The organism is Arhodomonas sp. AD133 (genome assembly GCF_051195215.1).
Taxonomy (GTDB): Bacteria; Pseudomonadota; Gammaproteobacteria; order Nitrococcales; family Nitrococcaceae; genus Arhodomonas.
The window spans coordinates 1-57,671 of the sequence record NZ_JBNAZM010000025.1; the positions used below are offsets into that span (position 1 = coordinate 1).

Annotated in this window: 43 protein-coding genes (1 of these 43 running past the window's edge); 17 read left to right on the plus strand and 26 right to left on the minus strand. The window is 67.5% G+C overall.

All coding sequences use genetic code 11. The annotated features are described in order from the left end of the window. Positions 1-297: 297 nt before the first annotated feature. The 8 genes from ACPEES_RS14090 to ACPEES_RS14125 form a co-directional block, all read right to left on the minus strand. Complete coding sequence (locus ACPEES_RS14090) at positions 298-1,089, minus strand: amino acid ABC transporter ATP-binding protein (RefSeq protein ID WP_435104152.1); 792 nt, start codon at positions 1,087-1,089, stop codon at positions 298-300. A gap of 10 nt (positions 1,090-1,099) precedes the next feature. Beyond that, entirely contained in the window at positions 1,100-2,203 is a 1,104-nt protein-coding gene (locus tag ACPEES_RS14095; protein WP_435104153.1) for an amino acid ABC transporter permease, read from the minus strand. Between the two features lies 1 nt (position 2,204). After that, positions 2,205-3,392 carry an amino acid ABC transporter permease gene (locus ACPEES_RS14100; protein WP_435104154.1) on the minus strand — a complete coding sequence of 396 codons (1,188 nt, stop codon included), beginning with the start codon at positions 3,390-3,392 and terminating at the stop codon, positions 2,205-2,207. A gap of 357 nt (positions 3,393-3,749) precedes the next feature. Then, positions 3,750-4,781 (minus strand): amino acid ABC transporter substrate-binding protein, encoded by a 1,032-nt coding sequence (locus ACPEES_RS14105; RefSeq protein WP_435104155.1) that lies wholly within the window; start codon positions 4,779-4,781, stop codon positions 3,750-3,752. 339 nt (positions 4,782-5,120) lie between these two features. Beyond that, positions 5,121-6,356 carry a threonine ammonia-lyase gene (locus ACPEES_RS14110; protein WP_435104156.1) on the minus strand — a complete coding sequence of 412 codons (1,236 nt, stop codon included), beginning with the start codon at positions 6,354-6,356 and terminating at the stop codon, positions 5,121-5,123. A gap of 78 nt (positions 6,357-6,434) precedes the next feature. Then, positions 6,435-9,512 carry an EAL domain-containing protein gene (locus ACPEES_RS14115; RefSeq protein WP_435104157.1) on the minus strand — a complete coding sequence of 1,026 codons (3,078 nt, stop codon included), beginning with the start codon at positions 9,510-9,512 and terminating at the stop codon, positions 6,435-6,437. Positions 9,513-9,695: 183 nt separating this feature from the next. Beyond that, a complete protein-coding gene (locus tag ACPEES_RS14120; RefSeq protein WP_435104158.1) occupies positions 9,696-10,676 on the minus strand; it encodes a porin in 981 nt (326 codons plus the stop codon). 212 nt (positions 10,677-10,888) lie between these two features. Next, positions 10,889-11,962: a Leu/Phe/Val dehydrogenase gene (locus tag ACPEES_RS14125; protein ID WP_435104160.1), complete on the minus strand. Its 1,074-nt coding sequence runs from the start codon at positions 11,960-11,962 to the stop codon at positions 10,889-10,891. A 228-nt stretch (positions 11,963-12,190) separates the two neighbouring features. Between ACPEES_RS14125 and ACPEES_RS14130 the strand changes: the two genes are divergently transcribed. The 6 genes from ACPEES_RS14130 (at position 12,191) to ACPEES_RS14155 (ending at position 19,448) form a co-directional block, all read left to right on the plus strand. Continuing rightward, complete coding sequence (locus ACPEES_RS14130) at positions 12,191-12,529, plus strand: hypothetical protein (RefSeq protein ID WP_435104161.1); 339 nt, start codon at positions 12,191-12,193, stop codon at positions 12,527-12,529. A gap of 139 nt (positions 12,530-12,668) precedes the next feature. Beyond that, positions 12,669-13,601 (plus strand): MurR/RpiR family transcriptional regulator, encoded by a 933-nt coding sequence (locus ACPEES_RS14135; RefSeq protein WP_435104162.1) that lies wholly within the window; start codon positions 12,669-12,671, stop codon positions 13,599-13,601. A gap of 338 nt (positions 13,602-13,939) precedes the next feature. Beyond that, entirely contained in the window at positions 13,940-14,920 is a 981-nt protein-coding gene (locus ACPEES_RS14140) for a TAXI family TRAP transporter solute-binding subunit (protein ID WP_435104163.1), read from the plus strand. Between the two features lie 187 nt (positions 14,921-15,107). Beyond that, a complete protein-coding gene (locus ACPEES_RS14145) occupies positions 15,108-17,726 on the plus strand; it encodes a TRAP transporter permease (protein ID WP_435104164.1) in 2,619 nt (872 codons plus the stop codon). Positions 17,727-17,874: 148 nt separating this feature from the next. After that, positions 17,875-18,186, plus strand: a complete 312-nt coding sequence (locus ACPEES_RS14150) for a DUF2288 domain-containing protein (protein WP_435104165.1) — start codon at positions 17,875-17,877, stop codon at positions 18,184-18,186. 80 nt (positions 18,187-18,266) lie between these two features. Next, complete coding sequence (locus tag ACPEES_RS14155) at positions 18,267-19,448, plus strand: MFS transporter (RefSeq protein ID WP_435104166.1); 1,182 nt, start codon at positions 18,267-18,269, stop codon at positions 19,446-19,448. A gap of 27 nt (positions 19,449-19,475) precedes the next feature. On the opposite strand, the gene msrA is transcribed toward ACPEES_RS14155, so the two are convergent. From msrA to ACPEES_RS14180, 5 genes are all read right to left on the minus strand, one after another. Next, positions 19,476-20,030, minus strand: coding sequence for a peptide-methionine (S)-S-oxide reductase MsrA (msrA, locus tag ACPEES_RS14160; RefSeq protein ID WP_435104167.1), 555 nt, complete (start codon positions 20,028-20,030; stop codon positions 19,476-19,478). Between the two features lie 50 nt (positions 20,031-20,080). Continuing rightward, positions 20,081-20,581 (minus strand): hypothetical protein, encoded by a 501-nt coding sequence (locus ACPEES_RS14165; protein WP_435104168.1) that lies wholly within the window; start codon positions 20,579-20,581, stop codon positions 20,081-20,083. Between the two features lie 112 nt (positions 20,582-20,693). Further along, entirely contained in the window at positions 20,694-21,242 is a 549-nt protein-coding gene (locus tag ACPEES_RS14170; RefSeq protein ID WP_435104170.1) for an NUDIX domain-containing protein, read from the minus strand. Between the two features lie 125 nt (positions 21,243-21,367). After that, positions 21,368-24,217, minus strand: coding sequence for an EAL domain-containing protein (locus ACPEES_RS14175; RefSeq protein ID WP_435104171.1), 2,850 nt, complete (start codon positions 24,215-24,217; stop codon positions 21,368-21,370). After that, positions 24,214-25,194 (minus strand): phosphate/phosphite/phosphonate ABC transporter substrate-binding protein, encoded by a 981-nt coding sequence (locus ACPEES_RS14180; RefSeq protein WP_435104172.1) that lies wholly within the window; start codon positions 25,192-25,194, stop codon positions 24,214-24,216. Before ACPEES_RS14180 ends, ACPEES_RS14175 begins: the two co-directional genes overlap by 4 nt. Positions 25,195-25,430: 236 nt before the next feature. On the opposite strand from ACPEES_RS14180, the gene ACPEES_RS14185 reads away from it, so the two are divergent. The 5 genes from ACPEES_RS14185 (at position 25,431) to ACPEES_RS14205 (ending at position 31,760) form a co-directional block, all read left to right on the plus strand. Further along, complete coding sequence (locus tag ACPEES_RS14185) at positions 25,431-26,954, plus strand: fumarate hydratase (RefSeq protein ID WP_435104173.1); 1,524 nt, start codon at positions 25,431-25,433, stop codon at positions 26,952-26,954. Positions 26,955-27,142: 188 nt separating this feature from the next. Then, positions 27,143-27,661 carry a molybdopterin-dependent oxidoreductase gene (locus tag ACPEES_RS14190; RefSeq protein ID WP_435104174.1) on the plus strand — a complete coding sequence of 173 codons (519 nt, stop codon included), beginning with the start codon at positions 27,143-27,145 and terminating at the stop codon, positions 27,659-27,661. Further along, on the plus strand, positions 27,658-28,587 hold the full coding sequence (locus tag ACPEES_RS14195; protein WP_435104175.1) for a diguanylate cyclase: 930 nt from the start codon (positions 27,658-27,660) through the stop codon (positions 28,585-28,587). The genes ACPEES_RS14190 and ACPEES_RS14195 overlap by 4 nt, the downstream gene beginning before the upstream one ends. Before the next feature lie 69 nt (positions 28,588-28,656). Next, the gene (locus ACPEES_RS14200; protein WP_435104176.1) at positions 28,657-29,307 is read left to right on the plus strand and encodes an ABC transporter ATP-binding protein; all 651 of its coding nucleotides are present in this window, start codon (positions 28,657-28,659) and stop codon (positions 29,305-29,307) included. Continuing rightward, positions 29,304-31,760: an FtsX-like permease family protein gene (locus ACPEES_RS14205; protein ID WP_435104177.1), complete on the plus strand. Its 2,457-nt coding sequence runs from the start codon at positions 29,304-29,306 to the stop codon at positions 31,758-31,760. The genes ACPEES_RS14200 and ACPEES_RS14205 overlap by 4 nt, the downstream gene beginning before the upstream one ends. Here ACPEES_RS14205 and ACPEES_RS14210 read toward each other — a convergent pair whose 3' ends face one another. From ACPEES_RS14210 to ACPEES_RS14225, 4 genes are all read right to left on the minus strand, one after another. Next, positions 31,761-32,105, minus strand: a complete 345-nt coding sequence (locus tag ACPEES_RS14210; protein WP_435104178.1) for a BON domain-containing protein — start codon at positions 32,103-32,105, stop codon at positions 31,761-31,763. Positions 32,106-32,228: 123 nt separating this feature from the next. Next, positions 32,229-32,885: an MlaC/ttg2D family ABC transporter substrate-binding protein gene (locus ACPEES_RS14215; RefSeq protein ID WP_435104179.1), complete on the minus strand. Its 657-nt coding sequence runs from the start codon at positions 32,883-32,885 to the stop codon at positions 32,229-32,231. 245 nt (positions 32,886-33,130) lie between these two features. Then, positions 33,131-34,798 (minus strand): DUF4382 domain-containing protein, encoded by a 1,668-nt coding sequence (locus ACPEES_RS14220; RefSeq protein WP_435104180.1) that lies wholly within the window; start codon positions 34,796-34,798, stop codon positions 33,131-33,133. 350 nt (positions 34,799-35,148) lie between these two features. Further along, the gene (locus ACPEES_RS14225; RefSeq protein ID WP_435104181.1) at positions 35,149-36,372 is read right to left on the minus strand and encodes a Bcr/CflA family multidrug efflux MFS transporter; all 1,224 of its coding nucleotides are present in this window, start codon (positions 36,370-36,372) and stop codon (positions 35,149-35,151) included. 505 nt (positions 36,373-36,877) lie between these two features. Here ACPEES_RS14225 and ACPEES_RS14230 point away from each other — a divergent pair. Then, on the plus strand, positions 36,878-37,774 hold the full coding sequence (locus ACPEES_RS14230) for an NAD-dependent protein deacetylase (RefSeq protein ID WP_435104182.1): 897 nt from the start codon (positions 36,878-36,880) through the stop codon (positions 37,772-37,774). 4 nt (positions 37,775-37,778) lie between these two features. Here the strand turns inward: ACPEES_RS14230 and ACPEES_RS14235 are convergent, their stop codons facing one another. Continuing rightward, positions 37,779-38,393, minus strand: coding sequence for a DUF924 family protein (locus tag ACPEES_RS14235; protein WP_435104183.1), 615 nt, complete (start codon positions 38,391-38,393; stop codon positions 37,779-37,781). A gap of 169 nt (positions 38,394-38,562) precedes the next feature. On the opposite strand from ACPEES_RS14235, the gene ACPEES_RS14240 reads away from it, so the two are divergent. After that, complete coding sequence (locus tag ACPEES_RS14240) at positions 38,563-38,979, plus strand: VanZ family protein (protein ID WP_435104184.1); 417 nt, start codon at positions 38,563-38,565, stop codon at positions 38,977-38,979. A gap of 193 nt (positions 38,980-39,172) precedes the next feature. Here ACPEES_RS14240 and ACPEES_RS14245 read toward each other — a convergent pair whose 3' ends face one another. The 4 genes from ACPEES_RS14245 to ACPEES_RS14260 form a co-directional block, all read right to left on the minus strand. Continuing rightward, on the minus strand, positions 39,173-42,790 hold the full coding sequence (locus ACPEES_RS14245; protein WP_435104185.1) for a hydantoinase B/oxoprolinase family protein: 3,618 nt from the start codon (positions 42,788-42,790) through the stop codon (positions 39,173-39,175). 386 nt (positions 42,791-43,176) lie between these two features. Further along, positions 43,177-44,478, minus strand: a complete 1,302-nt coding sequence (locus ACPEES_RS14250) for a TRAP transporter large permease (protein WP_435104186.1) — start codon at positions 44,476-44,478, stop codon at positions 43,177-43,179. Then, positions 44,475-44,978, minus strand: a complete 504-nt coding sequence (locus ACPEES_RS14255) for a TRAP transporter small permease (protein WP_435104187.1) — start codon at positions 44,976-44,978, stop codon at positions 44,475-44,477. Before ACPEES_RS14255 ends, ACPEES_RS14250 begins: the two co-directional genes overlap by 4 nt. Positions 44,979-45,033: 55 nt before the next feature. Then, positions 45,034-46,002 carry a TRAP transporter substrate-binding protein gene (locus ACPEES_RS14260; RefSeq protein WP_435104188.1) on the minus strand — a complete coding sequence of 323 codons (969 nt, stop codon included), beginning with the start codon at positions 46,000-46,002 and terminating at the stop codon, positions 45,034-45,036. Between the two features lie 237 nt (positions 46,003-46,239). Between ACPEES_RS14260 and ACPEES_RS14265 the strand changes: the two genes are divergently transcribed. Continuing rightward, positions 46,240-47,463 carry an ABC transporter substrate-binding protein gene (locus ACPEES_RS14265; protein ID WP_435104189.1) on the plus strand — a complete coding sequence of 408 codons (1,224 nt, stop codon included), beginning with the start codon at positions 46,240-46,242 and terminating at the stop codon, positions 47,461-47,463. Between the two features lie 262 nt (positions 47,464-47,725). Here the strand turns inward: ACPEES_RS14265 and ACPEES_RS14270 are convergent, their stop codons facing one another. After that, the gene (locus ACPEES_RS14270; protein WP_435104190.1) at positions 47,726-48,238 is read right to left on the minus strand and encodes a winged helix DNA-binding protein; all 513 of its coding nucleotides are present in this window, start codon (positions 48,236-48,238) and stop codon (positions 47,726-47,728) included. A gap of 274 nt (positions 48,239-48,512) precedes the next feature. On the opposite strand from ACPEES_RS14270, the gene ACPEES_RS14275 reads away from it, so the two are divergent. Further along, positions 48,513-49,730, plus strand: coding sequence for an ABC transporter substrate-binding protein (locus tag ACPEES_RS14275; RefSeq protein WP_435104191.1), 1,218 nt, complete (start codon positions 48,513-48,515; stop codon positions 49,728-49,730). Between the two features lie 412 nt (positions 49,731-50,142). Further along, on the plus strand, positions 50,143-51,342 hold the full coding sequence (locus ACPEES_RS14280) for an ABC transporter substrate-binding protein (RefSeq protein ID WP_435104192.1): 1,200 nt from the start codon (positions 50,143-50,145) through the stop codon (positions 51,340-51,342). Between the two features lie 156 nt (positions 51,343-51,498). On the opposite strand, the gene clpB is transcribed toward ACPEES_RS14280, so the two are convergent. After that, a complete protein-coding gene (gene clpB, locus ACPEES_RS14285; RefSeq protein WP_435104193.1) occupies positions 51,499-54,099 on the minus strand; it encodes an ATP-dependent chaperone ClpB in 2,601 nt (866 codons plus the stop codon). Between the two features lie 466 nt (positions 54,100-54,565). Beyond that, positions 54,566-55,507, minus strand: a complete 942-nt coding sequence (locus tag ACPEES_RS14290; protein ID WP_435104194.1) for a LysR family transcriptional regulator — start codon at positions 55,505-55,507, stop codon at positions 54,566-54,568. 127 nt (positions 55,508-55,634) lie between these two features. On the opposite strand from ACPEES_RS14290, the gene wrbA reads away from it, so the two are divergent. Further along, positions 55,635-56,237: an NAD(P)H:quinone oxidoreductase gene (gene wrbA / locus ACPEES_RS14295; protein WP_435104195.1), complete on the plus strand. Its 603-nt coding sequence runs from the start codon at positions 55,635-55,637 to the stop codon at positions 56,235-56,237. Between the two features lie 521 nt (positions 56,238-56,758). Here the strand turns inward: wrbA and ACPEES_RS14300 are convergent. Then, positions 56,759-57,671: the final stretch of a TonB-dependent siderophore receptor gene (locus ACPEES_RS14300; RefSeq protein ID WP_435104196.1), read on the minus strand. Its footprint extends 1,193 nt past the window's final position; the window shows 913 of its 2,106 coding nt (coding positions 1,194-2,106); the start codon falls outside the window, past its right edge; its stop codon occupies positions 56,759-56,761.

Below are 57,671 nucleotides of genomic sequence, written 5' to 3' on the forward strand. Positions count from 1 at the left end.
CGCCGGCGCGAACGCGTCTTGCCCCCGGGCCGCTGTGGTGCTCTGACGTATGACAATACTTCTGAGAAGATTAGTAATCGCTGACGCGCGACTTCGCCGCACGTGTGTTCATGCCGGCCACGAGGCGCTTCGCGCCCTGTCGCCGGCCTGTGAGTGCGACGCGTATTGAGTTTCGGGTCACGAGTTTAGCCTGTGATGCGCGGCCGAAAACGCAAGTACCGGCATGTTGTGTCTCGACTGGAAATGCCCCCTCCCGAAACTTTCAACTTGAAACTTGCTACTTGCAATTCACGTCTTTCAGTGCTCCAGGATCTGCTGCAGGAACCGCTGGGTTCGCGGTTCCTCGGGGGCGCTGAAGAATGTCGACGGCGGTGCCTGTTCGACGATCTCGCCACCGTCCATGAAGATCACCCGGTCGGCGACGGTCTTGGCGAAGCCCATCTCGTGGGTGACGCAGAGCATGGTCATCCCGGATTCGGCGAGTTCGATCATGACGTCGAGCACCTCCTTGATCATCTCCGGGTCCAGCGCGGAGGTGGGCTCGTCGAAGAGCATGATCTTCGGCTGCATGCACAGCGCCCGGGCGATGGCCACGCGCTGTTGCTGGCCGCCGGAGAGTTGCCCCGGATACTTCTGCGCCTGTTCCGGAATGCGCACCCGCTCCAGGTATTGCATGGCGGTGGCTTCGGCCTCCCGGCGTGGGGTCTTGCGCACCCACATGGGCGCGAGACAGCAGTTCTCCAGCACCGTGAGGTGCGGAAAGAGGTTGAAGTGCTGGAAGACCATGCCGACCTCGCGGCGCACGGTCTCGATGTGCTTGATGTCCTCGGTGAGCTCGATGCCGTCGACTTCGATGTGTCCGCGCTGGTGCTCCTCGAGGCGGTTGAGGCAGCGGATGAAGGTGGATTTGCCCGACCCGGACGGGCCGCAGATGACGATGCGCTCGCCGCGGCTGACGGTGAGGTCGATCTCCTTGAGGGCGTGAAAGGCGCCGAACCACTTGTGCATGCCTTCCACGCGGATGATCACGTCGCCGCTGGTGGCGGCGGAGGCCACGGGGCCCCGGTCGTTGGTGGCGGTGTCGTTCATCGTATGGTCCTCAGCGTTCGCGGTGGCCCGTGTCGAGCTTGCGTTCCAGGTTCTGGCTGTACCGTGACAGTCCGAAGCAAAAGACCCAGAACACGGCGGCGACGAAGACGTAGCCTTCGGTGGCCACGTCCTGCCAGGCGGGGTCGATGATCGTCGCCTGGACCGTGCCGAGCAGATCGAACAGCCCGATGATGAGCACCAGCGAGGTGTCCTTGAACAGCGCGATGAAGGTGTTGACGATGCCGGGGATCACCAGCTTGAGGGCCTGGGGCAGGATCACCAGCCCCATCTTCTTCCAGTAGCCGAGCCCCAACGCGTCTGCGGCCTCGTACTGGCCTTTGGGGATCGCCTGCAGCCCGCCGCGGACCACCTCCGCCATGTAGGCCGACTGGAACATTATGATCCCGATCAGCGCCCGTAGCAGCTTGTCGAAATTCACGCCCTCGGGCAGGAACAGCGGCAGCATCACCGAGGCCATGAACAGCACGGTAATCAATGGCACGGCGCGCCAGATCTCGATGAATACGACACAGAGCCCGCGGATCACGGGCATTGTCGAGCGTCGCCCGAGCGCGAGAATCGTGCCCACGGGCAGGGCGGCGAAGATGCCGCCGTAGGCGAGCACCAGGGTCAGCATCAGCCCGCCCCAGTCCGCGGTGGGCACGCTCTCCAGCCCGAGCACGCCGCCGTGGATGAGCACGAAGCCGATGACAGGAAACGCCGTCAGCCCGAAAATCCCGAGCCAGCGCCGGCCCGGGAAGCGCTCGATGAACTGCGGTGCGAAAGCGATGGCGAGCAGAGCGAAGACGATGTTCACCCGCCAGCGCATTGCCTCGGGGTAAAACCCGTAGACGAAGAAGGCGAGGCGCTCGCGCACGAACAGCCAGCAGGCACCGTCGGTATCGCAGGCGCTCGCGTCTGCGCCAACGAAGCGCGCGTCCACCAATGCCCAGTCGATGACCGGGATGGCGTAGCGGATCAGCAGATAGCCTGCCACGACGGTGAGCAGGCTGTTGTACCACGTGGAGAAGAGGTTTTGCCGCAACCAGCCGAGCACGCCGATCTGACGGCGCGGCGGTGGCAGGTCCGGATGGCGTTCCGAAGTGACTGACACGCTAGCGCTCCTTCAGGGCCACCGCCCGGTTGTAGAGGTTCATCAGCGCTGAGATGGAGAGGCTGATGACGAGGTAGACCGCCATGGTCATGGCGACGATCTCCACGGCCTGGCCGGTCTGGTTGAGCGTGGTGCCCATGAACACGGCGACCAGGTCCGGGTAGCCGATGGCGGTGGCCAGCGAGGAGTTTTTCGTCAGGTTGAGGTACTGGCTGGTCAGCGGCGGAATGATCACCCGCATCGCCTGGGGGATGACGACCAGACGTAGCGTAAGTCGCGGCCGCAGCCCCAGCGCGCTGGCGGCCTCGACCTGGCCGCGATCCACGGAGAGGATGCCCGAGCGCACGATCTCCGCGATGAAGGCGGCCGTGTACACCGCGAGCGCCGTGAGCAGCGCGGCGAGCTCGGGGAGCACCGTCATGCCGCCGCGGAAGTTGAAACCCTGCAAGGCCGGCAGCTGCCAGGTGATCGGGGTGCCGGCGAGCGCGTAGGCGAGTATCGGCAGGCCGATGATCAGCGCCAGCCCCGGCCAGAAGACCGGAAGACGCCTCCCGGTGCGGTCCTGGCGGCGCTTTGCGGCCCACGCCAATAACACGGTGGCGGCGATGCCGGCGAGCAGGGCGAGCGCTACCCAGCCGGCGCCGGACTGGAATATCGGTTCCGGGAGATACAGGCCGCGGTTGTTGAGAAACACTGCCTCGCCGACGGTGACGCTCTGGCGTGGCGAGGGAAGGTTCTGCAGCACCGCGAAGTACCAGAAGAAGATCTGCAGCAGCAACGGGATGTTGCGGAATACCTCGATATAGGCGAGGGCGAGCTTCGCGATCAGCCAGTTGGAGGACAGCCGCGCAATGCCGACGATGAAGCCGAGCAGCGTGGCGATGACGATGCCGAGCCCGGAGACGAGCAGCGTGTTGAGCAGGCCCACCCAGAAGGTGCGTCCGTAGCTCATGGTCTCGTTGTAGGGAATCAGCGAGAACAGGATGCCGAAGCCGGCCGGCTCGTCGAGGAAGCCGAAGCCGGTGGAGATGCCGCGCTCGGCCATGTTGGTGAGCGTGTTGTCGAGCAGTGTCCAGCCCAGCCAGCCGACGACGGCGAGCGCCAGGATCTGGAAGGCGATGGCGCGAACGCGCGGGTCGCGCCAGGGGCGTTTTGCTACCGGTGGCGTCGTTTCGGTGGTGGTGTTCATCGAGTCATGCCCGGGGCGTGGGCCCGTTGACTAATCCGATCACGGGTAATGCCAGGTGTCAGAGCGCTTGTGCGGTTCGGCTGCCAGGCGCGCGAGCGAAGGCGTGGCGAAGCTCACGTCGAATGAACGCCACGCCACGGCCGGACCGCGCGATCGCGCCCTTCGGGCGAGCCTGTCGGGCGGTCTCGCGGCGTGTTGCTCGTCGCTCATGTAGACCGTGCTACACCACGCGCCTCGCGCCGTGCGAGAGCGCCCGACAGGTTCGCTGAATCGTGGCATTACCCGTGATCGGATTAGTACCGGATTTACCCCGGGCGCGCGTCGGGCGCGCCCGGGGCGGCGTCGAACGGAACGCGATCAGCGGATCGGCGGGGCGTACATCAGGCCACCGTCGGTCCACAACGCGTTCATGCCGCGCTCGAGCCCCAGTGGGCTGTCCGCGCCCACGTTGCGGCGGTAGATTTCCCCGTAGTTGCCCATGTGCTCGATGATTCGAGTGCCGAAGTCCGCGGGCAGGCCGAGCTTCTCGCCCATGTCGCCGGACGAGCCGAGCATGCGCTGGATGGTGGGGTTGTCGGCATCCTGCATGTCCGCGACATTGTCGGAGTTGACCCCCAGTTCCTCGGCGTTGATCAGGGTGAACAACGTCCACTTGATGACGTCGTACCACTGGTCGTCGCCTTGGCGTACTGCCGGGCCCAGCGGCTCCTTGGAGATGACCTCGGGCAGCACCTTCGCCGCCGATGGGTCCGGCAGCTTGATGCGCAGGGCGTTGAGCTGCGACTGATCGGAGGTGAGCACGTCGCAGCGGCCCGCGTTGAACGCGCTGATGGTCTGGTCGGAGTTCTCCAGCACCAGCGGGTTGTACTCCATGTCGTTATTGCGGAAGTAGTCCGCCAGATTGAGCTCGGTGGTGGTGCCGGCGAGCACGCAGACCGTAGCCCCGCTCAGCTGCGTGGCGCTGTCGACGCCGAGCGCCTTGTTGATGAGGAAGCCCTGGCCGTCGTAGTAGGTCGTGCCGGCGAAATTCACGCCCAGCGAGGAATCGCGGGTGAGTGTCCAGGTGGTGTTGCGCGAGAGGACGTCGATCTCGCCGGACTGTAATGCGGTGAAGCGTTCCTTGGCGGTCAGCGGTATGAAGCGCACTTTCTCCGGGTCGTCGAAGATCGCGGCGGCGACGGCGCGGCAGAAGTCCACGTCCAGGCCTTGCCAGTTGCCGTCGGCGTCGGTCGCGGAGAATCCGGGCAGGCCGCTGTTCACGCCGCAGATGAGCTGGCCGCGGTCCTTGACCGTGGCAAGGGTGCCGTCGTCGGCGGCAGAAACCGTGGCGGATGCGGCGAGGGCGGCGACGGCGCCCAGGCTGGTCAGGGCGGACACAAGTCGTTTCATGGCGTTGGCTCTCCTCCTGTTGGGAACGTTACACCCGGTGCCATCCCGGTTTGGGGTGGTCTGGTGTACAGGCGGGCGGGAGGCAGCGCCATGGGCGCCGACGTGGCGTACGTTGTCCGGATCGCGGCGTTGTTCGCCATCTCTCCCCCCAGTGCGTACTTGTTGTTCTACCTGCGGGCATGGCCACGCGCGGGCTCATGCCGCAGAAATTATCGCCTGCAACGGTAGCATCGCTGCCGCGGGCACGCCACAGGGTGCCGCTTTCGCCGTGCCCTGGCTGCATGCTCCTTCGGACTTTCCACTCGTAACCCGGATGTCCACGCGTGCGGCGCGGCTTGCTCAGCCGCGCCGCTCGTGCGGGTGTGGTTCGCTGTCGGGGACGACGGGATCGTAGCCCTCGGCGCGCAGTGCTTCCAGGACTTCGGCGGTGTGCTCACTGCCGAGTGTCTCCAGCGTTGCCTCGACTTCCGTGGCCCGCAACGACAGATCGGTGAACGTGCGCTGGTGGGCGATCTGGATGACGTTGGCGCGATGCTCGGCGAGCAACCGCGTGAACTCGGCGAGGGAGCCGGGAACGTCGGCGATGCCGACGCGCACGCGCACGATGCGGCCGGAGCGCACCAGGCCGCGCTGGATCACCGAGGACAGCGGTAGCAGATCGATGTTGCCGCCGCTGAGAATCATGCCGACGCGCTTGCCGCGGAAGCGCTCCGGCTGGGCGAGGATGGCGGCGAGCCCTGCTGCGCCCGCACCCTCGGCGACAGTTTTTTCGATATCGAGCAGCATCAGCACGCCGCGCTCGATCTCCGCCTCGTCCACGAGCATGACCTCGTCCACCAGCTCGCGGATCAGCGGTAGCGTGAGCCCGCCCGGCTGCTTGACGGCGATACCCTCGGCGATGGTCGCCGGGCCGCAGGCGACTGGCTGACCGGCGAGGGTCTGCTGAACGGCCGCGAATCGCCGAGTCTGCACGCCCACGATCTCGATTGCCGGGTTAAGGGCATGGGCAGCGACGGCGTTGCCGGCGATGAGGCCGCCCCCGCCAATGGGCATCACCAGGGTGTCCAGGTCCGGGAAATCCTCGAGCATTTCCAGTGCGATGGTGCCCTGGCCGGCAATCACGTACTCGTCGTCATACGGGTGGACGAACACGTATCCATGCTGCTCGGCGAGGCGGTGAGCGAACTCGCCGGCCTCGGCGACGCCGTCGCCGACGAGCTGCACATCGGCGCCGAATGCGCGGGTGTTTCGCACCTTCACGTTCGGGGTGTGGCGTGGCATCACGATGGTGGCGTGTATGCCGAGGCGTTCGGCGTGATAGGCGATCGCCTGGGCGTGGTTGCCGGCGGACATGGCGATCACGCCGCGGCGGCGTTCTTCCGGCGTCAGTGCGAGCAGGCGGTTCAGGGCCCCGCGCTCCTTGAACGCGGCGGTGAACTGGTGGTTCTCGAATTTGATGAACAGCTCGCAGCCCGTGATGCGCGAGAGCGTGCGTGACAGCGAGCATGGCGTGCGGACGATGCTGCTGGCGATGTTTGCGGCCGCCGCGCGAACGTCATCGACCGATACCGTCATTGGTCTCCGAGCCTCCCCTGCGTGTCGTTATCGTATCCGCCATCCGCCGTTGGCTACGGCCTGGCCGACCGGGAAAGCCTAGCCCGGATGCGTACCGTCGTGCCAACAGTACTGCAGCGTATTGGTGGGAGGGAGTGCTTCTGCGGCGACGGGGCGGCTGAAGAGGAACCCCTGGCCGAAGCGGCAGCCGTGCCGGCGGAGAAAGCCAAGCTGGGCTTCGGTTTCGATGCCCTCGGCGACGATACGCAGGCCCAAGCCTTCGGCCATGGCCATGATCGCCCGCGCGATCGCGGCGCTGTCGGCGTCGTCGGGCAGATCCTGGGTGAACGACTTGTCGAGCTTGAGAATCGAGATCGGCAGACGCTTGAGATAGGCGAGCGAGGAGTAGCCGGTGCCGAAATCGTCCACGGCAATGTCCACGTCCATGGCCCGCAATGCTTCGAGTGCGTCCAGAACCCCACCGGGTGCCTGCATGAGCAGGCTCTCGGTGACCTCGACGATGAGATGGTGGGGCGCGATGCCGGCTTCGTCCGTCGCCGCGCGCAAATCGGCTACCAGGTCGCCCTGCTGCAGGTGGGCGGGCGAGACGTTCACGGCGATGCGTGGCGGGCGGTTGCCGGCGTCCAGCCAGGCACGCATTTGCCAGCAGGCGGTGCGGAAGACCCATCGGCTCACCGGCACGATGAGGCCCGAGTGCTCGGCGACGGGGATGAATTCACCCGGCGGGACGATCCGGCCGTCCTGGCGCCGCCAGCGCACCAGCGCCTCGTGGGCGACCGGGGTACCATCGGTGAGATCCATGACCGGCTGATACTCCAGGAACAGACGATCGGCATCGATCGCCGCGCGCAACGCACCGGCGGTGGCAATCCGGTGGTACGCCTGATCGGTGAGCTCCGGCTGGTACACCCGGGTGGTGTTGCGGCCTTCCGCCTTGGCGAGGTACATGGCCGCATCGGCGGCGCGAATCAGCGTCTCGGCGTCGTCGCCATGGTCCGGGGCCAGGGCGATGCCGATGCTGGCAGTAATGTAGATGGGTCGTCCGCCCGCCTCGAATGGCACATCCAGCGCATCGAGCAGGTCCGCGGCCACGGCGTGGGGGCGTTCGCACGCGCCGTTGTCGGCGAGCAGCAGCATGAACTCGTCGCCGCCGAGGCGGGCCAGAAGGTCATCCGGGCCGACCTGCGTCTCCAGCCGCCGGGCGACGACACCGAGCACTCGGTCGCCTTCGGTATGGCCCAGGCTGTCGTTGACGTCCTTGAACCCGTCCAGATCGATGAAAAGTACTGCCACTTTGGCGTTCGTGGCGGTCTTGTCGTCGAGCGCACGGGCCAGGCGCTCCCGTAGGGCGATGCGGTTCGGTAGCCCGGTCAGCGGGTCATGGTGGGCGAGATAGTGCAGCTCCGCCTGGCTTTCCCGGATCTCGGTAATGTCGCCGACCAGCGCGATGAAGCTGGCACTGGATACATGCGGCCTGCTCAGGCGCGAGAGGCTGAGCCAGGCGGGGAATTGGGTGCCATCGTGGCGCTGGCAGTCGATTTCCCCTTCCCAGCGACCATCGCGGGCAAGGGCGTCCGCAAGTCGTGCGATAACCGGTTGCGAGCCGCCGCAGAGCGTAGGCAGTAACGGCGCACCTTCGATACTCGTGGCCGCCTGGCCGGTCATGCGGCGGTAGGCGGGGTTGCTCTCCAGGATGGCGCCATCATCGTCGGCGACGAGAATACCTTCACCGGCGTTCTCCAGGACGGCGGCGGCCAGGCGCAGCCGTTGCTCGCCGTGAATGCGCTCGAGCTCGGAGGCGGCCCGTGCGGCGAAGATCTGCATCAACGAGCGCGCTTCGTCCGGGGCTTCGAGCGGGCGGTCGAAGACCGCGATCAGCAGGCCGGTGGCGCGGTCGGAGCTGTCACGCAGGCGAATGCCGACATAGGCCTCGGCGTCGAGATGGACGAGGTCCGTGTCCTCGGGAAATGCCTCGGTGACCTGCCGGGGAATGACGCAGAGGTCATGCCTGACGGTGTGTTCGCAGGGGGTGCCCGTCAGACGGTAGTCGCCGGTTTCCGGGCGCTCGTCGCGGGACCATCCGGTGATGACCGTTGCCGTGGTGCTGGCATCGCCGTTGGCCACTTCGGCGATATGCACCAGGGTCGCCCCGAGGGCCTCTCCAAGGCATTCGACGAGCATCTGGAAGAATGCGCGTCCCGTTCCCGTGGCAACGCCGGAGGCAATGGTGTGCAGGAGTTGCTTGTGGCGCTCGCGCTCGGCGTTCATCAACGCCTGTGTGGCCTGGTCCGCGAGCTCCCCGGCGAAGCGTATCTCGTCCGCGAGCCACTCACGGGACTGGCCCATGTGCTCCAGGCACAGGACGCCGTAAACGCGGCCGTGCAGGCGTACGGCGCTGTCGAGCATTGCGCCGACGCCCTCGGGGGCGAGATAGTCCTCGGTAAGCTCTCGTGTCCGGGGGTCGTTGACGGCATCGGCGGCGTCGATGGTGCGCCCGTTGCCGACGGCATCAAGGTAGGCAGGGCAACGCGTCCCGTCGATGTGGTGTCCGGCGGAGAAGCCCGCGGCGGTGTCGTAGAGGCATTCGCAGGTCAATCCTGGCGGTTGTTGGTGGAGGCGCCAGAAACCGGCCTTGTTCACCGACAGGGCGTCGGTAGCGGTACGGCAGATGCGCGCGAGTGCGTGCTCGATACGCTCGCCGCTGCCGAGTACCGGGTCCGTGGCCAGCTGGGCGAGGGCGCGTTCCTGGCGGCTGGTGCGTTGCAGACGGCGTTGCTCGCGCAGGATCGCCTCGCGGCGCGTGTCGACAGGTTGTACCAGCACCATGCGGTGCCAGCCCTCGTGGATCCATAGGTCGTTCGAGGTGATTTCGACCTCGAACGTACTGCCGTCGGCGCGTTGGTGGGTCCATGTGCCGGCGTAGTGAGGCCCGCCGTCACGGGATGGTATCGCCTGTCGCAGCGCGTTACGGAATTTCGGCGGGTGCAGTTGCTCGATGGTCAGCGCGCACAGTTCGGTGGCCGGATAGCCATAGATCGTCGCCGCCTCGCGGTTGGCAAAGCGTATCTTCAGATCGCTCGGGTCGTAGACCAGCATCGGATAAGGGCTGGCCTCGAACAGCTCCCGGTAACGCGTTTGCGTGCTGTCGTCGCTCACCCGCCTCGCCCCCTCTGCGGGTCGGTCCCTCCATGCGTTGCAAGCGTGGCACAGGGGGGGCGTTAGCGGCAACGCGACGGCTGCTCGCGTCGACACCGCACACATTCGGATGGCCCACAAACAAACGGGGCCAGCCCGAAGGCTGGCCCCGTTTAGGCCGTACAGGCGTTCCAAGCGTGATGCTTAGAAGCTGTAGACGGCACCCGTCGAGATGTAGTCGTCCGCGTCCTCGTTCTTGTCGAGCCAACCGCCCTCGACGTAGACGTAGAAATTGCTGGCGACGTTGTAGTTCGCGTTGATCAGGAACTCGGTGCGGCCGTCGCCCTCGTCCGGATCGATCTCCTGGACGGCGGCGGTAACCGCGCCCACGCCGTAGTCGTAGCTACCGGTCAGGGCGTAGAGCTGGGCCTCGCCGTTGCCGGCGCTGTCCTCGCCGACCTGCTCGAGCTTCGCGGCCAGGGTGACGGGCGCGAGGTTCACGACACCGGTGAGACCGATGTTGCCGTCCGCGTCTTCCTCGTAGCCACGGTCGTCGTAGCCGAGGTGCACGGCGAACATGTCGGTGGTGTACTTGGCCACGGCCTGGAAGGTGCTGTCGCCGTCGCCCAGCGAGTCATCACCGTAGGGCGAGGAGCCCGAGTCCGCGGCGTCGCCCTCGTAGGCCGCCTGCAGCTCGAAGGTGAAGCCGCCGAAGCTCGGGGAGAAGTAGGCGATCTGGTCGCCGACTTCGCTGTCGCCGTTCGCCTCGGTCATGCCGGTGGCCTCGAACGGGTTCAGCGGATCGGAGATGGAGTCCTGGAAGATGCCGTCCCAGGTACCGATCTGGACCGTACCGAAGTTGCCCTTGATGCCGGCGAACACCTCGTCCGTGCCGGAGATGCCCCCGTCGCCTTCCTTCTCGTCAGCGCGGTACTCCCACTCGGCGCGGAAGTAACCGGTGAGACCGTTGTCCCACTTGTGCTCGCCCTCGATGCCAAAGGTGGAGCCGTTGTCGGTGAGCTCGCTCTCGCTGTCACCAGCGGCGTTGTTCTGATCGATGTAGATGTACTGCAGGTTGCCGTACACCGAGAAGGTCGTGGCGTCGTTGACCTTGAAGTCCGCGGCGTGGGCGGAAGTGGCGCCCATCGCGGCGGCGATCGCCAGAGCAGTGACGGTCTTCTTCATTGTGGCGTCCCTCATCTCCGTTTGATGTTGGCTCTCGTCGCGCCCGCGGTGGGCGTCGCGAGAAAGCGGATGTCATCCTATCCATTGTTTTGCGGGAACGCAACAACCTTGTTGTGAATTTCACCTTACCGTCGCTGGATGTTGCTTTCGTGCAACTCGTCTCGTCAAAAAAAGCCCGGCCGAAGCCGGGCCTTTCAGCGATCGGGGGGCGCTCAGGCGGCGGCGCCGTGGGCGCTGCGGCGCAGGCGTTCCTCCGCGATGCGGTCGGCCACCTCGTTGGTGGGCAGGCCATCGCGGTGGGCCCGCGCGTAGATCTCGGTGAGGGTATCGGCGATGGCATCGATACGCGCGCGCACCCGCAAGGCGTCGTAGCCGTGATGCTCGTCGGCCACGTCGATCACGCCACCGGCGTTGATCACGTAGTCGGGGGCATAGAGAATGCCGCGCTGTCGCAAGCGCTCGCCGTCGGCGTCCGTGGCGAGCTGATTGTTGGCGGACCCGGCGACCACGCGCGCGTGCATCTCACCGATGGTCTCTCGCGAGAGTGCGGCACCGAGCGCGCAGGGGGCGAAGACGTCGACCTCGGCGGCATGTATGCGCTCGGGCTCGACCGCCGTGGCACCGAATTCCTCGACCGCGCGTGCCACCGACTGCTCGTTGATGTCGCTCACCCACAGTCGTGCGCCCGCCTCGTGGAGATGGCGCGCGAGATGGTAACCGACGTTGCCCACGCCCTGGATCGCCACGCGCAGGCCGTGGAGGTCGTCGCGCCCGAGCGCCTCGCGGACCGTCGCGTGCAGCCCGACGTACACCCCTCGCGCCGTCGCCGGCGAGGGGTCGCCGCTATGGATCTCGCCGTTCTCGTCGCGCTTCTCCGTGATCCCCACCACGTAGCGCGTGGTTTCGGCGAGGTGGCGCAGGTCGGCCACGCTGGTGCCGGAATCCTCGGCGGTGATGTAGCTGCCGTTCAGGCTCTCGACGAGCCGGCCCATGGCGCGCAGCAGCTCGGGGGTCTTGTCACGCTGCGGGTCGGCGATGACCACGGCCTTGCCGCCGCCGAGTGGCAGCCCCGCCATGGCGGATTTGTAGGTCATGCCCCGGGAAAGACGCAGCACGTCCGTGAGCGCCTCGTCGCCGTCGGCATAGTGCCAGATGCGGCAGCCGCCAAGGGCCGGGCCCAGGGTCGTGTCGTGGATGGCGACGATGGCGCGCAGACCCGAGTCCGGGTCGTGGCCGAAGACCACGCGTTCGTGGCCACGGAATTCGGGATGTTCGAATACGCTCATGGCGATCTCCTCTCCTCCGCCCCGAACCCGAGCGGTTGGCCCGGCAGTGGCGGCGATTGTCCAACGGCCCGTGGTGGCGCGTCACGCCGGCGGGCCGGGTTATCATCGGGCACCCCCTTTTGAGGGATGCCACTGAACAGTCTATCGTCGCTCGGCGGTTTGGCGAACCCTCGACGCCTCAGGCGTTGCCGAACTCGCCGCCGCACAAGGGGAAGGAGGTTCCGCGCGATGACTGCGATTCCCGGCCCGACCGCGGTGCTCCTCGCCGTGAGCCTGTGGGGGGCCTTGTTGCTCGCCCGCCACCTCACCGGTCGGCGCGTGCGTCCGTCGTGGGGGTGGTGCCATGGCGTGCTGGCGATTGCCGCGCTTGCCTGGGCGCTCGCCTCGATCTGGGGCGCGGGCGCGGTGCTGACGGCCAACGCCGGCTTGTTCTGTCTCGTCCTCGCCGCGATCGGTGGCGCTTTCGTGGCGCTATTCCGGTTGCAGGGTGAGCGGCCGCCGCTGTTCATGGTCTGGCTGCACGCGGTGGCCGCGGTGCTCGGGGTGGGCCTGCTGCTGACGGCGTGAGGCAATGCCGCCGTCTGGCCACCGGCCCGAGGCGCAGCGCGTGTACTGTTTGCGCACATGGTTGCCGGCCGCAAGTCTGGCTTGCATCCGGTCGGTTCGCTGTTATGCTCGCCGAAGCTAACGAGACAGCGGTGACGCGGTGGCTGAGCACAGTAACGGCGCGGACTCCCCGGTTACCGGGCAACGCCCCCCGGCCAGTCTGGAGGCCTTGCGCGAGGCGCTGGCGAACGTACGTGCGGGCAAGGGCGGACGGCGTCTCGGCCGGCGCGCCGTCGAGGTCTTCGATGGCATGGTGGCTGCGCCGCGACAGGCGGCAGTGTACAGCATCACCGAGCTGGGCGAGGCCTTCGGCGTTCATCCCTCGACGCTGACACGACTCGCCAAGGCCCTGGGTTACTCCGGATTCTCCGAGTTTCAGGCTGTCTTCCGGCGTCACGTCGCCCAGACCGGTCACTTCTACAGTGAGCAGGTTTCGCGGCTGCGGGACGTAAGCGGCCGTCAGCATCGGGCGCTGGACGTTTTCTCGCGAATCGCCCGAGACGAGCGCGGCAATATCCAGGGCATGCTCAACAATCTGGATGCCGGCGCGGTAGAGGCAGCGGTGCGCCAGCTCATCGTCGGCGAGCGCATACGCGTGCTGGGCATGCGTCAGTCCTACCCGCTGGCGAGCTACTTCTCTTACGGCCTGGGCATGCTGCGCAGCGATGTCGGCGTGCTCAATCCCGAGCACGGTCTCGCCCACGGGCTCGCGCAGACGGGGGACGGGGATCTGCTCGTGGTCATCGGCTTCGCCCCTTATACCAAGGCCACGGTGACCGCGGCCGAGGTGGCGCACGCCCGAGGCGTTCCGGTACTCGCCGTTACCGACAGCTACGCCTCGCCCCTGGCCGCTTACGCCGCTCATAGTTTCGTGGCGCCCGCCAGCGGCCATTTCTTCAGCAACAGCCTGGGGGCGGCGCTGGTGCTGATCGAGGCTTTGCTGGCGCTGGTCGCCCGCGAGCTCGGCGACGACGCCCTGGTGGCGTTACGCGAGCGTGAGCGCCTCATCAGCCGGATGGACGTGGAGCTGTAACCGGCGTGAGTTGGTGCAACGGCGCCGCCTCGTCGATGAACGGGCACCGGACTGGAGGGGGCTGGAGCTGGCAACCATACTCCAGGCTATGACTCGGGAGTCTGTCGAACGTAGTGGACTCGAGCGAGGCGGGTGGGCATCGAGGCGGTTCGGCCCGCTCATTCTCATTCGAGGCGCGTGGTGGGACTCGTGTGGCGGGAAGGAGTGGCCAAAGCGGCTGCTGTCCCGCGGCCGCAGCCAGCTCAGTCCGAATACGACCGACACCTGGACCGGGCATCGTGGCGGGCGGCGCGTGTGCGCCGGCCCGGCTTGTGCGAAGTGAAAGGAGGAAACGCAAGATGCTGCAAAAGAAGAACCTGATCGCGGGCGTGATCTCCGGGGCACTCGCTCTCGGCATGTCGGCGGGTGCGAGCGCTCAGGAGCAGACATTCGTCACCATCGGCACGGGGGGCGTCACCGGTGTGTATTACCCCACCGGTGGCGCCATCTGTCGCCTGGTGAACAAGGACCGTGACCGCCATGGGATTCGTTGCTCCGTGGAGAGCACCGGCGGCTCGGTGTACAACCTCAATGCCATTCGCGATGGCGAGCTCGATCTCGGTGTGGTTCAGTCCGACTGGCAGTTCCACGCCTACAATGGCAGCAGCCGCTTCGAGGAGGCGGGGGCGTTCGATGGCCTGCGTGCGGTTTTCTCCGTGCATCCGGAGCCGCTGACCGTGGTGGCCCGTGCCGACGCCAATGTCGAGGACTTCGCCGACCTCGAGGGCAAACGCGTCAATGTGGGCAACCCCGGCTCCGGTCAGCGCGCCACCATGGAGGTGCTGATGGACGCCGTGGGCTGGAGCATGGACGATTTCTCCCTCGCCTCCGAGCTCAAGGCCTCGGAGATGGCCTCGGCGCTGTGCGACAACAAGATCGACGCGTTCGTCTACGTCGTGGGCCATCCCTCCGGTGCCATCCAGGAGGCCACCACCGCCTGTGACGCCAACCTGGTGAACGTGGACAACGAGGACGTGCGCGCCCTGGTCGAGGAACAGCCCTACTACTCCATGGCCACCATTCCGGGTGGCATGTACCGCGGCAATCCGGACGACACCACGACCTTCGGCGTGCGTGCCACGTTCGTCTCGTCCACGGGCACCAGCGAGACCGTGGTCTACGAGCTGGTGAAGGCGGTGTTCGAGAACTTCGAGGACTTCAAGTCCCTGCATCCGGCGTTCGCCGTCCTCGAGAAGGAAGAGATGGTCGAGGCGTCGCTGAGCGCGCCGCTGCACGCTGGTGCCGAGAAGTACTACAAGGAGGCCGGCCTCATCGAGTGATCCACATCGGATAACGACACGGGAAAGCCGCCCCTGGCGCGAGCCGGGGCGGTGCTGTCCTGAGCGTGGCGTCGCGTCGCACTGACCCGGTCGCGCTCAGGGCGCGTCCCAGGGGGGCAAGGCGCCGGCGGACGCTTCGGGGATAGCGTTCGCCGGCGTTGTTCAATTCATCGACAGGGCGATGCGCATGAGCGCGAAGGACAACGAAACGCGGGCGGATGCCGCCAAGCTCGAAGAGATGCTCCAGGCCGAAGGTGGCGGTCGCGCGCCCCCGGGTGTGCCGGCGGCGATCCTGTTCGCCGTGCCTCTGGTCTGGTCACTGTTCCAGATCTGGTACGCCTCGCCGTGGCCGTTCGTCTTCGGCTTCGGCATTTTCAACAGCACCGAGGCGCGGGCCATCCACCTGGCTTTCGCCATGTTCCTGGCCTTTACGGGCTATCCGGCGCTCAAGCGCTCGCCGCGGCGCTATATCCCGATTCATGACTGGGTACTCGCGCTGCTCGGGGCGGCGAGCGCGGCATATCTGTACGTGTTCTACGACGCGTTGGCGCAACGCCCTGGCGATCCTACCACCTATGACCTATGGATCGCGGTGGTCGGCATGGTGCTGCTGCTGGAGGCTACGCGCCGCGCGCTCGGCCCGCCGCTGATGGTGGTGGCGCTGGTATTCCTCACCTACGCATTCGCCGGGCCATACATGCCCGACGTCATCTCCCACGGCGGCATCAGCCTGTCCAAGGCGGCGTCCCATTACTGGCTAGGCACCGAGGGCGTTTTCGGCGTCGCCTTGGGCGTGTCCACGGATTTCGTCTTCCTGTTCGTGCTCTTCGGTGCCATTCTCGAGCATGCCGGTGCCGGCAACTATTTCATCAAGGTCGCCTTCTCCATGCTCGGGCACTTGCGTGGCGGGCCGGCCAAGGCTGCCGTGGTGGCCTCGGGGCTGTCGGGCATCATTTCCGGCTCTTCCATCGCCAATGTCGTCACGACGGGGACCTTCACAATCCCGCTGATGAAGCGGGTCGGCTTCCCCGCCACCAAGGCGGGGGCGGTGGAGGTGGCCGCCTCCACCAACGGCCAGCTCACCCCACCCATCATGGGCGCGGCGGCATTCCTGATGGTCGAGTACGTCGGCATCTCCTATCTGGAGGTCATCAAGCATGCTCTGCTGCCGGCGCTCATCAGCTACATCGCGCTCATCTACATCGTCCACCTGGAAGCCACCAAGGCGGGCATGAAAGGGCTGCCCCGGCGGCACGTGCCCAGCTGGCTGATGCGCGTGACCGGCCTGGTGGGCAGTGTGCTCGGTATCATCGTGCTGAGCTTCGCGGTCTACTACGGCGTCGGCTGGACCAAGGACGTGTTCGGCCCGGCGGCGACGTGGATCGTGGGGATCGCGCTGGTGGCGGTCTATCTCGCTTTGCTGTGGGTGGCCTCGCGCCAGCCACGCCTGGACGAGGATACCGCCGAGGACGAGCTCGAAGAAGTGCCCGACGCCGGCCCCATTCTCCTTAGCGGGCTGTACTTCCTGCTGCCGGTGGCGGTGCTGATCTGGTGCCTGATGGTGGAGCGTTTCTCGCCGGGACTGTCGGCGTTCTGGGCGTTGATGTTCATGATCATCATCGCCGTGACACATCGGCCCATTCTCGCGGTGATGCGCCGAGATCGCGCGCTGGCGGCCGAAGCGCTCGCCGGCGGGCGGGACCTGCTCAACGGCATGGTCGGCGGCGCGCGCAACATGATCGGCATCGGTGTCGCCACGGCCGCGGCGGGTATCGTCGTGGGGACGGTGACGGTCACCGGTATCGGGCTGGTGATGACGGCATTCGTCGAGTTCATATCCGGCGGCAGCCTGATCCTCATGCTGCTGTTCACGGCGGTGATCAGCCTGCTGCTCGGCATGGGTCTGCCCACCACCGCGAACTACATCGTGGTCTCCACGCTGATGGCGCCGGTGATCGTCGAGCTCGGCGCGCAGCACGGGCTGATCGTGCCGTTGATCGCCGTGCATCTGTTCGTGTTCTATTTCGGCATTCTCGCCGACGACACGCCGCCGGTGGGCCTCGCTGCCTTCGCCGCTTCGGCCATTTCCGGCGCCGATCCCATACGTACAGGCGTGCAGGGGTTCACCTACGATATACGCACGGCGGTGCTGCCGTTCATGTTCATCTTCAACACCAAGCTGCTGCTGATCGGCCTCGCCGGGTGGTTCGATCTGGTGGTGGTGGTGGTGAGCGCTCTGGTGGCGATCCTGGTGTTCGCCGCTGCCACCCAGGGGTACTGGCTCACCCGGACGCGCTGGTACGAGACCGTGGGCCTGTTGCTGATCGCCTTCACCATGTTCCGGCCCGGATTCTGGTGGGACGAGCTTTACGCACCTTACGAGGACCGGTCGGCCACCGAGGTGTTCCAGGTGGCCGAGTCCCTGCCGTCGGGCAGTCGGCTCGCGCTTCACGTCGAGGGGCTGACGGTGGAAGGCGAGGAAATCAGCAAGGTGGTAGCGCTGCCCATCGAAGGGGAGGGCGACGGACGTCAGCGCTTGCAGAATGCCGGTGTCACCCTTTCCGCTCTCGGCGACCGGGTCACCGTGCAGAATGTCATGTACGGTTCCCCCGCCCAGAAGATGGGCCTCGATTTCGGCTTTCGGGTGACGTCGCTGCGGGTGCCCGCGGACCGGCCGCCGAAGGAGCTCATGTTCATACCGGCGCTCGCACTGCTCGCTCTGATCGGGTGGCTGCAGTATCGGCGGCGTGAGCGCAGGGGAATGGAAACGCCCGCCGTGAGTGCTGGGCAGGAACGGGCGCGGTGAGGGAGCGCCCCGGGCGGACAACCGCCCGGGGCGCTCAGTATCAAGTTCCAAGTTGAAAGTCTCCGCCCCGCGCGTGGCGGTCCCCGTGCCATTGCCGCTTGCAACTTGGGACTTTCAATTCGTCACTTCCAACTCGGACTTCCCGACAATGAGCGCAGACGAGGAAACGAAGGCACGGCTGAACGCCGAGACAGGCCGTATCCGCTGGTCGGAGCTCGAGCGCCACTTCGCCCGCGGGGCGACGGTGACGGTCTCGCCGCGACTCGATCTGGTGGAGGTGGCGGCGGCGTTCGTCGCCGACGACAGCGACCGTGTCGCCGCCTGGATGGAAGCGGGTGAGGTAGCCAGGACCGCGGACGACGACGCGCGCCGCTGGGCTGCCGATGACGCCGAGGTGTGGGCCGTGGTGGTGCCGCCCTGGGTGTTGGTGCAGGAGGGGCGGGAGGTCGGACCTGGGTAAGGCCCCCGGGCCCGTGCGGTGAGTCAGGGGGCGATGGCCTCTGATATCATTGCCCGGCTATCGGTTACCGAGAGGCTGCCGTGTCTGCCCGCGCACTGCTGACTGCCCTGTTCGCCTATTTTTCGCTGTACGCGCCGCAGCCGCTGCTGCCCCGGTTCGCCGAGTCGCTGGCGGTTACCGAATCCCAGATCGCGCTGCTGATGAGTGCGACGCTGCTGCCCCTGGGTGTGGCGCCGCTTGCTTACGGGGCGGTGCTCTCACGGGTGAGCAGCGCGCGTGTGCTTCAGTTCGGCACCGCCGGCCTCGGTATAGCGGCGCTGGTGTTCGCCGCTGTGCCGTCATTCCCGGTGATGCTCGGCGCGCGCCTCGTTCAGGGCCTGCTGTTGCCGGCCGTGATGACAGCGTTGATGACCGCTGTCGCCGGCGGCGTGTCGGCGGAGCGTCTGCAGCGGGTCATGTCCGCGTACGTGGCGGCGACCATCGTCGGCGGCTTCGGCGGTCGGCTTCTGGCCGGGGGGATCGCCACGTGGTGGGACTGGCGGGCGTTTTTCGTGGCCATGGGGCTCGCGCTCATCGCTACCGGGGTATGGTGGCGGCGAGCGCCCCGGGTGGCGCCCGCGCATCGGGCGTTGCCCACGATGCGCGCGGTGCGCGAGCTCTGGACCGAGGCGGGCAACGGCTACCTCTTCAGTGCGATCTTCTGCCTGTTCTTCGTGTTCGTCGGGCTGCTGAACTACCTGCCTTTCCGGGTGACCCAGCTTTCGCCACAGGCATCGGAGCTCGATATCAGCCTCCTCTATGCCGGCTACCTCATGGGGATCGTCTCGGCCCTGGCGGCTCATCGGGTGATCCGTGCGCTCGGGGGAAGGGCGCGTGCGGTGACGCTGGGCTATGCGGTCTACGTGCTCGCGCTCGCCGGCACGCTGGTGGCGAACCTGACCCTGCTGTTCGTGGTGATTTTCGTTTTCTGCGGCGGTATGTTCCTGGTGCACTCCATCGCCTCGGCGCAGGTCAACCGCAGCGAGAGCCCGCACCGGGGTCTGATCAACGGGCTGTACGTATCGGCGTACTATCTCGGTGGCGTGCTCGGCTCGTATGTGCCGGGGCTGATCTACGAGCGCTGGGGCTGGGGGCCGACGATCGCGGGGATCGGTGTCGTGGGCCTGCTCGGGCTCACGCTGGCGTGGCGCCACGGGCGCATCGCCCCGGGCGCCACCGATTCGGCCATGAGCGCCGCCCCGGCCCAGGGGCGTACGCGCTGATAGCGCCGATGGCGGATCTCGCCGGCGTCAGCCGCCGTTTCTCAGCCGCTCGCGAAAGCGCTGGCGGAACTTGCTCAGCTTGGGCGCGATAACGGCCTGGCAGTAGCCCTGCTCGGCGTTCTGGCGGTAGTAGTCGTGATGATACGCCTCGGCCGGATAGAACGCCGCGTAGGGCTCGACGCGGGTGACGATGGGCGCATCGAAGACCGCTTCGCGTTCGAGCTCGTCGATCAGCGCGGCCGCCGTCGCCCGCTGGGCGTCGTCGTGATAGAGGATGATGGAGCGGTACTGCGGCCCGACATCGTGCCCCTGGCGGTCCGGTGTGGTCGGATCGTGCGTGCTGAAGAACACCTCCAGAATGCCTCGGTAGTCGATCGCGTCGGGGTCGAAGCGGATCTGGACCACCTCGGCGTGCCCGGTGGTGCCGGTGCACACGTCACGGTACGTGGGCGCCTCGGTATGCCCGCCGGTGTATCCCGAGGTGACCGATACCACACCGGCGAGCTCCTGGTAGACCGCCTCCAGGCACCAGAAACAGCCGCCGCCCAAAGTGGCTGTCTGCAGTTGGTCATCGACCGCCATCGCACCCTCCCATGGCTCGAGTCTGAACCGGCATTCTCGCCTGTACGCCGTCAGACGTCGATACCGGTGCGGCGTTGAACGCCGGTGGGCCAGGGATGGACGAGATCGGTCACCCAGCAGCCGTTGCAGTCGGGCAGATACCGGCGTGAGAGCAGGAACAGGAACACCGTCGGCGCCTCGGCTTTGTTGCGGCGATCGAGACGGACACGAAACGCGGCCCGGCCGTCACGTTCGGCCCGCGCGACGATGCTTGCGCTGCGGTGCTGCAGAATCGCCCGGAAATAGGGCTGACGCAGGCGTGCCGCAAAGGTATCCGCGCCGAGGTGCTCCCGGGTCGACGGTGACGCGAAGCGCAGGGCGATGCGGATGCCCCGGTCATTGCGAAGCTCGCCGTTACGCCGCAGGGCCTCCAGCTGGAGGGTGACCACATCGTCGGCGGTCAGCCACGGACGCGGTCCGGTGGGGGCGTCCCAAGGGTCGCGGGGCCGATAGGCGGCGACCGCGAGGACCCCGGCCAGGACGAGCGCGGTGAGCAACAGCCGTCGTCCCATGGTTTCTCTCCCGCTTGACGCTGCCACCGGCACACCCCCGACCCCCTGAGCATAGCCGGGAATCGTCAATGGCTCCCGCAGGGGGCTTCATGGCAACGGGGGCGAGGAGTCGTCACTCACCGAGCGGGCGCGCGGGCTCCGGGTTGCCGGCCGCCGCCCAGACAGAGTGTTCGCGGGCCTGGCGGTCGTGCTCAAGGGCCCAGCGCACCGAGGGGAACGCCAGCGACTCCCAGGGGATGTCGTGCCAGTGGAACAGTGCCACGTCCTGGGATTCGGGGCCCGGGCTGATCGTCGGAACGCGCAGGCGGGCGCTGAAGACGATCTGCACCTGATTGATGTGGGCGAGGCTGTAGACCGCGAGCACGCCCGCGAGCTCGAGGTCCGCGTGGGCCTCCTCCATGGCCTCCCGGCAGGCGCCTTCCTCGGCGCTCTCGTGGAGCTCGAGAAAACCTGCCGGCAGGCACCAATAACCGATATGCGGCGGGATCGCGCGGCGGCACAGCAGCACGCGGTTGCCCTCGCGTGCCACGCTCGCGACGACGACGCGCGGGTTCTCGTAAGCGACGTAACCGCAGTCCGGACAGGTCAGCCGCGGCCGGTCATCGCCGTCCGGGGTGCGATAGTGGCGTGGGCCGCGGCGGGAATGCCGGGGATCGTTCATTGGCGCGTATCTGCCTCTCACCCTGTCCGCGAGGATACCAGCCGAAACGCGCATTTGCCCGACGCGAGCGGCACGTGAGGTGAACAGGGTGGAGAGGCGCGGCGAGCGTCTGTCGCGCGGGGCGATCAACGCTCGTGATCGCCCGCACTGGCCCGCTCCATGGGCCCGTTGCGGGGGCCGTAGCGGGCCAGGAACGTTTCGCCGGGCAGCGCCGGGGCGTAAAGAAAGCCCTGGGCATACTGGCAACCGTGGCTGCTAAGGTAGTCGGCCTGTTCGGCACGTTCGACGCCTTCGGCGACGACGGCCACGCCCAGTGCGTGCGCCATGCTCAGGATGGCGAGGACGATGGCGGCGTCGTCACTGTCTTCCTGGATGTCGCGAATGAATGTGCGGTCGATCTTGAGTGTGTGGATGGGGAAGCGCTTGAGGTAGGCAAGCGATGAGTAGCCGGTACCGAAATCGTCGACGCTCACGCGCACGCCGAGCTCCTTGAGCTTGAGCAGCAGTTGTACGGTGTGGTCGATGTCGTCCATGAGGAAGGTCTCGGTGATCTCCAGCTCCAGTCGGGGCCGGCTGGTGCCGCTCGCCGTCAGCGCCTGCTCGATCTGCTGGATGAGGTTGGGGTCGCGGAACTGTCGGGCCGAGAGATTGACTGCCAGGCGAAGCCCGGTCAGTCCGGCGCTCTCCCAGCGCTGCTGCTCGCGCACTGCTTCGGCGAGCGCCCACTCGCTGAGCTCCCCGATCAGTCCGCTGTCCTCGGCGATGGGGATGAACTTGCCCGGTGGGACCCAGCCACGCACCGGGTGGTGCCAGCGCATCAACGCCTCCGCGCCGACGATGTCACCGGTCACCAGCGATACCTGCGGCTGGTAATGGAGCTCGAGCGCGCCGGTGTGCAGGGCCTCGCGCAGCTCGTGCTCGAGCTCGCCGTACTCCCGCAGCCGTGCATTCAGCTCCTGGGTGAACAGAAAGTACGTGTTGCGGCCCTGTTCCTTGGCCCGGTACATGGCGGCGTCGGCGTTGCGAAGCAATGACTCCGCCTCGCGTCCGTCCCGCGGATAGACGCTGATGCCGATGCTGGTGCTGGTGAACAGCTCGCCGTCGCTGGTGTCGAACGGTTGAGCGAACGCATGGATCAGCCCGATCGCGACTTGCTGGGCTTCGTCTGCACTGGCAAGGGCGGGCAGCAGCACGGCGAACTCATCGCCGCCGAGTCGGGCGATGCAGTCCCCCGCCTCTAGCGCACTCTGGAGCCGGTGCGCCACGGCGGTGAGCAGCTCGTCCCCGCAGGCGTGCCCACGGGTGTCGTTGATAATCTTGAAACGGTCCAGGTCGAGAAAAAGCAGCGCCAGTGCGTGTTCGTCCCGCGCCGCCGTCGCCAGTGCCTCTTCGAGACGGTTGCGGAAGAGTGCGCGGTTCGGCAGCCCGGTCAGGGGGTCGTAGTAGGCGAGATGATGAATGGTGCGCTCGGCACGGCGTTGCTGGGAAAGGTCGGTGATTACCACCGCCACCTGCTCCAGGTCGCCGTCGCGGTCGCGAATGGCCGCTGCGGCCACCCGCGCGGGGTGCGGGCCGCCGTCGGTACCGAGGTAGTGCAGCTCGCCTTCCCAGCGGTCCCGGCGGCGAACCCTGTGTACCAGACGGGTTGCTGTACTGCGGTGGTCCCTGTCGACGAGCTCGGAGAAGCGGCGACCTTCGATCGCTGCGGCGTTCCTTCCGGTGAGCTCGCTGAACGCGGCGTTGACCTGTACGATCCGGCCGGTCTCGTCGAGCAGGGCGATGCCTTCGATGCTGTGCTCGAACAGACCGGCGGCAAGCTGCCGGCGGCGCCGGCCTTCGAGGCGTTCGGTGAGGTCCTGGAGCACGCAGACCCACTCTCCGAGTGGTTCGTCCAGCAGCGGCGCCAGCGACATACCAACGGCGACGACACTGCCGTCGAGTCTTCGCAGAACCGTTTCCTCGATCTGCACGGGGGGCCTGTCTGCGCCGCGGGTGGTCACGCGAGGGGGAAGGCTTTCGGTGAGGCAGGCGGCGATGGGCAGCCCCTGGAGGTCCTGCTCGCCGCCGTGCAGCAACGTTCGTGCCGGACGGTTGTGGCTGACCACGCGATAGTCGGCGTCCAGCACGAGCACGGCCTCGTGCATGCTGTCGAGGATGTGTGCCAGCTGCGCGCGGGAGACGGTGCGTTCGCGTAGATCCACCTGCATGCGCCGCAGGGCTTCGGCGAGGGCGCCCAGCTCGTCGTTGCGCACGACGGGTACGGGTACGTCGCCGGTGGCCGTGCCGATGTGCGACGCCGCCGTGGCCAGAGCGCGGATGGGACGACTCAGCTGCCTCGCCACCAGCAAGCCCATGGCTGCCGCCACCGCCATAATGCCGAGGGTGGCGTAGCCGATGCGGACGAGCTCCGAATGGCGGCCGGCGGCGGCCGCCTTGGCGAAGTCGGCCTGCATGGCGTTCAGGTTGCGGGTGAGTACCTCCCGCGAGAAACCGACGCGAACGCCTCCCAGGTATTGGGCGCCGGCGTGGATGGGCGTGACGGCTTCGATGATCTCGCCGTCTTCCTGTACGAGTGTTTCACGTGCCCGCACGGCCCGCTCCGCCATGGCGCCCCGCATTGGCTGGCCGAATCGCGGGATGGATTCATGCCCGTCGTGGAGGATGAGCTGCTGGTCGTCGAAGACCAGCACGTACTCGATACCCGCCTGTCGGCGTGCATCGCGCAGGATCTCGTAGACCCGCTCGACGTCGTATTCGTAGACGGGGGTGGTGAGCCCGTTGGCGAGCAGTCGGGCCACGGACGCGGCGTGCTCGCGCAGCGTGCGCTGCATTGCCTGCGCGAAGCGTGTCTGGCCGACGTCGGTGATCCGGTCGATGGTTCCGCGCTGTTGCCGGTCGTGGAGCGCGGAGAGTGCGATGGCCACCAGCAGCAGGAGCGCGCCAATCACCAGCGCGTAGCGTTGGTGGAGCTTCATCGGGCGAGCATTTCCCGGACCGAGGCAAGGCAGCGCCGCACCGTGGCGAGCTGAGCTTCGATCGTGGGGGTGATGGCATCGAAACGCGTCGTGCTCTGGTAGGCCTGCATCGCCCGCCGGCCCGCCGGTACGTTCTCGGCGTCGAGAAGTACGCGGCGCAGTGCCTCGCGCAGGCCGGGGCGAAGATCCCCGCGCACGATCTCGAAGGCCCGGGGAATCGGCTCGCCGTGGTGGAAGATGCGGAGGTTTTCGCGCATGGCGCGTGGCGTGTGGTCCGGGTCGGCCCAGTCAATGTTGCTGTACGCACCGGCATCGACGATACCGCGGGCCACCCACGCGGTGATGTTGATTTCCCCTCCGGCGAAAGTGTACCCGACCCTGCGATGGGGGACCGGCGCGTCCCGCCGCGGCAGCTCCTGCGGCGTTAGCCCGGTGTCGAGCAATGCCCCCACCGGCAGGAAAAAGGCCGTACTCGAGCCCGGATCCTCCAGCGCCAGGCGTCGCCCGGTGAGATCGGAGAGCGTGTGAATGTCGCTGTTGCGCCGGGTGATGAACACCGTGTGGTATTCCGGTACGCCTTTTTTCCACTTGCGTACCAGCACACGCGCACCGGCGTCGTCGACGTAGCGCAGTGCGGAGAACGCGGTCTCCGTGACCCAGTCCACCTGTCCGCTGCGCAAAAGCTCGATCATTTCCTCGTTGTCGCGGGCCATGACCACCTCGCCGGCGCGGATGCCCTGGTCGGCGAGGCGTTCGACGGCGTAGTCGAGCATGGGGCGCAGGCGCTTGTAGTGCTTGCGCGGCTTATCGCTGACCTTGCCGATGACCAGTGTCTGCCCCCGCGGCACTTCACGGCTCGCGGCGGCGCTCGTGACCGTGAGCATCAACGCGGCCGTCAGCGCGAGCAGGCGCATCGGCCACCGGATGGAGCTGGTGGTTGCCCGAGCGATGCGGGTGTTCTTGCATCGGTATGCCATGGGTGTCTTCATAATCGGCTTCGTCATGGCGCATGCTGCAGGTGCACACGCGGGTGGCTGCGCTGTGGTATAAAAGGCAACCACTCGCGGCCGTGCCGCCTACGTAACGTAACGGCATGGCGCCCGCGACCATTAGCGCGCCACGGCCACGTTCCGCCGAACGGCGCGCCAGAGAGAAGACGGCCCGCCAAGGCCGCAGATCAGTAACCCGCGATTGGCGCAGAGAGGGCGCATTCATGGCCACGACCACCATCCGCCAGGCAGATTTCATCCAGAGCGTCGCCGACGCCCTGCAGTACATCTCCTACTATCACCCGAAAGACTTCATCGACGCCGTCCATGAGGCCTACCAGCGCGAGGAGAATCCGGCGGCGCGGGATGCCATGGCGCAGATCCTGGTGAACTCGCGCATGTGTGCCCAGGGGCACCGGCCGATCTGCCAGGACACGGGCATCGTGACCGTTTTCCTCAAGATCGGCATGGACGTGCGCTGGGATGCGGAGATGGGGGTCGAGGAGATGGTCAACGAAGGCGTGCGCCGGGCCTACAACGATCCCGACAACAAGCTGCGCGCCTCGATCCTGCGCGATCCCGCGGGCAAGCGCGAGAACACGCGGGACAACACGCCCGCGGTGATTTACATGGACCTGGTGCCCGGGGATCGCGTGGAGGTGGAGCTCGCCGCGAAGGGCGGAGGCTCCGAGGCGAAATCCAAGTTCGCCATGCTCAATCCCTCGGACAGCATCGTCGACTGGGTGCTGGAGCAGGTGCCGAAGATGGGTGCCGGCTGGTGTCCGCCGGGCATTCTCGGCATCGGGATCGGCGGCACCGCCGACAAGGCCATGCGTCTGGCCAAGGAGGCGTGCATGGAGTCCATCGACATCCACGAGCTCAAGGCCAGGGGGGCGGAGAACACGGTCGAGGCGTTGCGCCTGGAGCTCTTCGAGAAGGTCAATCAGCTCGGCATCGGTGCCCAGGGGCTCGGCGGGCTGACCACCGTGCTGGACGTCAAGATCCGCGACCACCCCACCCACGCCGCGAACAAGCCGGTGGCGATCATTCCCAACTGCGCGGCCACCCGCCATGTGCATTTCGAGCTCGACGGTGACGGCCCGGCGGAGCTGCCGGTACCGGCGTTGGAGGACTGGCCGGAGGTGACCTGGGGTGCCGGTGGCGACGTCCGCCGGGTCAATCTCGACGAGATCACCGCCGAGGATGTGCGGCAGTGGCGTCCGGGCGAGACCCTGCTCGTCTCCGGAACCGTGCTCACCGGCCGTGACGCCGCCCACAAGCGCATTCAGGAGATGCTCGCCCGAGGCGAGGAGTTGCCCGTGGATTTCCGCGGCCGGTTCATCTACTACGTGGGCCCGGTGGACCCGGTGGGCAACGAAGTCGTGGGGCCGGCAGGGCCGACGACCTCCACGCGCATGGACAAGTTCACCGACATGATGCTGGCCGAGACCGGGCTGACGGGGATGATCGGCAAGGCCGAGCGCGGCCCCGAGGCGGTCGAGGCCATTCGACGCCACGCGGCGGTCTACCTGATCGCGGTCGGGGGGGCCGCCTATCTGGTGTCCAGGGCCATCCGCAAGGCACGAGTGGTGGCTTTCGAGGATCTGGGCATGGAGGCGATCCACGAGTTCGAGGTGGAGGACATGCCTGTGACGGTTGCGGTGAGCTCGGACGGGGAATCGGTACACCGCAGTGGGCCGCGCCAGTGGCAGGAACGTATCGGCAGGATCCCGGTGGCCGTCGAGTAGTACCGTAGCTACCCCATTTGGACTATCGTCCTGGTGTGGGTGCGAGTGGCCCGGTTACGCGTGGTATTGCCTGACGCGCGTAGCCCGGTCCTCGCAGTAACACCGCCGTTTCACAGGCGGTTGCAGTGACAGGGAAGGGGCACCGTGCGCGGCGGGCAATGCGAGGCCACCGTTGAGGGGGGGAACGCATGCGGGCGTGCGGCCGGCTCATCAATCGATTTGTGCTCGCGGCAGCGATGGCGGCAGCGGTGCCGGCGATTGCCGCCGAGCTCACCCGCAGCGACGCCGAGCCCACCACTGACACGACGCCGGTGCTCGAGCTGCGTCGGGGCGGCGAGATCCGCCACCTTTCGCGGGCGGATCTCGAAGGGGCCGGTCCGCTGTACGCGAGCGAGCTCGTCAGCCGGGAGGGCATGGCCGGGCGATTCACCGGCGTGCTCCTGGCGGACTTCGTCGAGGCGTTCGGGCTCGGCGGCGCGCGCCGGCTACGATTCATCGCCGCCGACGGGTACAGCATCTTCCTCACCCCCGAGGAGATCCGGGCCAAGAATTATCTGCTCGTCACCCGGTTTCAGGGCGAACCCATGGCTCTGGCGAACAAGGGGCCCGTGAGGCTCGTCGTGCCCGCTGATGAGCAGGCCGTGCTCGAGGGCACGAAGTCGGGGGCGGAGTGGATCTGGTCCATCGTCGAGTTGCACGCACGGTGAGAATTCGCGCGGGCTGGTTGTTGCTGGCGGGGTACGTCGCCATCGCCATGCCCGTCGTCGGTATCTGCGTGCTTTTCGTGGTCAACGCGCAGAAGCATCTCGGCGCCAACTACATCAGTTTCTCCACCGAGGTCGTGCGTGGGCAACAGGATGCCACCCGTCTGCGTTCCGCCGCGCAAGCGCTCATGCGCCATGGTGGCGAGGACAACGCGCGGGCGCTGCGTGAGGCGCTCACCGTCATAGAGACTCGCAAAACGACGGTTCTCCACGCCATGGAGCGCACGCCGTTCGCCGACATGGATCTCGATGACATTCACGCCGAATTCCGGCGCCTGCAGGCGGACCTCGCCCGGATTGCGACGCTGGGCCGCGGCGGTACGCTGCAACGATCCAGCGTACGCTCGGCGCTGCGGGCGCGCGTGTTCGCGGTGGAGGACGACGTGGCCTTCATTTACAGCGAGCTCCACAAACGCGTGGTGTCGGCTTCGGCGGCGCAGCAGCGTCTCATGGAGCGGCTCTCCTACGCCTTGCTGAGCCTGGTCGCGCTGGTGCTCGTGGGGCTGGGGGCGCTGCTGAAATCGTCGGTGCGCGCGAGCGACGCGGTCTCGCGGGTCGGCGGCGAGGAGTTCTGTATCCTGATGCCCAACACCCGGGTACGGGAGTCACTGGTTTTGTGTGCCCGCGTACGCGATGCCATTGTCGGCGAGCCGTGCCCCGTGGGGCCAGACGGGACGTTGCCCTGTACCGTGAGTATCGGCGTGGCCACGACGCAGGCGGGCGGGCGTGAGACGTTCGAGGCCCTCTACGCCCGCGCCGATGCCGCGTTGTATGCGGCCAAGCGCGGCGGACGCGACCGCATCGTCCACGAGCGTGACACGCCATCGGAGGCCGGCACTGCCGGAGAAGCGCGCCGCGCCCGCGAATGACCAACGGACCCTGGACAAGGACGAATGCCGCGTTGCCACGAGACAGAGCCCCTGGTCCGATTTGACGGATTGACCAAACACTACGGTGGTCCCGGGGGGCGAGCCGTACTCGAAGGGGCCGGCGGGCAGATCGCCACCGGCGAGTTCGTGGTGGTGGTCGGACGCAGCGGTTCCGGCAAGTCGACGCTGCTCAATCTCCTCGGCGGGCTCGACCGGCCGACCGCCGGCACGGTCCATTTCGCCGGCGAATCGCTCTTCGAGCTCCCCGATGCTGCCATGACCCGCTTGCGCCGCCGGCGCATGGGGGTGATTTTTCAGTCGTACAACCTCATCGACACGCTCACCGTCGCCGAGAATCTGCGCCTGCCGCTGGCCCTCAACGCGCTGCCGGAAGACGGGCTGGTCGGGCAGTGGCTCGCGCGGGTGGGGCTGAGCGACTACGAGGATGCCTGGCCGGACCGCCTCTCCGGCGGCGAGCAGCAGCGCGTGGCGGTGGCGCGGGCACTCATCCATGGCCCGGATCTCATCCTCGCGGACGAGCCCACGGGAAATCTGGACCTGGACAATGCCCGCGCGGTGGTCGAGCTGCTCGATGATTTGTGCCGCCGGTACGGGCGCACGCTGGTGATGGTCACCCATAGCCGCGAGGTCGCGGGGCGGGCGGATCGCCTGCTCACCATACGGGATGCCCGCCTCGCCACCCTGGAGACGGGCCCGTGAGGTGGTTGTTGCTCGCCGGCCGGCGGGCGCTCTATCGCGAACCCATGCAGTGGATGCTGGCGCTGGTGGGGATCGCCCTGGGCGTGGCCGTGGTGGTCGCCGTCGATATCGCCAACCGGGCGGCACAGTCTGCGCTGAACAATGCCGTCGAGCGTGTTGCCGGCGCCGCCACCCATCAGGTCGTGGCCGGCCCCGAGGGAGTTCCCGAGATATTCTACCGTCGCCTGCGCGTGGCGCTCGGCGTGGATCGTGCCCTGCCGGTGGTCAGTGGCGCGGTGACGGTACGCGGACGGCGTTTCCAGCTCCTCGGGGTGGATCCGTTCGCGGCGCAACCGTTCATGACGCCGCTGGCGACGGATACCGGTGTCGAGCTGTCCCTGCGGATGCTCACGCACAGTGAGACCGTGGCGGTAAGCCGCGAGACCGCACAGCGGCTCGGTGTCGGCACGGGGGAGGCGTTTGCGCTGGATGGTGGCGCCGGCTCGGCCCGTGTCCGCGTGGCTGCCGTGTTCACGGACCGGGGCGGTGCGTTCGCGGACGTCCTCGTTGCCGATATCGCCGTCGCTCAGGCGCTCCTCGGCCGGTTCGGGCGGCTCGACCGCATCGATCTGATTCTGGAGCCGTCGGCCGCCGCGAAGGTGCGTGCCGCGCTCCCGCCCGGGGTGGAGCTGCTTCCGGCGGGGCGACGCCGCGACGCGCTTGCGGCGATGACCGACGCGTTTCACGTCAACCTGCGCGCGCTCTCGTTGCTGGCGCTGGTGGTCGGGGTGTTCCTGGTGTTCAACACCATGAGCTTCCTGGTCGTACGTCGGCGCGGCATGCTGGCGAGCCTGCGGGCGCTGGGGGCGACCCGCGGGCAGATCGTGACCCAGGTGCTCGCCGATGCCGGAATGCTCGCCGTCGGTGGAACACTCGTGGGGCTTCCGGCCGGGATGGTCCTCGGGGCAGGGCTGACCGGTCTGGTGGCAGCGACGGTGGATCAGCTCTACCTCACGATTCCCGAGGTGCACACGTGGCAGCCGCTGGCGCTGGCGGTGGGTGGGGCATTGGGGCTCGCCGGGCCGCTCGTGGCGGCCGTGCCGTCGGCGCTGGAGGCTGCCGGCGTGGCCCCGCGCGCCGGCCTGCAACGCACGAGCCTCGAGCAGCGCGCGCTGCGCAGTGCCAGGCGCATGGCGTTTGCCGGCGGCGCCGCAGTCGTCGGCGGCACAGCGGCGGTGGCGGCCAGCGAAGGGCTGACGGCAGGGTTCGTGGGGTTGTTCGCCCTGATACTCGGGGCGGCGCTGCTCGCGCCACTGTGGGTACGCATGCTCGCACGCCTCGCCGCCGGTGGACGGCTCGGCTGGCGTCTCGCCGTGCGCGGCGCCGGCGCGTCGCTCAGCCGCACGGGCATCGCGGTGGCTGCCCTCGCCGTGGCGGTGGCGACGGTTATCGGTGTGGCCACGATGATCAGCAGCTTTCGCGGGAGCGTGGTGGCGTGGCTCGAAGCGAGTCTTCGCGCCGATTTCTACGTAAGCGCCGATGGTGCGCTGCCAGACGGCGCCGCTGCGACGGTGGCTGCGCTCCCGGGGGTGGACCATGTCACCCGCAGCCGCCATGTGCGCCTGCCTGTCGAGGACGGGTACCTGGATCTGCGGGCCGTCGCGCTTGCCGAGGAGGACCGCGCTGCCTACCCCATGGTCACCGGCGGTGATGGGGCATGGCGGGCATTCGCCAGCGCCCGGGCGGTGCTGGTCAGCGAGCCGTTCGCGGCACGGCGGGGGCTCGGCGTGGGCGAGCGTTTGTCGCTCACCACCCCCGAGGGGCCGGTGAACCTGCGCGTCGCGGGAATATACCGCGACTACGCCAATGTCCGCGGAACCGTGCTCATGCGCCTGGCCCTATACCGGCGTCTATGGCGTGACACCCGGCTGACCGGCCTGGGGGTTCACCTCGCCGAAGGTGCCGATGCGGCCACGCTGGCGCGCCGGATACAGGCCCACTGGCCCGCACGTGTCGGGGTCACCGACAATCGCACCGTGTTCCGCCGATCGCTCGCGGTGTTCGACCAGACATTCCGCATTACCGGTGTGCTGCGATTGCTGGCAGCGGTGGTGGCTTTCGTGGGCGTGCTGGGTGCCCTCATGGCGCTGCAGCTCGAACGCCGCCGGGAAATCGCGGTGCTGCGCGCCCTCGGGCTGACGCGTGCCGGTGTGGCCGTACAGGTCTTTGGCCAGAGCGGCTTTCTTGGCGCGGCGGCGGGGGTATGGGCGATGCCGCTGGGCATTGGCCTGGCATGGCTGCTCGTGACCGTAATCAACCGTCGGGCGTTCGGCTGGACGCTGGAATTCGCGCTGCAGCCCGCCGCACTGGCTCAAGGCGTGACGCTGGCCGTCTCCGCCGCGCTGCTCGCAGCGGCCTGGCCGGCATGGGCGCTCGCCCGCCGGGAACCGGCGGGCGGCCTCCAACGGGAATGATCACATACCGGTGCTGACGCCGCCACGGCCCTGTTGCGGGGCGTACAGGCGGTCGTGCACGCGCTCCACGCCCTCCAGCGCAGCGACGGCGCCGACGACACGGTCCTGCTCGGTGACGTCGAAGACCGTGCCGTGGAGCCAGATGTCGCCGTCGCGGGCGCTCACCCGGATACGGTTCATGGGTAGTGCCGGGAGCTCGTCCAGAGCGGTATGGACGCGCTGCTCCATTGCCTGATCCGTCAGGTAGTTGCCACCACCGCCACCGTTCATACCGTTGTTGGCACAGCCGGCCAGCAGGGCGGCAGCGGCAAGGGCTGCCAGGAACGGGAACAACCGAAGGGTCATATCGCACCTCCAAGGGTGGCGCTCATACCGGCCACCCTAAGGGAATCATAGGGGCGACAGTTCAGTTATCAAATTGTCCCATATTGGACTGTTTCGTCAGGATGGGTAGCGACAAGGTATGGATCATTCATTGCGGGCCGTGTGCCCGGCAGAGCGGCTGGCGTCGATGCGCTGCTCCAGGTAGGCGCTGACCCCGGACATACCCGAGGCATCGAAGCGTGGTCGCAGGCTCTCCCGGTAGGCGAGCAGCAGACTGACCCCGACGGCCCGAACGTCATAGACCTGCCAGCGATCGTCCAGGTGGTGGAGATAGAGATCCACGTTGATCGCCGGTCCGCCGTCGGGCTGGAGGGTGGCGCGGATGCTGGTGCGCCTGTGGTCGTCATCCAGGCGGCGATAGTCAATACGCCCGTTACGGGCGAATTCCGCGATTCGATCGACGTATTCGCTGATGCCTGCGGCGTAGCTGTGGATCAGGTAGTTCGTGAATGCCCGGGTGAACCGCCGGCGCTCGCTGTCTGTGCCATTGCGCCAATGGGCGCCTGCGACCAAGCGCCCCATGCGCCTGCTGTCGGTATGCGGCAGCAGGTACCGCTCGATCAGGCCGCGCGCGATGGCCGGATCCCGGCCTATCGCCTCGCGTTGGGCGGCGATCTCGGCGAGCCCTTCGCGCATGACATCGCGGACCATCGCCACCGGCGATTCCGTGGCCGTGGCGGTGCCCGCGATGGCGAGCAGTACGGCGAGTACGAGGGTACGGATTGGCGAGGGAAGCATCATGCCGGGATCATGCCACCGCTCGGTCCGGTGGGCCACCCGGCCGTTACGGATCGTCTCAGGGGGCGCGGCATGCGTCAGAGCACCAGAGCAGTTCGGCGCAAGGCGCGCTTGCACCGGCGTGGCCGCGTCGCTGCATGCGAGCACAACACCGCCACCGGGCCGCTCTGGCGCCTTCTTCGGGGCGATTTCCCGGGGGCGATCGGCAATCGCGACGCCGGTGTTACCGGCGTCGCGCGAACGGACGCTCAGCCCTCGCTGTCAGGCGGACCGGCGTCGTCCGGCGGACCGGCGCCATCGGGTCGCCCGCCGTCTTCCTCGTCATCGTCGGAGTCGTCGTCCGTGTCGTCCGAAGCGGCGTCGTCCTCTTCCTCGTCGATGACCTCATCGCCGCGGTCGAGTGCGATGGCAACGATTTTGTCCGCCTCGAAGTAGCTGGTGCCGGGCTCGCCGTGGACGATGAGGTGCACCCGTGTCATGTCGGCGAGTACGCCCAGGTCCCCGGAATCCACCAGGCCACGGCCGCTGACGACGAGCTTGCCATCGGTGGCGAGACGCACCGCCCGGGATTCGCCGTCCACTGAGAGCTGCAGCGTGTCGGCCGTGTCCACGGACACCAGCTCGCCCTTCACGGTCGTGGCGTCGTCGCCATTGTCGGTGGCGTCATCGTCATCGGTACCGTCGTCCGCATCGCCGTCGGCGTCATCGTCATCGCCGCGGACGATGACGAGGGTGGCACGCAGCGGGCTGGTGTCGACGATGCCTTTGACGGTCATGCCCTTACCAGCGGTGATGGCATCCCGATCCAGCACGTCGCCGTCTTCGTCCACGATGGGGGTTTCCGGGGCAAGCGTCACCGCACGGCCGTCGCCGCCGCCTTCCAGCGTGAAGTTGCCCTCGGCATCCACGCTTGCGGTCGCGACACCGCCGCGGGTACCAACCGTGGGCCGGGTTCCCAGCGTGATGCTCAGGGTATCGAGCTCGCGGCGTCCGTCTTCGGGGTCACGTTCGAGCAGCCCCATGGCCACCAGGCTGTCTCCCGCCACCAGCGTGGTCGCATCGATCGCGGCGCCGGTGGTGTCAAAGACGGTGGCCTCGTCGTCGAGCGCCACGCGTACGCACGCCGGGGCGGCTGCCTGGGCTGACGGGCAGACGAGCAGGTGCTCGTCGGTGACGCTGCGAAGCTCGCCGGTGATGCTCAGCAGTGGTGCGTCGTCTTCCTCGCTGTCCGGCGTCGAGGCATCGTCGCCGGGCTCGGTGGGAGACGTCGAGTCGTCCGTGTCAGCGTCGGAGTCGTCGCCCGCTTCGTCCTCTTCGAACGTCTCGACCATCACCACCGGGCGGAACAGGACGGTGTCCGCTCCTGCCTGAGTCACGAGCAGGGAGTTGGCCGCGTCCACGTCCAGCTCGAGGTAAAGGGTGCGATCGGCGGTGACCTGGAGGCCGTCCTCGGGAACGAGGTCGACTTTGCCGCTTGGCAGCTCCGCCCCGACCTGCGTCACGGGATCCGTGTCCGTGTCCACGAGCTCCACGCGGGAGGCGGCGAGCCGGACTTTCTCGTAGTCGGCGACGGGGACCTCCTCGGCGAGCGAGAACAGCTCCGTGTAGTCACGCAGCTGCAACAGGTCCACCGTGCGCTCGCCCTCGAACAGCGTCACCGGCTCGACATCGGTGGCGTCCTCGTCCGGCAGCAGCGTGATGCCCGTGACCGTGAGGTTGATCTGCTCATAGGTATCGGTGGGCGCGTCCGTCATGAGCACGGCCACGTTGCCCGTGGTGCTGGCCGTCTCGGTGGAGCCCCCGTCGGCGCTGTTATCGTTATCGTCGCTGCCACCGCCGCCTCCGCAGGCGGCCAGCGACAGCCCCAGGAGCGCAGCGAGGGCGGCGCGACCTGGCTGTGAGCTCGTGCGTGGCATGCGATCCTCCTCTCTATCGTCGTACCGCATGTCGGCCTACGTGCGGGAAATGTCCGTAGCACGCAGCAGACAAATGAACGATACATGCTAGGAGTGACGCGATCCGGGGCATAGTCCGCACGATCATGCTTCGCCGGCGTGCCGGAGGTCCGGGGCTCGGTGCATGTCGTTGCACGGCGACGGGCGCCGGTCGCTAATCTTCAATGGGGTATCGTGACGTGTCATAGCGCCACAGCGGCCGGCGCGGACGATACCTCTGACACCATCGGTATAGCGTTACCGGCGCGGGGCGGGGGCCGGTGGGGCAATGCGGCCACCGGCGGTAGCCGCTTCCCCGGGGGAACGATGGCTCAGGTCGAACGTACGCAGGCGGGCTCGGCGACCGTTTGCGCCTGCGGCAGATACCGGCTCGCGGTGAAGCTCACCGCCGCACAGCCGGACATGATCACGGCCATGTCCACCGCCGGCGAGATATTCACCACGCCTACTAGCGCGCCGGCGAGGGCGCCAATGCCGAACTGGAAGAAGCCGAACAGTGCGGAGGCGCCACCGGCGTTGTCGGGATAGCCGTCCAGGAGTCCGGTCACGGTGTTCGCGCCCACCAGGCCGACGTTGCCCACGGCGAAGAACAGCGGCACCGCCAGCCCGGCCAGTCCGCCGAATCCGGTGGTCGTGGTGACGGCGAGCACCAGGCTGCCGAGCAGCGTCACCGTTGCGCCGATGCGTAGCAGCCGGCGATAGCCGAAACGTTCCACGAGCTGTCCATTGACCACGTTGGCGGTAACGAGTCCCATGACATTGAGGGCGAAGTACCCGCCGAAGGCCTCGGGGCTGACGCCGTAGACCTGGATGTAGATGAACGAGCTGCTGCTCACGTAGGCGAAAAGGGCGCCGAAAGCCATGCCGCCGGCGGTCAGGAAGGCGAGCGCCTCGCGGTCGCGCAGCAAGGTTGCGTAGGCGGTGAAAAGCGGCCCCAGGCGTTGCCCGGAACGCCGCTGGGCGGGGTTGGTCTCCCCGAGTGCGAAGCCGACGACCGCCAGGCACAGCACGGAGAAGCCGGCGAGCGCGGCGAAGATCCCGCGCCAGCCCAGGGTCGCCACGATCTGACCGCCGAGCAGTGGCGCCACCAGCGGGGCGACGGCCATCACGAGAATGACGAACGAGAGCATGCGCGCCGCCCGGCTGCCGTGGTAGACGTCGCGGATGACCGCACGGGCGACGACCGGCCCCGCCGCCGCTCCCAGCCCCTGGAGGAAACGGCCGCCAAGCAGCACGGGCAATGTGGGCGCGATCACGCACATGATGCTGGAGACGAGGTAGAGGAGGATGCTCACCACCAGCACGGGCCGGCGGCCGTAGCGGTCGGAAAACGGTCCATAGACCAGTTGTCCGGCCGCCAGCCCGATGAAGAACAGGCTCAGGCTCTGTTGTGCCGCCGCGGAGGATACACCGAGCTCGTCGGCCATCGCCGGCAGGCCGGGGAGGTACAGATCAATGGACATGGGGCCGAAGGCGGTGAGCATGCCGAGTATGGCGATCAAGCCCGCGCCGCCGGCCAATCCGTTGCGCGTCATGGGCGGTTCCTCGATATGGGCTGTCGGCCGTGGCGGCGTGGTCGACACACGGCCGGATAGGCAACGATATTGGGATTGCGGACGGTGGCCGCAAGATGATTGTAGTATAAATTGTTAGCGATTGACCGCAAATCGCCGCACATCACAAGTCATTGTCCCCGGGGGCATACTAATCTTCTCAGAGGTATTGTCATGTGTCAGAGCGCCAGAGCGGTTCGGGGGCAAGGCGCGCTCGCGTCGGCGTGGCCGGGTCACGTCAAGCGAGCGCAACGCCGCCACCGGGCCGCTGTGGCGCTCCCTTCGGGCCGGACTGTGCGCCGATGGGGTCTGCGTTGCTCGCCGCTCATGTAGCCCGGCTACACCACGCGCCTCGCGCCTTGCCCCATCGGCGCACAGACCGGCTGACGCATGACAATACCTCTGAGAAGATTAGTTATGTGCTTTCGATGGGGCGGATTGGTATCGCCACGGTGATGGGTTTGCGGCAGGCGTGGGAGGGGATCGCATGGCGGATGCAGCGCAGGCCGTGGTGGGGCGCCCGACGCGCCCGGGGGAACTGCCACCGCTCGCCCGCGAGGGGACGGTCGCCGCGCTCGCGGCCCTGTTGGCCGGGCGGCGCACGCTGGTGCTCAGTGGCGCCGGGTGCAGCACGGATTCGGGCATTCCGGATTACCGGGACGCCGGCGGGCAGTGGAAACGCCGCCGGCCAATGCAGCTCCAGGAGTTCGTCTCCAGCGATCATGGCCGCCGGCGTTACTGGGCTCGGAGTCTGGTGGGGTGGCGGCGCGTGGCGGCAGCCCGACCCGGCAGAGCACACCGTGTCCTGGCGCACCTGGAAGCTGCCGGACTGCTCGGCGGCGTCGTGACGCAGAATGTCGACGGTCTGCATCAGCGTGCCGGCAGCGATGCGGTCATCGATCTTCACGGCCGCCTGGATGCCGTGGAGTGCCTGCACTGCCAGGCGGTCATCGACCGTGCGCGGTTTCAGCTCGCGCTGGAGGCGGCGAACCCGGGCTGGGCGGATCTCGTGGCGAGCGAGGCGCCCGACGGCGACGCCGACCTGGCCGGCGTCGACTACGCGCACTTCCAGGTGCCCGGTTGCGGGCGTTGCGGCGGTGTGCTCAAGCCGGCGGTCGTTTTTTTCGGGGAGTGCGTGCCACAGGCACGCGTGGCGGCGGTGACGCGTGCGCTGCACCGGGCCGATGTGCTCCTGGTTGTGGGGTCGTCGCTCATGGTCTGGTCCGGCTACCGGTTCGTACGCGCCGCCGTGGCGGCGGGAACGCCGGTGGTCTGCGTCGGTCTGGGGCGTACCCGCGGCGAGCGCGAGCTCGCTTTCCGCGTCACCGGCTCCTGTGGCGAGGTACTCGCGGAACTGGCGCAACGCCTGCAGGTGGCGCCTTGAATCCCTACGGGAACGACGAGCCCGGCGTCTCCAGGAAGGCGAGCTCCGCCGGCGTGGAATCGCGGCCGAGAATACGGTTGCGGTGCGGGAATCGATCGAAGCGCAGAATGATCTCGCGGTGCTGCTGCGCGGCATCCACCGACGGCTGGAACGCATCGCGCTCGCCGGGCTCGACGGCCTCGGCCAGCGCCTGGAATCGCTGCACCGCTTCGTCCTGCACCGGCAGGGCCTCGGTGTGCATCATGGGCATGTAGAAGAAAATGCGCTCCACCGGGCGCAGCTCCCGGTCCTGACCGCGGGTTTGCCCCTCGAGGCTGTGCGCGAGCGCCATGCGATCGTTGGCGTAGGCGTCCGGTGTGCCGCGGTAGATATTGCGCGAGAACTGATCCAGCAGGATGATCAGCGCCAGCCGGCCGCGCGGGGTCTCGCTCCAGCGCTCGAGCTCGCCGCGCGCGGCGCTGACGAGCAGCTGCCCGAAGCGTGCCTCGATATCGGCGTCCACGGTGTCATCCGCGCTGAACCACAGACGCTGACGTTCACGCGCGACGTCGCCGTCGCCCTGACTCGGCGCGTGCTCGCCGAACCAGTAGGTGAGGATATCCTCGCTCTTGTCGGCCATGCCGTCCCCCGGCTGCGTTTGACGATTCCGCATTGTGCTACGGCACAGGGGGTGGGACCAGTCCTGGTTTCGCCACTGAATCAACGCGGGCGTACAGTGCCGCCTCAGTGGGTGCCCGGATCGCCATGGCGCCCTGACACACGACAATGGCTGTGAGAGGTGATCGCGATTGAGCAACGACCTGAACGAGCGGTGGGGTCTGGCCTATCCGTGGCTATGGCGGGGCCTTGGTGCGCTGTGGCTCGCGATCGTGGTCTGGTTCTCGCTCACACCGTCACCGCCGTCGGTTCCCGGGATGCCGGGCTGGGACAAGGCGCGGCACTTTCTCGGTTACGCGTTTCTCGCCGGCTGGTTCGTGCAGGCGTGGCCGAGGCGGCATGCCTGGCTGGTGGCGGCGATGCTGGTGTTGGTGGGGCTGGGGCTGGAGGTCGTGCAGGGGCTCGGCGGCAACCGGATGTTCGAGTGGGCCGACAGCCTCGCCAACGCCCTGGGCGTGATCATCGGCGGAGCGATCTGCCGCACCCCGCTCGGGGGCGCGTTGTGGCAGATCGAAAGGCTTTGCCTGCCGGTGCGCAGCGGTCGCTGACCGCTCCGCGCAACCCGCGTGGGGGGACCGATCTCCTCGGAGGTATTGTGTCCGGCCTCAGGGGCCCGAGCGGTTCGGGGCAAGGCACGTTCGCGCCGGCGTGGCCGGGTCACGGCAAGCGAGGACGACGGCGCCACCGCGTCCGGCCGCGGTGGCGCCATGATGTCCCCGCCGACGACGGGGCTGGCAGTGGTCAGCCGCCGTAGCCGCCGCCGCCGGGAGTCTCCACGATGATCGCATCGCCGGCGTCGACGTCGGTGCGGTCGGTGCCGGCGAGAGGCTCCTCGCGGCCGTCGCTCCGCCGCACCCACTGGCGGCCCACTGCACCGTCGCCGCCGCCGGCGAGCCCCGGCGGGGCGATGCGGCGGGAGTTGGAGAGGATGGCCACGGTCATGGGCTCGCGGAAACGTATATGCCGGCGGGCACCATCGCCGCCGTGGTGGCGCCCGGCGCCGCCGGATCCGGTGCGGATGCCGAACGATTCCAGCAACACCGGAAAACGCCACTCCAGCACCTCCGGGTCCGTGAGGCGGCTGTTGGTCATGTGCGAGTGCACCGCGCTCGCCCCGTTGAAGTCGGCTCCGGCGCCGGTGCCCCCGCACAGGGTTTCGTAGTGCTGGTAGCGTTCGTTGCCGAAGGTCACGTTGTTCATCGTGCCCTGGGAGGCAGCCTGACGGCCGAGGGCGAGGTAGAGGGCGTTGGTGACCACCTGGCTCGTCTCCACGTTGCCGGCCACCACCGCCGCGGGATAGCGGGGGTTGAGCATGCAGCCCTCGGGCACCACGAGCTCCACGGGTACCATGCAGCCATCGTTGAGGGGGATCTCGTCGGCGACGAGCGTGCGCAGAACGTAGAGCACGGCCGCGCGGGTGACCGCCACCGGGGCATTGAAGTTGCTCGCCTGCTCGGCGCTGGTGCCGGTGAAGTCGATGCGCGCGCGCCGTTGCGCCCGGTCCACGGTAACCGCCACGCGGATCTCGGCGCCGCTGTCCATGGGCAGACTGTAGGCGCAGTCGTCGAGCACGTCGATCACCCGGCGGACCTGCTCCTCGGCGTTGTCCTGGACGTGGCGCATGTAGGCATGCACGACGTCGAGCCCGAACTGCGCGATCATGCCGCGCAGCTCGCGGGCGCCCTTCTCGTTGGCGGCGATCTGAGCACGCAGGTCGTTGAGGTTCTGCTCGATGTCGCGCACCGGGTAGTCGCCACCCGTGAAGAGCTCGCGCACGGCGTCTTCGCGGAAGGTGCCGGCCTCGACCAGGTGGAAGTTGTCGATGAGCACGCCTTCCTGCTCGATGCGCGTGCTGTCCGGGGGCATGGAGCCCGGGGTGATGCCGCCCACGTCGGCATGGTGGGCGCGGCTCGCGATATAGAAGAGCACGTGCTCGCCGGCGTTGTCGAAAACCGGGGTGATGACGGTGATGTCCGGCAGGTGGGTGCCGCCGTTGTAAGGGTCGTTGAGCATGAATACGTCGCCGGGGCGCATGCTGGCGTGCCGGCGTTCGACCACGGCGCGAACGCTTTCGCCCATGGACCCCAGGTGCACGGGCACGTGGGGCGCGTTGGCGACCAGGTTGGCGTCCGGATCGAAGACCGCGCAGGAGAAGTCCAGCCGCTCCTTGATGTTGGCGGAGTAGGCGGTCTTGCGCAGGGTCACGCCCATCTGCTCGGCGACGGACATGAACAGGTTGTTGAACACCTCCAGCATGACCGGGTCCACGTCCGTGCCCGCGGCCAGTCGTTGGGGGCGCGCTTCCACGCGTTGCATGACCAGGTGGTTGCGCGGGGTGAGCTCGGTGGCCCATCCCGGTTCGACCACGACGGTGGAGACCGGGTCGCGGATGATCGCCGGTCCCGAGAGTCGGTCACCCGGCTGGAGGTTGTCTCGATCGTAAACCGGTGTCTCCCGTGCTTCGCCGGCCATGTGGGCGGTCACCCGGGCGAGCTCGGCGGGCTCGCCCGCGGCGCGCGCCGGCAATGTCGGTTCATCGGCGAGGGCACCGCTGTCACCGGTGAGCTCCACTGTGGCGGCGCCGACCACCAGCCGCTTGTGAGGCATCACGAAGCCGAACTGCTGGCGGTGCTCGGCCTCGAAGGCGGCACGCGCCGTATCGGCGGCGTCGAAGTCCACTTCCAGTGCCGTGTCCGTGCCCTCGTACTTGAGGTGCAGCCGCCGGCGCACGTGCACCCGCTCGGGCGGACAACCCTGGGCGGACAGTTCGGCGCGGGCGTCGCTGGTGAGGTCGTCGAGGGTTTCGCCGAGCCGGGTGACGAGCGCGTCGTCCAGCGCTTCATCCACCGGGGTTTCGCGCATGGTGGAGAGCTCGGCGAGGCCCATGCCGTAGGCGGAGAGCACCCCCGCGTGGGGATGGATGAGTACCCGCTCCATGCCCAGGGCGTCGGCGACCAGACAGGCGTGCTGGCCGCCGGCGCCGCCGAAGCAGTTGAGCGTGTAGGCGGTCACGTCGTGTCCGCGCTGAACGGAGATCTCCTTGATGGCATTGGCCATGTTCTCCACGGCAATGCGCAGGAAGCCTTCGGCGACTTCCACGGGGCTGCGTTCGTCGCCGGTGGCCGCACGGATCTCGTCGGTCAGCGCCGTGAAACGCTCGCGCACCACCTCCGGGTCCAGCGGCTGGTCGGCGTCAGGGCCGAATACCCGCGGAAAGAACTCGGGCTGGAGCTTGCCGAGCATGACGTTGCAGTCGGTCACGGTGAGCGGGCCGCCGCGGCGGTAGCAGGCCGGGCCCGGGTTGGCGCCGGCGGAGTCGGGGCCGACGCGGTAGCGGCTGCCGTCGAAGTGGCAGATGGAGCCGCCGCCGGCGGCGACGGTGTGGATCTGCATCATGGGAACGCGCATGCGCACGCCGGCGATGACGGTCTCGAAGCTGCGCTCGAACTCGCCGGCATAGTGGGAGACGTCGGTGGACGTGCCGCCCATGTCGAAGCCGATCACGTGATCGAAGCCCGCCATCTCGGCGGTGCGTACGCAACCGACGATGCCGCCCGCCGGGCCGGAGAGGATGGCATCCTTGCCGGCGAAGAATCGGTGCTCGGTGAGCCCGCCGTCGGATTTCATGAACATCAGCCGGGTGTCGCCGAGCTCCCCGGCAACCTGGTCGGCGTAGCGTCGCAGGATCGGCGAGAGGTAGGCGTCCACCACGGTGGTGTCGCCACGGCCCACCAGGCGCATGAGCGGGCTCACCTCGTGGGAGGTGGAGACCTGGGTGAATCCGATCTCGCGGGCGATGGCGGCGAGGCGTGCCTCGTGGTCGGTGTAGCGGTAGCCGTGGACGAGACAGATGGCCACCGCGCGGATGCCATCGTCGTAGGCGGCTTGCAGGGCCTTCCGGGCGGCGGTCTCGTCCAGGGGCGTGAGCACCTTGCCGTCGGCGGCGAGGCGTTCGTCGATCTCGGCGACGCGCTCGTAGAGGACCTCGGGGAGGTCGATGCGCTGGGCGAAGATCTCCGGCCGGGACTGGTAGCCGATCCGCAGGGCGTCCCGGAAGCCGCGGGTGACGGCGAGCAGGGTGCGTTCGCCGTCACGCTCCAGCAGGGCGTTGGTGGCGACGGTGGTGCCCATTTTCACGTGCTCGAGCTGCTCGGCGGGTATGGGCGCGTCGCTCGCCAGCCCCAGCAGCTGGCGGATGCCTTGCAGGGCGGCGTCGCGGTAGCGTTCCGGGTTTTCGGACAGAACCTTGCAGGTGACGGTCTCGCCGTCCGGACGGCGGCCGATCACGTCGGTGAACGTGCCGCCGCGATCGATCCAGAATTGCCACTGGCCGTTGGTCTGGTGCGCTTGGTCATTCATGGCGTATTGCTCGGGTTGAATCTGCGCTTTGGACTCGTCCGCTTTTGAGGGGCAAGCGAGTCCGCGCCGTGGGTATATGCTTGTGGGCCGTGCTGGGAGGCGGTGAGGTGCGAGGGGCCGGGAGACGCTGTGAATACGTCCGTGTACGCTTGGATGCGGCCGTCCCTGGCCGCATACACTCCCGGCCCCTCGCACCTCACCGCCTCCGGCAGGCGCCTAACCGTTGTCCGCGGTGCCTGGGGCAAATTCGGCCATTCGTCGAGGCGCACGCAGTGCGACGCTGCGCCAGGCAAGCTGCGCGCCGAACGATCTTCTCAACGCTTCGTGGCCCTTCGCGGCCTTCATGTCCTCGTGGTTCATCTTCCCGGCCGTTGTCGTCACGTTCGTTACCGTCCCATCTGCTGAGGCAGCCAGGTGGCGAGTTCGGGGAAAACCGTGATGATCACCACCGCCAGGAGCAGCACCAGGAAGAACGGCAGTGAGGCCGCGGCGATGCGGAAGATGTTCTTGCCGGTCAGTCCTTGCAGGACGAAGAGGTTGAAGCCCACCGGTGGCGTGATCTGCGACATCTCCACCACGATCACCAGGAAGATGCCGAACCACAGCGGGTCGATGCCCGCCGCCTGGACCATGGGCAGGATCACCGACGTGGTGAGCACCACCACGGAGATGCCGTCCAGGAAGCAGCCGAGCACCACGAAGAACACCGTCAGCGCGGCGAGCAGGGCGGCCGGCGACAGGTTCATGGCGGCGATCCACGCGGCGAGCTCCCGGGGGATGCCGGTGTAGCCCATGGCCGTGGTGAGAAAGGCTGCGCCGGCGAGGATGAACACGATCATGCAGGCGGTGCGGGTGGCGCCCATGAGGCCGTCGCGGAAACTCTCCCAGGTGAGCCCGCCGGTGAGCCCGGAGAGGATCAGAGCCCCGGCAACCCCGATGGCCGCCGCTTCCGTGGGCGTTGCCACCCCTGCGTATATCGAGCCGATCACGCCGGCGATGAGCAGGATCACCGGGATGAGCCGTGCCGAGGCGCGCAGACGCTGCATGAACGGCATGGCGGGATCCGCGGGCGGGGTGTGGCGGGGGTTGAGCAGTGACCAGGCGGCGATGTAACCCATGAACATCAGCACCAGCAGCAGGCCGGGCAGGATGCCGGCGACGAACAGCCGCGCGATGGACAGCTCCGCGCTCACGCCGTAGACGATGAGAATGATCGACGGGGGGATGAGCAGGCCGAGGGTACCGGAGCCCGCCAGGGTGCCGATGATCATGCGCTCGTCGTAGCCGCGGCGGCGCAGCTCGGGTATGGACATCCGCCCCACGGTGGCGGCGGTCGCCGCCGACGAGCCGGATACGGCGGCGAACACGCCACAGCCGAGCACGTTGACGTGCAGCAACCGTCCCGGCAGGCGTCGCAACCATGGTGCGAGCCCGGCATACATGTCTTCGGACAGCCGCGAGCGAAACAGGATTTCGCCCATCCATACGAACAGTGGCAGCGGCGCCAGCGACCAGCTCGATACCGAGCCCCAGAGGCTGGTGCCCAGCGCGAGCCCGGTGGGTGCCGAGGAGAAGCCCCACATCGCCACCAGGGCGACGCCGAGAAGGCTGATCGCCACCCACACGCCACTCCCCAGGAGCGCGAAGAGGACGAGAACCAGCAACAATCCGACTTCCATGATCGTCATGGGCGGTCACCCCCCTCGGCGTAGTGGGGCGGCCGTCCGCGGAGCAGGCAGATCAGGTTGTCGGCGAGGCATACCGTGAACACCACCAGCCCCAGGGCGATGCCCGCCTGGGGGATCCACAACGGCACGGCGACGAGGCCCGGCGAGACATCGCCGTACCGCAGCGAGCCGCGTACGAGGTCGATGGTCCACCACGCCGCATAGGCGCTAAGCGCCATGCTCACCACCAGGCACACCAGGTCCAGGGCGCGATGGAGGCGCCGGGGGACGTGGTCGATGAGCACGCGCACGCGGATGTGCCCGCCGTGGTTGAAGGTATAGGCCAGTGCCAGGAAGGCCGAGGCGGCTACGCAGAAGCCGGCGAGCTCGTTGGCCGACGGGACCACCACGCCGAGCAGCCGGCCGCCGGTCTGGGCGAGCACGAGCACGGCGATGGCCGCGAGGCACACGGCGCCGGCTACACCGCTCGCCAGGTAGAGGGTGTCGAGGAAGCGTCGCATGGCGTCTCCTTGGGAGCGCCGGCGGGCGGCGAGGCGCGCCCGCCGGCGTGCAGGGTCACTGGCGGTAGGCCTCGATGATGGCCTCGCCGTCGGCGCCGGTATCGTCGAGCCATTCGTCGGTCATGGTCGTGCCGACTTCGCGCAGGCCGTCCATGAGTGCCTCGGAGGGCTCGAGCACCTGCATGCCGTTTTCCTCGAGAATCGCCTTCTTGGCCTCGGCTTCCTCGCGGCTCATGCGCCAGCCGCGTTCCTCGGCGGTGGCGGCGGCATCGAGCAGCGCCTGCTGCGTGGTGTCGTCCAGGGCGTCGAACGCGCGCTGGCTGACGATCACCATGTTCTTGGGCACCCACGCCTGGATGTCGTAGAAGCGGTCAACGAAGTCCCAGGCCTTGGAGTTGGCCCCGGTGGAGGGTGATGTGATCATCGCCTCGACGATGCCGGTGGAGAACGCCTGCGGAATCTCGGGCACTTCCACCTGGGTCGGCACCATGCCGGCGAGCTCGGCGAGCCGCGAGGTGGTCGCGTTATACGCGCGGAACTTGAGCCCTTTCAGGTCGCCGACATCGGTGACCTCCTCGGACGTGTAAAGCCCCTGCGCCGGCCACGGTACCGCGTAGAGCAGCTTGATGCCGTCCTCGGCGAGGCGTGAGGCGATCGCCTCGCGCGAGGCCTGCCACAGCGCCCGGGCGTCGTCGTAGCCGGTGGCGAGGAAGGGGATGGAATCCACGGCGAAGACCGGGTCCTCGTTGCCGAGCAGGGAGATGAATACCTCGCCCGCCTGAACCTGGCCGGTACGCACTGCGCGCTTGATCTGGGGGTGCTTTACCAGCGAGCCAGCGGGATGGACCGTGATCTCGAGCCCGCCGTCGGTGGCCTCGGCGACGTCCTCGCTGAACTGCTGGATGTTCTGGGTATGGAAGGTGGCATCGGGATAGGGCGTGGCCATGTTCCAGGTGGCAGCGCCGGCGATGCCGGTGACCAGCGCCAGCGCGGCACCGGTGAGCTGGATGACTGAGCGTTTCATGGGTCTCCTCCCCGTGTGCTGTTGTCGTGGCTCAGGTGGTAGTCTGCTCAACAAATACAAAATGTCAACGAATCGTCGATAAAATACATTAAATCATTACCCGTAAAGTTTTTCGTGTCGCATCCCACGAAAGTATAGACACCGACTGTCGCCACTGGACTGTGTACATAGACTCGTGTAAGTGTTTCTCCCTCTTAACTTAAATGGATACAAGAAACACAAAGGGGGGACGGCACAATGGGCGGCCGTTTGTTGCGTTGTTGTGTGCTCATGCTGGCGCTGGCTACCAGTGCAACCGCGGGGGCCGTCTCGGATGGCGTGGTGCGCGTGCTGGTGCTTACGGACCTCAAAGGTGCGTTTTCGGATGTGGTCGGCCAGGGCACCGTTGTGGCCTCGGAACTGGCTGTCGAGGATGTGGGGGAGACGGTCGCCGGTGCGCCGGTGGAGCTCGTGGTGCGCGACTCCGGTGCCGATCCGGAGCAGGCCCTCGCCGCATTCGAGGCCGTGCACGAGAGCACGCCGGTGGATCTGGTCACCGGCCACATGACCGTGCAGGTGGGTCGTCATATCCAGCCGTATGCCGAGAGCGAGGGGGTCGCCATCATCCATACGGGGACCTCGAGCGACAGCCTTACCAATGAGGCCTGCTCGCCGGTGGGCATGCACTGGATTTTCGACATGCATGCCGTTGGCGAAGGCATCGGCTCGATGGTGCGCGGTGGCGCCGATCGCTGGTTCTTCCTGGTCGCCGACTATGTCTACGGCCAGCAGCTGCGTGATCGCGCCGCCGAGGATGTGCTCGCTGCCGGCGGCTCCATCGCCGGCGAGCGCATGGTGGCGTACCCCGTCACCGATCTCATGGAGCCCTTCGCCGATGCGTTCGCGACCAACCCGGACGCCGTGGCGCTTGCGGTGGGCACGGAGGATATCGAGAACGCGATTCGCGCGAGCTATGAGCCGCGTTCGCTGGCCGGGGATGCACGCGGGGATGTGCGGCTGGTGGTCATGGAGCTCTACATCGCCAACCTGCGCCGCCTCGGCCCCTACGTGACCCAGGGGCTGGAGTTCGTCACCAGCTTCTACTGGAATCGCAACGAGGCCACGCGCGCCTGGTCGGAGCGCTTCCGCCGCCTGCAGGGTGCGGTTCCGACCTCGCTGCAGGCAGCCACCTACTCCGCCGTGCGCCACTATCTGGAGGCGGTGGCGGCCGTCGGCGACGACGACACGGCGACTGTACTCGAGGCGATGCGCGAGCGGCCCGTGGATGACGGCGTGTTCGCCACCGACGGCTACGTCCGTGCTGACGGGCAGATGATCCACGACCTCTACCAGGTCACGGTCAAGCCGCCGACGGAGATCACCCGAGCCGCCGATTACCTGCGCATTCAACGAACGCTGCCCGGCGACGAGGTTTTCCTGCCTTTGTCAGAGAGTCGGTGCGAGAGGGTCGCCGGGTACTAATCCGATCACAGGTCATGCCACCTGTCAGCGGCCTGTCGGGTGGCCCGGCTGCCGTTGTTGCGCGCACTCGACGTGAGCCTCACCACGCCTTCGCTCGCGCGCCTTGCCCCCGAACCGCTCTGGCGCTCTGACGCATGACAATACCTCTGAGACGACTAGTAGTAACTATTCGCCGCCTTTGACCTGCCCGTGGGCCCCGCATGGTGGCCCACGGGCAGGTCATACCGTCACGCTCGCTGGTGGGCGTCTGCGTGGACCACGGTCATAGCGACGTGGCCGAGCGTGCGGCCTGGTCGTAGAGTCCGGAAAGCGCGCGCAGCTGCGTGGCGATGCGCTGCAGATCCTCGCTGCGGGCGCCGCCGAGGGCCTCCAGCGCTTCCACCAGGCAGGTTTCGCGGATGGCGCCGTAGCGCTCGCACACCTGCCGGCCCGCCTCGGTAATGGAGTACGCTGCCTCCTTGCCGCGCCGGCCGCCTTCCACCAGCTCCAGGCGCCGCAGCTTCTTCAGCGCGTAGTTCACCAGGTGCGTGTCCTCGATGTTGAGCAGCAGGCAGATGCCGGCGAGCGTCTTTTCGCGCCCGCGGTGGTTGACGTGATGCAGCACCAGGACGTCCAGCGGTGACAGATCCGGCACGCCGGCGGCGGCGGCGCAGTGCACCATCCAGCGCTGGAAAGCGTGACTGGCGATGATCAGTGCGTACTCGAACTGGCTGAGTTCCCCGCCCCGCTCGGACATGAGATGGGCCGAGGAGACGATGGGTTCACGGCTGGGCATGATCGAAGTACTCCATGACCGGTGATCGGGTGTTCCGTCCGGTTCTCGAATGGTTGCAGCGGTGCACGATGGCGGCCGTGCGTTCCCTACAGGATACGGCTATGGCGAGCAGTGACCAACGCCGGTGCCGGTGGGGGCCGGCGGTGGTCCGGCCGTGGCCGTGCGGGGGGGAGAGCCGTGTCCGGGTCGCTCTGGCTGAACGGCTGATGCTTGTGTATAACGTGCGCCCCTAACGAACAACAACCGTAACCGTGAATCGAGAGGGGGCGACTGGATGGCAATCAAGGGCGTGTTCGCCGGCGTGGCGCTGGCAACCGCGGGGCTGGTCAACGCCGGCGGGGCAGTGGCAGCCGTCTCCGACGGCGTCGTGCGCGTGCTCATCATCAGCGACATGAGCGGTGCCTATTCCGACAGCGGCGGGCAGGGCTCGGTCACCGCCGCGGAGATGGCCGCGACGGCTCTCGGTGGCGAGGTCGCCGGCAGCCCCGTGGAAGTGATCACCGCGGACTCGAAGCTCGACCCGGAACATGCCCGCCGGACACTCAAGCGTATTCATGCCGATACCCCGGTGGATCTGGTCACCGGCCACCTGGCTTCGTCGGTGGGCCTGAAGCTGCAGGCATTCGCCGAGGAGCACGATATTGCCATCGTGCACAGCGGGCCATCCAGCACGGCATTCACCAATGAGTCGTGTTCCCCGGTGGCAGTGCAGTGGGGATTCGATACCAACGCCACCGCGACCGCGACGGTGCGTGCCTCCATGCAGGAAGGCGCTCGGCGGTGGTATTTCCTCACCGCCGACGTCCCATTCGGGCATGATCTACAGGCGTCCGCCGCGGCGACGGTCGAGGACATGGGAGGCACCGTGGTGGGGCAAACACTGTTGCAGCAGCCCGTCGCCGACGCGCTCCCGGCGCTCGGGGCGGCGCTGGAGGCGGAGCCGGAGGTCATCGGCCTCGCCATGGGCGGCAGCGATCTGCACACGGCAATCCGCGGCGCCTACGAGGCGGGCGTGCAGCAGGCCGGCGTGACGCCGGTGGCGCTGGAGTTCTACATCAACGATATCCGCCGCCTGGGCCTATACGTCACCGCCGGGCTGCGTTATGCGACCAGCTTCTACTGGGATCGCAACGAGGCCACCCGGACGTGGTCGCAGCACTTTCAACGACTCCAGGGGGCAATGCCCACAATGCCACAGGCCGGCGTGTATTCCGCCACGCGACACTATCTGGAAACCGTGGACGCCATTGGCGAGGACAGCGCCGCAACGGTGGTCCCGGCCATGGGCGAGCGCCCGGTGGACGACGGGGTTTTCGCCAACGATGCGCATATCCGCGAAGACGGACGGATGGTGCACGACATGATGCTCGTGGAGGTCAAGAGCGCCCTCGACAGTCGTGGCGCCTGGAATTACCTCGACGTGCTGACCACCATCCCCGGCGAGCAGGCGTTCCGGCCGATGACCGAGGGCCGTTGTCCCGGCGTTCACTGAGTGGTGTCGCCACTGCCGTTGCCATGGCCGGCCCGGGCGCGGTCGCCACAGCGCCCGAGGGGCTCCGGCGCGTGGCAATACCCGCGCTCGGGTTACTAATCTTCTCAGAGGTATTGTCATGCGTCAGCCGGACTGTGCGCCGATGGGGCAAGGCGCGAGGCGCGCGGTGTAGCCGGGCTACATGAGCGGCGAGCAACGCAGACCCCATCGGCGCACAGTCCGGCCCGAAGGCAGCGCCACAGCGGCCCGGTGGCGGCGTTGCGCTCGCTTGACGTGACCCGGCCACGCCGGCGCGAGCGCGCCTTGCCCCCGAACCGCTCTGGCGCTCTGACACATGACAATACCTCTGAGAAGATTAGTAATATTGTCATCGGTCGCACAACAACCATAACGACCTGCACAAGGAGGGGCCATGGACGTGAACAGGCTTCGCGCACTGGCTGCGGGCATCTGCCTGCTATTGCCGCTGTCCGCAACGGGCACTGTATCCGACGACGTCGTGCGTGTCGGTGTCATTACCGATCTCCACGGGATCTACTCGGACTGGGGCGGACCGGGCATCGTCACCGCCGCAGAGATGGCCGTCGAGGATGTCGGTGGCGCGGTTGGCGGCAATCCCGTAGAGATCGTCGTGCGTGACGACGATCTGGACCCGGAACGGGCCGTTGCCGCAGCAGAGAAACTGCACCGGGACGAACCCCTGGACATGATCATCGGCCCGGTGGGCTCGGAGGTGGCGATCGCGCTGCAACAGTGGGCAGCGGAACGGGATATCGTCACGCTCACCAGCGGGGCGGCGTCCACCGCGCTCACCGGCGACGCCTGTACACGGACCGGCATCCACTGGAGTTACGACACGCGCGCACTCGCGGCGGGCAATATTGCGCCGCGCGTTACGGCCGGTGCCGACCGCTGGTATTTCGTTACCGCCGACAATGCCTTTGGCCACATCCTCGAGCGGCAGGTCTCCGCGGCGGTGGAGCACCACGGTGGTGAGGTGCTGGGGAACGTGCTCGCTCCCCACGAGAGTCGCAACTTCGCCCCCGAGATTCAGGAAGCGATGGCCTCCGGAGCCAACGTGGTGGCGTTCGCCAATGCGGGCGAGGATGCCCAGCGCGCGATCCGGCAGGCCTATGAGCTGGGCATGGCGCAGAACGGCCAGCAGATGGTGGGGCTGCTGTTGTTCCTCACGGATATTCGCAGTCTCGGCATCTATCTCACCGAGGGGTTGCGATTCACCACCGCCTTCTACTGGAACCGCAACGCGGCGAGCCGCGAGTGGTCGCGGCGCTTTTTCGACCGCACCGGCACCATGCCCACCATGGCGCAGGCGGGGACGTACTCGGCGGTTCGCCATTATCTGGATGCGGTGGCGGCGCTGGCTGACGATGCGGGCACCGCCGTGGTCGAGCGCATGAAGGCGACGCCGGTGAACGACTTTTTCGCCCGCGATGGCCACATTCGCGCCGACGGCCGCATGGTGCACGATATGTACCGGGTGGAGGTGAAGGCCCCGGACGAGGCCGAAGGCGCCTGGGACTACCTGCGCGTGGTGCGCACGATTCCGGGGGAAGAAGCTTTCGGGGCGCCCGGCAGCGGATGTGCTGAATAGGCCAGAGGCGTGCCTACCGCCGCGGCGCTTGCCGGTGCAGGGGGAGTCCCTGCCAGCCGCTCCGAGATGGTTGCGCCGTGGTAGCGCTGCCGCCGCAAATCCGCCGGTGTCCCACGGGCACCGCCCGCATCGGGCGGTGCCCGTGGGCCCGGTTGCTCAGGCCGTGGCGGCTTCCTCCTGCGGTGCCTTGCTGAAGGTGAGCTCGTCGCCGGAGACGTCCACGCGAATCAGATCGCCGGGTTCGTAGGTGCCGCTCAGGATGGCCTGGGCCAGCGGGTTCTCCACACGCTGCTGGATGATCCGCTTCAGCGGTCGGGCACCGTAGACCGGGTCGAAGCCCGCTTCGCCGAGCTTGTCCAGCGCGGCGTCGGAGAGCACGAGCGCCAGATCCCGCTCCTTGAGCCGCTGATTCAGATAGGCGGTCTGGATCTCGGTGATGTGGCGGATGTGCTCTCGGCCGAGGCCATGGAAGACCACCACGTCGTCGATGCGGTTGACGAACTCCGGGCGGAAGTGGTGCGTGACCTCATCCATGACCGCATTCTTCATCTCCTCGTAGCTGGAGCCCGCCTTCTCCTGGATGAGGTGCGAGCCCAGGTTCGAGGTCATCACGATCACGGTGTTGCGGAAGTCCACCGTGCGCCCGTGGCTGTCGGTGAGACGGCCGTCATCGAGCACCTGCAGCAGGATGTTGAACACGTCCGGATGCGCCTTCTCCACCTCGTCGAGCAGGATCACGGAGTAGGGTTTGCGGCGCACGTGCTCGGTGAGATAGCCGCCTTCTTCGTAGCCCACGTACCCCGGCGGTGCGCCCACCAGGCGGGCGACGGCATGGCGCTCCATGAACTCGGACATGTCGATGCGGATCATCGCCTCCTCGGTATCGAAGAGGAACGCCGCGAGCGCCTTGCACAGTTCCGTCTTGCCCACGCCCGTCGGGCCGAGGAAGAGGAACGAGCCGTTGGGGCGGTTGGGGTCGGAGAGGCCCGCGCGGGCACGGCGGATGGCGTTGGAGACCGCGCTGACCGCGGCATCCTGGCCGATGACCCGGCTGCGCAGGGCTTCTTCCATACGCAGGAGCTTGTCCTTCTCGCCCTCGAGCATCTTGGAGACCGGGATGCCGGTCCATTTCGAGACCACCTCGGCGATCTCCTCGTCGGTGACCTCCGTGCGCAGCAGCCGCATCTCCTGCATCTCGGCCTGGGACGCCATATCGAGCTGGCGCTCCAGCTCGGGGATGCGCCCGTACTGGAGCTCGGACATGCGTCCGAGGTCGCCGGCCCGGCGAGCGGTATCGAGCTCCTGACGGGCCTGCTCCAGGGCTTCCTTGATGCTCTGCGTCCCCTCGACCGCCGCCTTCTCGCTGTTCCAGACCTCCTCGAGCTCGCCGTAGCGCTGCTCGACCTCGGCGAGCTCCTCGTCGAGGGTCGCCAGGCGTTTCTTCGAGGCCTCGTCGGATTCCTTGGTGAGCGCCTCGCGTTCGATCTTCAGCTGGATGCGGCGGCGGTCGAGGCGGTCCATTTCCTCGGGCTTGGAGTCGATCTCGATGCGGATGCGGCTCGCCGCCTCGTCGATGAGGTCGATGGCCTTGTCCGGCAGGTGCCGGTCGGTGATGTAACGGTGCGAGAGCGTGGCCGCGGCGACGATCGCCGGGTCGGTGATCTCCACGCCGTGATGCACCTCGTAGCGTTCCTTCAAGCCGCGCAGAATGGCGACGGTGTCCTCGACGCTCGGTTCGTCCACCAGCACCTTCTGGAAGCGCCGCTCCAGCGCGGCGTCCTTCTCGATGTTCTGCCGGTACTCGTCCAGCGTGGTGGCACCGATGCAGTGCAGCTCACCCCGGGCCAGGGCCGGTTTCAGCATGTTGCCCGCATCCATGGAGCCCTCGGCCTTGCCGGCCCCGACGATGGTGTGAATCTCGTCGATGAACAGGATGATGCGGCCTTCCTGCTTGGCGAGATCCTTGAGCACGGCCTTCAGCCGCTCCTCGAACTCGCCGCGGTACTTCGCGCCGGCCACCAGCGCGCCCATGTCGAGCGACAGCAGGCGGCGGTCCTTGAGCGCGTCGGGCACCTCGCCATTGACGATGCGCTGGGCGAGACCCTCGACGATGGCGGTTTTGCCGACGCCGGGCTCGCCGATGAGCACCGGGTTGTTCTTGGTGCGGCGCTGGAGCACCTGCACCGTGCGCCGGATCTCGTCGTCGCGGCCGACGACCGGGTCCACCTTGCCCTGCTCGGCGCGCTCGGTGAGATCGATGGTGTATTTGTCCAGTGCCTGGCGCTGGTCCTCGGCGTTGGGGTCAGAGACGTTCTCGCCCCCGCGTACCTCCTCGATGGCGCGTTCCAGCGCCGCCTTGTCGGCGCCGGCGCGCTTGAGAATGGTTGCCGCTCTCGCCTTGTCGTCGCTGGCCAGTGCCAGCACGAACAACTCGCTGGAGACGTACTGGTCCTTGCGCTTCTGGGCGAGCTTGTCGGTGACGTTGAGCAGACGCCCCAGATCGTTGGCGATCTGCACGTCGCCGGCGGCGCCTTCCACTTGCGCGATGTGATCGAGGGCTTCGCCGAGCTGTGAGCGCAGGTAGTTGACGTTCACCCCCGCGTGCTGCAGGAGCTGACGTACGCCACCGCCTTCCTGGTCGAGCATGGCCACCAGCAGGTGCTCGGGCTCGATGAACTGGTGGTCGCGCCCCACCGCCAGTGACTGCGCCTCGGCCAGCGCGGCCTGGAATTTCGTCGTGAGCTTGTCCATTCGCATGAGCGGTAGACCTCGTCGGAAAAGTCGAATGCGTATCTGGGGGTGAAGATGGGGGATTGGGGCGGGGATTCCAACTCGCGCGAGTGAGTTGCAAGTTCCGAGTAGCAAGTTCAAAGGGGGAGGGTCGTGCCGTACGCCCCACGGCTCGCATGGATACATGGTGCCTGCGGCATCGAACTTTCCTCTTGAGACTCTTATCTAACATCCCTTACTAGCCGGGACCGAGCCATCGTGACGCAACCGCACGGTCTGACGTATGGCCCTCGGCCGTGATGGATCATGCCGGCCGCGGCGCACTTCGCATCGACCGCCCGCTGCGGTTGGCGAGCGCGCCAGTAGTTGACCTACATCGCGCCTGGAATGTCGGCCAGCGCTTCGCGCTCGCCAACCTACGACGATGCTGCCTCGTTAGCGACGCGACATCGCGCCGCCGGACGGCGGGGCGGAGGCTTTCAACTTTGAACTTTCACCTTGATTCTCGCGACTCGCGCGTGAGTCGCGTCCACGCCCACGGCGGCGCGCCGTCGCCGAAGCGCTCGAGCAGAAAGTCGATGAACGCGCGCACCTTGGCGGGGACGTGGCGCGTGTAGGGGTAGACGGCGTGGATGGCGAGCTCGGGGCCGCGGTGGTCGGGGAACAGGCGCACCAGCTCGCCGGCGCGCACGGCACGGTAGGCGATGAAATCCGGTGTGACGATGATGCCCACGCCTGCGCGTGCCGCGTCCACCAGCATCTCGCCGTTGTTGATCCGCACGCGGCCGGTGACCGGCACGCGGTGGACGGTGCCGTCCGGCGCCGTGAGCTGCCATTCCCGTGGTGGCCGGGCGTACGCGTAGATCAGGCCGTGGTGCGTTGCCAGTTCCCGGGGATGATCCGGACGGCCATGGCGGTCGAGGTAGTCGGGCGAGGCGCAGACCCAGCTCTCGCAAGGCGCGATGCGCCGGGCGATGAGGCTGGAGTCCTCGAGCGCGCTGATGCGTATGGAGAGGTCGTAGCCCTCCTCGACCAGGTCCACGAAGCGGTCGCCCAGGGTCACGTCCACGCTGAGCTCGGGGTAGCGCGCGAGGAATTCAGGCAGCGCCGGTGAAAGGTGTCCCAGCGCGAACGAGACGGGGACGTTGATGCACAACCGCCCGCGGGGGCGCGCCTGGAGATCGCCCACGGTGCGCTCGGCGTCGGCGAGATCCTCGATAATGCGGCTCGCGCGCTCGTAGAAGCGAATCCCCGGTTCGGTCAGGTGCAGTTGCCGGGTGCTCCGGTTGAACAGGCGCACCCCCAGGTGCCGCTCCAGGGCCTGGATCTGCTTGCTCACCACGGATTTCGACACGGCGAGCCGCTCCGCGGCAACGGTGAAGCTGCCCTCGTCGGCAACGCGGATGAAGGCCTGCATGGCTGCCAGCCGGTCCATGAACGATACCTCCGCGTGGTTTGTTTCTAATATTGCAACAGTATGTTCGCTTTCGCCGGGATTGTCTCTGTCAGTGATTTCTCTAGGCTCGGTACTCGGCATTCGAACCACTAGGGAGGAAACAGCGATGACCCGTGTATTGGTGCTTTACTACAGCATGTACAGCCACATCGAACGCCTGGCCGAAGAAGTCGCCACCGGTGCCCGCGAGGCGGGCGATGTCGAGGTCGTGGTCAAGCGCGTGCCGGAGACCATGCCGGAAGAGGCCGCCCGTGCGGCTGGCGCGAGCTACGACCGTACGGTACCCGAGGCGACCCCGGCGGAGCTCGCCGACTATGACGCAGTGATCTTCGGCACGCCCACCCGGTTCGGGAACATGGCCGGGCAGATGCGTACGTTCCTGGACCAGACCGGCGGCCTCTGGGCGAGCGGAGCGCTGGTGGGCAAGGTCGCGAGCGTGTTCACCTCCACCGGTACCGGTGCGGGCAACGAGAGCACGATCCTGAGCACGTGGCCGACGCTGGCGCACCACGGCATGGTGATCGTGGGGCTTCCGTACGCCAAGGGACAGGAGCTTTTCGACATCAGCGAGACCCGCGGCGGCTCGCCGTACGGGGCAGCCACCCTCGCCGGCGGCGACGGTAGCCGGCAGCCGAGTGACAAGGAGCTATCCCTGGCCCGCGCCCAGGGCCGGCATGTCACCGAGATCGCGGCGAAGCTCGCCGGGTGATCCGTGACGGCGCAGCGCCTGGTTCGCCCTGCGGGGCGGTGTCAGGCCGTAGGTCGGGAACCGCCGTCAGGCGGTACCCGACATGGATCGGGGGAACCGGCAGAGGTCGGCGGCAGGGTGCGCCCGGCCTCTGCGAATTGCTCTGCATGTGGGACAGCGTGATACGCGGGGAAGAACACAAAGCGCACGAAAGGGCGACAAAGCGTGCAAAGGGCGTCAAACGCCGTTTCGTCCTCGTGAGCCTGTTACTAATCCGATCACAGGTAATGCCACATGTCAGCGAGCCTGTCGGGCGTTCTCGCAAGGCGAAGCGCTACATGAGCGACGAGCAACGCCGCGAGAGCGCCCGACAGGCTCGCCCGAAGGGAGCGCTTGTGCGGCCCGGCTGCGGCGTTGCGCTCACTCGACGTGAGCCTTGCCACGCCTTCGCTCGCGCGCCTGGCAGCCGAATCGCACAAGCGCTCTGACACGTGGCATTACCTGTGATCGGATTAGTAGTTCCCGATGTCGCCCCGGTACGGTCAGAACTCGTAGCTCACCGTCGCACGCACGGTGCGTTCCGAGCCGAAGTAGCAGTAGTTGAGATCGAAGCACGAGGCCACGTAGTCGCGGTCGAAGAGGTTGTTGATATTCAGCCGCGCCGTCAGCCCGGGCATGCCGGCCGCCGCGAAGTCATAGCTGGCGCCGAAGTCCACGATGGCGTAATCCGGCACCTTGCGTGTGTTCTCCGGGTCCGCCCAGAGATCCGCGGTGTAGACCGCTCCGAGGCCGAGCTGGAGGCCGCGCAGGGTCTCGCCCGCGAAGCGGTAAGTGCCCCATACGGAAGCGCGGTGTCGGGGGGCCTGGTTGGCCTCGTTGCCCTGGGTGCCGTCGTCTGCACGCTCGTAGGAGACGTCGTTGTACGTATAGCTCGCGCGGACATCGAATTGCTCGGTAAGCCGGGTACGCGCCTCGAGCTCGACGCCCTGGGAGCGGATCTCGCCCACCGAGCGGTAGAAGGTCTCGTTGGGTTTCTTGGTGGCGACGTTCTCCAGGTCGATCCGGAACAGCGCCACGGAGAACTGATCCGACGGCCCGCGGGGCTGCACTTTCACGCCTGCTTCGTATTGGGTGCCCCGGGTCGGTGCGAGCAGATCGCCGTTCTCGTCTGTCTGGCTGTTGGGCCGGAACGACTCGGAGTAGCTGAGATACGGCGAGATGCCGCCGTCGAAGCGGTACAGCGCCCCGGCGCGGCCACTGAACTCGCTGGCGTCGGCGCCGGGCCCTTCGCCGGTGTCGGGGTCGACATTGGCGATCTCCACCCAGTCGTAGCGCCCGCCCAGGGAGAAATGCCAGCGGCCGGCGGCGAGCTGGTCCTGGAGGTAGACGCCGGTCTGCTCCAGGCTGCGGTCCTGCTTCGCGGAGGTGGTGATGGTGAGGGGGGCGGCGCCGTAC

Excerpts from the sequence above, each read along its gene's own strand:
- ACPEES_RS14120 (WP_435104158.1), bottom strand. The coding sequence starts at position 10,676 with ATGAAGAAGACCGTCACTGCTCTGGCGATCGCCGCCGCGATGGGCGCC.
- ACPEES_RS14230 (WP_435104182.1), top strand. The coding sequence starts at position 36,878 with ATGGCGGATGCAGCGCAGGCCGTGGTGGGGCGCCCGACGCGCCCGGGG.
- ACPEES_RS14275 (WP_435104191.1), top strand. The coding sequence starts at position 48,513 with ATGGCAATCAAGGGCGTGTTCGCCGGCGTGGCGCTGGCAACCGCGGGG.
- ACPEES_RS14290 (WP_435104194.1), bottom strand. The coding sequence starts at position 55,507 with ATGGACCGGCTGGCAGCCATGCAGGCCTTCATCCGCGTTGCCGACGAG.
- ACPEES_RS14250 (WP_435104186.1), bottom strand. The coding sequence starts at position 44,478 with ATGACGATCATGGAAGTCGGATTGTTGCTGGTTCTCGTCCTCTTCGCG.
- ACPEES_RS14245 (WP_435104185.1), bottom strand. The coding sequence starts at position 42,790 with ATGAATGACCAAGCGCACCAGACCAACGGCCAGTGGCAATTCTGGATC.
- ACPEES_RS14180 (WP_435104172.1), bottom strand. The coding sequence starts at position 25,194 with ATGGCATACCGATGCAAGAACACCCGCATCGCTCGGGCAACCACCAGC.
- ACPEES_RS14175 (WP_435104171.1), bottom strand. The coding sequence starts at position 24,217 with ATGAAGCTCCACCAACGCTACGCGCTGGTGATTGGCGCGCTCCTGCTG.
- ACPEES_RS14145 (WP_435104164.1), top strand. The coding sequence starts at position 15,108 with ATGAGCGCGAAGGACAACGAAACGCGGGCGGATGCCGCCAAGCTCGAA.
- ACPEES_RS14110 (WP_435104156.1), bottom strand. The coding sequence starts at position 6,356 with ATGACGGTATCGGTCGATGACGTTCGCGCGGCGGCCGCAAACATCGCC.
- ACPEES_RS14185 (WP_435104173.1), top strand. The coding sequence starts at position 25,431 with ATGGCCACGACCACCATCCGCCAGGCAGATTTCATCCAGAGCGTCGCC.
- ACPEES_RS14260 (WP_435104188.1), bottom strand. The coding sequence starts at position 46,002 with ATGAAACGCTCAGTCATCCAGCTCACCGGTGCCGCGCTGGCGCTGGTC.
- ACPEES_RS14100 (WP_435104154.1), bottom strand. The coding sequence starts at position 3,392 with ATGAACACCACCACCGAAACGACGCCACCGGTAGCAAAACGCCCCTGG.
- ACPEES_RS14210 (WP_435104178.1), bottom strand. The coding sequence starts at position 32,105 with ATGACCCTTCGGTTGTTCCCGTTCCTGGCAGCCCTTGCCGCTGCCGCC.
- ACPEES_RS14165 (WP_435104168.1), bottom strand. The coding sequence starts at position 20,581 with ATGGGACGACGGCTGTTGCTCACCGCGCTCGTCCTGGCCGGGGTCCTC.
- ACPEES_RS14170 (WP_435104170.1), bottom strand. The coding sequence starts at position 21,242 with ATGAACGATCCCCGGCATTCCCGCCGCGGCCCACGCCACTATCGCACC.
- ACPEES_RS14190 (WP_435104174.1), top strand. The coding sequence starts at position 27,143 with ATGCGGGCGTGCGGCCGGCTCATCAATCGATTTGTGCTCGCGGCAGCG.
- ACPEES_RS14090 (WP_435104152.1), bottom strand. The coding sequence starts at position 1,089 with ATGAACGACACCGCCACCAACGACCGGGGCCCCGTGGCCTCCGCCGCC.
- ACPEES_RS14130 (WP_435104161.1), top strand. The coding sequence starts at position 12,191 with ATGACTGCGATTCCCGGCCCGACCGCGGTGCTCCTCGCCGTGAGCCTG.
- ACPEES_RS14150 (WP_435104165.1), top strand. The coding sequence starts at position 17,875 with ATGAGCGCAGACGAGGAAACGAAGGCACGGCTGAACGCCGAGACAGGC.
- ACPEES_RS14255 (WP_435104187.1), bottom strand. The coding sequence starts at position 44,978 with ATGCGACGCTTCCTCGACACCCTCTACCTGGCGAGCGGTGTAGCCGGC.
- clpB (WP_435104193.1), bottom strand. The coding sequence starts at position 54,099 with ATGCGAATGGACAAGCTCACGACGAAATTCCAGGCCGCGCTGGCCGAG.
- wrbA (WP_435104195.1), top strand. The coding sequence starts at position 55,635 with ATGACCCGTGTATTGGTGCTTTACTACAGCATGTACAGCCACATCGAA.
- ACPEES_RS14270 (WP_435104190.1), bottom strand. The coding sequence starts at position 48,238 with ATGCCCAGCCGTGAACCCATCGTCTCCTCGGCCCATCTCATGTCCGAG.
- ACPEES_RS14280 (WP_435104192.1), top strand. The coding sequence starts at position 50,143 with ATGGACGTGAACAGGCTTCGCGCACTGGCTGCGGGCATCTGCCTGCTA.
- ACPEES_RS14235 (WP_435104183.1), bottom strand. The coding sequence starts at position 38,393 with ATGGCCGACAAGAGCGAGGATATCCTCACCTACTGGTTCGGCGAGCAC.
- ACPEES_RS14220 (WP_435104180.1), bottom strand. The coding sequence starts at position 34,798 with ATGCCACGCACGAGCTCACAGCCAGGTCGCGCCGCCCTCGCTGCGCTC.
- ACPEES_RS14105 (WP_435104155.1), bottom strand. The coding sequence starts at position 4,781 with ATGAAACGACTTGTGTCCGCCCTGACCAGCCTGGGCGCCGTCGCCGCC.
- ACPEES_RS14225 (WP_435104181.1), bottom strand. The coding sequence starts at position 36,372 with ATGACGCGCAACGGATTGGCCGGCGGCGCGGGCTTGATCGCCATACTC.
- ACPEES_RS14215 (WP_435104179.1), bottom strand. The coding sequence starts at position 32,885 with ATGATGCTTCCCTCGCCAATCCGTACCCTCGTACTCGCCGTACTGCTC.
- ACPEES_RS14265 (WP_435104189.1), top strand. The coding sequence starts at position 46,240 with ATGGGCGGCCGTTTGTTGCGTTGTTGTGTGCTCATGCTGGCGCTGGCT.
- ACPEES_RS14125 (WP_435104160.1), bottom strand. The coding sequence starts at position 11,962 with ATGAGCGTATTCGAACATCCCGAATTCCGTGGCCACGAACGCGTGGTC.
- msrA (WP_435104167.1), bottom strand. The coding sequence starts at position 20,030 with ATGGCGGTCGATGACCAACTGCAGACAGCCACTTTGGGCGGCGGCTGT.
- ACPEES_RS14140 (WP_435104163.1), top strand. The coding sequence starts at position 13,940 with ATGCTGCAAAAGAAGAACCTGATCGCGGGCGTGATCTCCGGGGCACTC.